Here is a 49,027-nt window from a genome sequence, read left to right on the forward strand (position 1 = left end):
TTTTGCCGCCAGCTTCCTTCAGATTCCATCTCACAATGGACACCCTTGCTATTGGCTAGTGGTTGGCGATTACAAACCCCCACAGTGGACTTTCACCACCTAGTTAGTTACCATGCACGGCACACATCGAAAAACCACCCGAATTGGGTGGTTTTTTTTTTTTGCAATTTAGATATTAGGCCATTAAGCTATCGAGGTAGATCATTTCCTATAAAGTTGTTCGGGTTAACTTTTGAAATGTTAGAACCCCATTTTACATTGATTGCCTCTATGAAGTGATTAGCTACAAAAGCATGTGCCCTTGCATTAGGGTGAACGCCATCAAGTGAAAATCCACCATTGGGAGGAATAATTGAAGCTGTCAATGCCACACCTCCAGCGCTTACTTGACCTTGAAGCACCCTATTCAACAGTTGATTTACATCTACTAGTACAAGTCTATCACTGTTGGCTTGAACAGCAGCATTGATAAAACCATTGAAAGCTTGAATTTTATCACTTATTTGAGTTTGCTCTTCTGGAGTCAACACAAACTGATCTTCCACAGGAAAACTAATGCCTCTCAATAAAGCTGGATTTCCTCCAACAGGCTGACCAAGTGCCGAAGAAAGCGGTAAAGTAGCCCTATCTGTTGATTTACTTTGCCTTATAGAAGGCAAACCCAGTGCAGATAAATTAGTTAAAAAATCATCTTCCATTACGAAACCATTCTGACCGGCTTGAAACTGTACCCTTCTATGAGCCTCTTCTTCAGCTGTAATTAGCCCAGCTACTCTAGCTTGCCCAAGTCCACCATTATAAGCTGCATATCCCTGATTAGCTTGATCTGCTTGTGCTTGTGTCATTGGAAGTGCATTCCAAGGAACTAAGGTAAAATAAGGTAAAACTGCAAGGCTTGGGATATTCGCTACTGCACCTTTTGCTTCTGTATTTGCTTGTAGCATGGCTCCTAATGCCAGTCCTAACCTTTCTTGAAAATCAGCATCAGAAGTCAAAATAGCGGGGTTAGAAGCGCCTCCTGTTGCGTAACCTAGCACATCGTTGTTCCCCAGCCAAAATGTAAAGAAAGTTCCACCGTTAGCCAATGCAGCCGCTGCATCACCTATTACTGTAGAAGTTCCAGGGTTCGAAGCAAAACGCTCATACATTCTATTGAATGCAGGATTCTGAGGCACATTCGGTCCGCCAGTTTGTGGAATTATAGCAGTCAATAGGGTAATACCTGGCACCCCGAAATTATTTAAATTGGCTTTATTTCCAGTAAAATCACTTGGGGCATCTCCTGCTCCAATGGGTGCTGGACCTGTAGCTCCTGTAGAGGGATTTATAGTTAGAATGAGTCTACCTAATGGTCCCTGTGGACCCATTTGGAAAAACCCATTAACTGAATTAATCTCTGGTACATTGAATTCACCTCCTCCGACAGCTTCAGCTTGCTGAGCAAGCATGACAGCAAAAGAGTTTTGCTGCCCCCTATCGTAAAGTGCTCCATCCATAAATCCAGCTGTAAGCGAATTACCTACAGCTACTATTTTCGTAAAATCTGCATTACCTGAAGTTGGGGCTTCAATTTGCTGCTCTGGAAACTCATAGGTACAAGAAGCGAGTACTCCTAATACCAAGACATATATAAATTTATTGATATATTTCATGTTGGTCGATTTTTAATTAGTTCAACAACTCATCAAATGTGATAGACACATAATAAATCGCTCCAATAGTTGGTCCTCCGAAGTTTTGGAAATACCTGTTATTGAAGATATTTGACCCTCCAAGTTTCACAATCGACTTCAAGTCCTTCATTCTGTAACTCACTTGTGCGTCAAACGTATGAATCTCAGGCACATCACCTTGCGCGAAAGTAGATTCCCATCTGAATGCTGTCTGATACCTATAAGTAAGTCCAAAACCAATTTTATCCGTCACTTTTCTATTTCCGAAAGTAATGTTGGTCTTATGCTCTGGGGTATTGAAATCATTCAAAAAGTCATCACCAATTGTTGAGATCAACCTGTTGAAGTTATAGTTACCGCCTAAGGTATAGTTCTTGGGGAAATTATAGGTCATTCCAATGGCAGCACCATGAGCCCTTACTTCTTGATCTACGATATTTGTATAAGTCTGGAATGTATTCTCTTGACCAGGGGTTGTAATTGGGGTAAGTAAAGTTGGTGCATTGATTGCATTGATAGCACCTTGCTCTGTATTAGGCATCGCACCTGGAAAAACTGGTCCTGGTGCTCTTCTTACAGAAGTTTGCGTAATGAAATCATTATAAATATTATAATAGTATGCCACATCTACCATGAGTCGATTGCTAGCTAGTAAACTTTTGTAACCTACTTCTATAGACTGAACTCGCTCTGGTCTCAACTCTGGAATCAATTGAGGTGTTGCGCTAACCAATAGTCCAGTTGCTCTTGGGTCTACAGGTGACATTCCTGATCCAACTGCTGCGATATACTCATTTACAGATCTTTGGGTAAATGAATTTTCATAGATATTGTACTTTTCTCTATAAAAAGGTAACCCACCAATAAGTCTTGCAGAAACCACATTCAAGTCAATATGTTGACCTTGAGTAGTTGGGTTCCTAAAACCTGTCTGATAAGAAAGCCTGAAATTATTGTTCCCTTCAGTAAAAACACCAGAAATTCTAGGGTTAAACTGACCTTGGAAATTTTCATTTTTATCATACCGCAATGAACCCGTTAGCTTTAATTTATCTTCTATAAATCTTTTTGACGCTTGGGCATAGGCACCAACTTCTTGAATGGTGATGTCATTACCTTCTACGTCTGCAAATATGGTCCCATTCGATCTCAAGTCATACACACGATATGAACCTCCTACTTGTAAGTCCATAAAATCGATTTCGTTTTTGAAATCATATTGACCTTCTAGCATGTTCATTCTCGATTGATCATTGAACAAAGACCCAAAAGGGATCACATCGCTTCTAACACCTGCTTTTGCAGCTTCAAACTCTGGGGTACCAGGCATTAACCTTCCTTGATCCGCAGCTCCTCTGGCAAACTGATGTGCTGCTGCCTGTTGGGCTGGTGTACCAAGTGCACCAGGTGTAACTCCTTGTCCAAATAAGTTCTGTAAGTAAGCTCCTGCATATTGACCAAACCAGTCATTGTTAGACTTCCACCTGTCATTGATAGCCACTCCTGTCAAATCTGCGATATAAGAATCACCTGAATTCTCGATCGTGGTGTAAGCTCGGACAAAATAATTTGCCCCTTTGAGCTCCAACTTATGTTGTATGATAGAAAATGCAGCTAAAGAATATCGCTGAGCACCAGTATAAACCGAAGTTCCAGCACCGTAATTCATGGTATAGGATAATTCAGATCGATCATTGATTCTATAGTGCAAAGCACCGTTCAATTTCAGGTTTCTAGCATTGTAATCTACCAAGTACCTCTCATCATAACCAGTACGCGATACAATTTGATCAGGAAGTGAGTTTGCACCAGCTCCAAAAGCATTTTGGATAGCTGCTTGATTTCTAAGTAAACCAATATTATTGGCAACCTCATCACCAAAAACATGCACCCTATTAGCTCCTGGATTGAATCCCAATTCACCTTGATTGAGCCTTGCAAGATCTGTTTGATCTGTACCATGCCAATCCATCGCTTGCATGTAAGAAGCATTGATTTTGAATGCAAACTTATTGTTGAAAGCTTTCGCATACCTTATAGATCCTTCGTACATCGGTTGAGGACTGGTAGGCTCTCCAGGCTGACCATTGATATGGTTTACACCTTGCTTATAAAATGCACTTAAGCCCTGATATTCGAATGGACTTTTGCTATTTACCAATAAAATACCATTGAAAGCATTCGGACCGTACAATGCAGATGCTGCACCAGGAATAAATTCTACAGACTCTACATCCAGCTCCGAAGGACCATTTAAGTTTCCAATTGGAAAATTCAGTGCTGGAGCCTGTGTATCCATTCCGTCAGTCAACTGTACAAATCTTGTATTCCCTGTGGAGTTGAATCCTCTTGCATTGATGATCTGAAAGTTAATCGAAGAGGATGTTACATCTACACCTTTCAGGTTAGCAATACCCTTGTAGTAGTTATCTGCAGGAGTATCTCTTATAGACAAGATGTCCATTTTTTCAATAGATACTGGCGATTGTAAGATACTCTCCTCTACCCTTGAGGCCGAGATCACCACTTCTTGTCCCAGCATAAACTGCTCTTCAAGTGCAATCTGAAGATTTGAAACATTGTCTTGTGTGATTTCAATCTCTTGGGTCGTAAATCCTACCATCGAAAAAACTAATGTCAACGGCGGAGCTTGGTTGACTTTCAGGTTAAAATTTCCTCTTAAATCGGTCACTGTACCGATTACTTTTCCTTTTACCACAATATTAACCCCAATTAGGGTTTCCTTGGTACCTGCCTCTGTGACCGTACCACTTATGGTAGTCGTCTGTGCATACACCGCGCTTGTGCTGAAGGAAACTATGACAAGTAAGCATAATACTACCTGCCAAATTCTTCTAGTAAAATTTTGCATAAGTTAATCTTGGGTTTTTGTTAAAACTTAATCGTTTTGAAATATATGGCGTATATCCTTGGGAAAAATAGATGTTTTTCCCAACATTCCATTTATTTCTTGTCTAAAAATTAGAAATAAAATTTAGCATCTCCTAATTTTTTAAAGAAACGATTTGATAATCAACAAAAACTGATATTACCAATTAAAAAGGTTTACTACCGCTCAACGCATTATTGTCAAAAAAACAACATTAATCAATCCCCGGCTATTAATCAAAAAAAAAGTCGAGGACTCTTCATGAGCCATCGACCTTCTTATATTTTATTTTATCCTATTTTATTTCAGGCAGTTACAATTACTTTTTGCTTAGAGAAAAATTCAAATACAAGTTATGTAAAGGCTATAAAAATAGCCTATTGCTTATTGGCCATTCTTTTTATTTTCTTCATTGACATGCTTCACAAGCCTGTCACAAAGTTCTTTCATCTCTTCTGACATGTACTCATCTCCTGTTGCATTCAAAATAGTCTGCGCCATTCCTCCTAGTGCATCTATGTAAAATCGCTTCATTTCCACTACCGACATGTCTTCTGTCCATAAATCAATTCTTAAAGTGGAGTGATTAAGGTTATCCCAAACATTCAAGCTGATACTTTTAGTAGACTCCTCTCCTTCTCCTTCTTTGTCTGATGCATCCCACTTAATAGATTTAGGGAGGTTTTTATCGTCTAGATTGACTATGAATTTTATTTCTGAACTTTTCATTTTTCACTGTTTAATTTGACGCTACAAAACTACAAAAGATGCCATAGAGTTCCGCTACCTTCTACCTCATTTCATGCAGTCTATTCTAAAGAACTGAATTTCAACTCGCAAAATTCATCTCAGGGATTTCTCCCTCTACAATCAATTTACCTTCTGTTTTTGCCTGAATCTCCTCTACACTAATACCTGGAGCCCTCTCTAGAAGCTTAAAACCTCCTTCAGGAAGTACTTCTAAAACTGCTAAATCGGAAACGATCATGTCTACACACCTGATCCCAGTGATTGGTAAAGTACAGGATTTGAGTAACTTGGATTGACCATCTTTACTACAATGCTGCATAGCTACAATGATCCGCTCTGCCGAGGCTACCAAATCCATGGCTCCACCCATACCCTTGACCATCTTTCCAGGAATTTTCCAGTTAGAAATATCTCCATTTTCTGATACTTCCATTGCACCCAATATGGTCAATTGAACATGTCCACCCCTGATCATAGCAAATGACTCTGCTGAACTAAATAACACAGATCCTTTGGTCATGGTAATGGTCTGCTTCCCAGCATTGATCAGGTCTGGATCTACTTTATCTTCTGTAGGAAATGGCCCTATCCCGAGCAGACCATTTTCTGACTGTAATACAACATCTAAATTTTCGGGAATATAATTAGCCACCAAGGTAGGAATCCCTATACCAAGGTTGATATATTGGCCATCTTTGACCTCTTTGGCTATTCTCTGTGCAATTTGATCTTTAGTAAGCATGGCTAAATGTCTTTTTTGGGTTTAAATCTTGATTTAGGATTGGAGTAATATAATTGAAATAATCGAACGAAATCTGGAAGGGCTTTTGACACTATAAATCAATCGAAGACAGCATCCTTTTACAGATTCTATTTAGCTCACAAAGTACTCCTACCTTCTCTTCTGTCCTTATTTCAAGATATTTGGCTTTCGATGTAACTTGTCCGCCAAAGGTGCTTATCATTTTCTAACGGTCCTTTGCTCGATTCTTTTTTCGTAATCTTTCCCCTGGAATATGCGCTGCACATATATGCCTGGTGTGTGAATTTGATTAGGGTCTAATTCTCCAGCTGGCACAAGTTCTTCTACTTCTGCAATGGTAATCTTGCCTGCAGCGGCCATCATTGGATTAAAGTTACGTGCAGTCCCTTTATAAATAAGGTTTCCCGCAGTATCGCCTTTCCAAGCTTTGACAAAAGCAAAATCAGCTTTAAGCCATCTTTCCAAAAGGTACAACTTATCATCAAACTCACGTAATTCTTTACCTTCTGCCACCTCCGTACCTACTCCTGCGGGGGTGAAAAACGCAGGTATTCCTGCCCCTCCAGCTCTAACCCTCTCTGCCAATGTTCCTTGAGGTATCAGTTCTACTTCTAATTCTCCACTCAAAAGCTGTCTTTCAAATTCAGCATTTTCACCTACGTAACTTGATATCATTTTTTTGACCATACGCTTTTGTAACATCAAACCTATGCCAAAATCATCTACTCCGGCATTGTTTGAAATGCATGTCAATCCATTGATATCCATTCCCAAAAGTGCTTGGATGCTGTTCTCTGGAATCCCTGACAATCCAAATCCTCCAAACATCAAGACGGCATTCGAGAAAACATCTTGAACGGCCTCTTGCGCATTTTTGACTGTTTTATTAATCATAATAGTACGGTTATATATGGGTAAGAATTTCTATTGCTTGCAATTTGTCGCGATTTAGTTGTGCTTTGAGTGCATCCAAACCATCGAATTTCACTTCTGGCCGTAAGTAGGACATGAGCTTGACACAAACCCGCATATCATAAAGGTTTCCTTCAAAATCAAAAAGGTTCACTTCTATGGATCTACTACTTCCATTTACGGTAGGTCTGTTGCCAATGTTGAGCATACCATCATATGTCACGCCCTCCACGACGACTTTCACAGCATAGGCCCCATCACATGGAATCAACTTGTAGTCGTTGGGAATATGTACGTTTGCCGTAGGGAATCCAATCGACCTGCCTACTTGCTGCCCTTTGATAATGATACCATTAAGCTCATAAGGTCTACCTAGGTATTCATTTGCTACATGCACCTTACCTTCTAATAGGGCCGTTCTGATCTTGGTACTTGACACCCCTACATCATCTACATCCTGGCGAGAAATCTCCTCTAATCCGAATGGATAATGATCGATATTAGATTTTAAGTATTCAAAACTCCCCTCCCTGTTTTTCCCAAACCTGTGATCATATCCTATGACCAATTTACGGGTTTGAATGGTATCAATGATTACTTTTTGAATAAATTCATCTGAACTCAATTGAGAAAATTCCTTGGTAAAAGGAATCGTCAAAAGGTGGTCTATACCTGCCTCTTTGAGAAATTTTGCCTTTTCCTCAAAGGTAGATAGCAAAAGCAAATTATGTTCTTTGGGATAAAGCACAAGACGTGGATGTGGCCAAAAAGTAATCAGCACCGTCTCCCCACCTATATCATCTGCAATTTTTCTGATTCTTTTTAATATTTTCTGATGTCCCAAATGCACACCATCAAATGTCCCACTTGTAACAACAGGGTTGTTCACACCAACAAAATCACTTATTCCTTCAAATATCCTCATCGAGGCGATCTTTAATTTTTGTAATCAATTCGGGAAGTTCCATCGCATTATCTAACAAAAAATCACCAATTCTTGTTCTGCATAAGGCAGACATATAGGCTCCGACTCCCAAGTCTTCTCCCAAATCCCTTGCGATGCTTCTGATATAAGTACCTTTGGAACAGACTATTTTAAAATCAATCTCTGGAAGCTCAAAACGTGTGATTTCAAATACCGAAACTTGCACAGGCCTAGCGTCAATTTTCACTTCAATACCTTTTCTAGCGGACTCATACACCCGCTTGCCATCAACTTTGATCGCCGAGTGCATGGGTGGAATTTGCATGATCTCACCAGTAAGCTTTGCTGCTGCATCTTTCACATCTTCCAAGCTCAAATCAGAAGGATCTGCGACCTCAATGACTTCTTTCTCCCTATCAAAACTCTCTGTGGTCTTCCCGAGTACAAAAGTGCCAGTATACTCCTTTTCTTGCCCCATATACTGCTCTATACTCTTGGTTTGCTTTCCAGCACAGACGATCAGAAGCCCAGTAGCTAGTGGGTCCAAAGTCCCAGCATGCCCCACTTTTTTGATTCTCAATGCATTTCTCACTTTCTTGACCACGTCAAAAGACGTCCATTCCAATGGCTTGTTGATCAAGAAAACTTCTCCATATGGTTCTTTCTCTTGCATCTTATCTCATCATTCCAGCTCCGATCGCAATCAGACCTACAATCAAACAATAAATTGAAAAATAGGTAAGCTTACTTCGTCTCACCAAAGCTATCATCCAAGTACAGGCAAAATACCCAGCTATAAATGCTGCAATAAAGCCAGCTGACAAATATCCAAAACTATCTGCATTGTAAGCCAAACCACCATCAAGAAGGTCTTTTGCGATTTTTCCTAAGATCAAAGGCACTACCATCAAAAATGAAAACCTTGCCGCTTTTGCTTTGTCAATTCCAAGTAATACGGAGGTAGAAATGGTAGCTCCAGACCTAGATATCCCAGGCAAAATCGCTATTGCTTGTGCAATTCCTACAATGACGGCCTCTAGAAAACCTACTGGCTTATCTGTGTTTTTGGCTTTATCGGCCAAAAACAACAACAGTGCCGTGAGCAATAACATGCATCCCACAAAAACAATTTTTCCTCCAAAAAACTGCTCCAATTGATCGTTGAAAAACACGCCAACAACAGCCGCAGGAATCATCGAAAGCACAATTTTTAAAGAGAACTTGGTCTCTTCATTCCATTTGAACTGAAACAATCCTCGAAATATCTCCGCTATATCTTTTCTAAATACCACAATCGTAGCCAATGCCGTCGCAAAATGTAAGATTACCGAGAACATCATACTCTCTTCAGGCAACTTAGAATCTCCCAGAATAGCAGCACCTAATTCTAAATGCCCGCTTGAACTCACAGGCAAAAACTCTGTCAACCCTTGAATGATACCAAGGATTATTGCATCTATAATTTCCATCTATTTGATTAATCTGCTTTGTAGAAAATGGCGTAAAATTCAAAAACAAATCCAGCCAAAACTACTATAGGCCCCAATGTCAATCCCATAAAACCGAATCCATGCTGAACAGGGTCTAGACCAATGATTGCAAAACCAGCGATAATAACTGCAATGCCGATAAGCATAAGGATGTAATTTTTTCTCTTGAAAGGAAAAGGATGATTGTTCATATTTCTTAATAAAGTTCGTCTAATGACATGTTCAAATATTTATTGACAGCCCTCAAGGTGCTAAACACTGAAAGTATGGCTCCAGCAATCACCAAACCTGCAAAAAGAATGTATAGTAGCTCATAGTTTTGAAGCATGGCGAAGCCATCTATATTGGCTTTGGTATATTCCAGGATTCCGTATAGCACTGCCGATGCCAATGCACCTGACAAAGCTCCAAAGAAGAATGCTCTTTTCAAAAAAGGACTTCGGATAAAACCTCTTGTAGCTCCTACGAGCTGCATACTCCTTATCAAGAAGCGTTGTGAAAATAGCGCCAATCTAATGGTGTTGTTGATCAGCATAATCACTGTGATGATAAGAATCACAATGAATCCCCCCATTACAAGACTGACTTTGAGAAGATTCTCATTGATCGATTCTACCAAATCTGACATGTAGGTCACTTCAAATACCCCATCCATGTCTTGAATAGCCGTGACGATCTCTTCTATTTCTTCAGGGGTCTGAAATTCTTCTGCTATCGCTAGTGTGTAGCTATCCCTCAAAGGGTTATCATTCAGAAATTTGGTGAAATCTTCGCCTGTATCTTCTAAAAAACTCTCTGCTGCGGCTTCCTGAGAAATAAAAGTAAGGGTGGTTCCCTCTTCCTTTTTCAATACGTAAGGTTTGGATTCCAATTGCTTACCTATTTCAGCTTTTCTAGCATCTGTCACATTTTTATTCAAAAAGACCTGAACTTCAATATTCTCTCTGATCATTTTGGTCAATGTCTTCGCTTGGATAAAAATCACTCCAAACAAGCCTACTATAAAAAGAGACAAAGTAGTACTGAACAGTACTGATACAAATTTAAACTTCCCGACTTTTGTCTTTTTCCTTGATCTGCCTTTCATATAGCTTATAAAGCTTAAATATTTTTACCTCAACTAGTATTTATTTGACAATGAGATTTGGTCAAAATTAATCAGCTTAAGGTTTATAACCAATCATATTCGATTTTAAACCTGAAATACCTCTCACAAAAGTAGCGGAAAGCTTACAAAACTTGTGGAATTTCAACTACCCTATCCTCGGCTATAACGTAAATTTGAGTATCAATGGTACGTTTCATCGAGACAAGCCCTGTAAATCTCCCAAAGGCTGGCAAAACAAATCTTTGATTTGAATAGAAAAAACATGGTAGGGTAATTCTTTGGCGACCTTTGCCTTTGAGTGTAAAACCAGGATGAATATGTCCACAGAGGTTGATGAGATCTCTGGGAATATTTTCCAAAGGTTCATGAGTCAAAATCAAATCACCCAATATCAAACCTTGCTCATGTACAATCCAATGATCATGCTGATAAAAAGATAAGGGTAAAATATCATGATTACCCATTATCAAATGAAACTTGACATTAATTTGCTGTTTTGAAAATTCCACCAAGGTCCACCAAGAATCGTTCAATGCTGAATGAAATAAATCTCCCAAAAAATAAACATCGTTGATTTGGTAGCTAGAAATCAACTTTTCTAATTTTTTCAAATCCTGATCATGCAATACCTCAGGAATAGGAATCCCTGCTTTTCTAAAATGGCCCGCTTTACCAAAGTGGGTGTCGGCAATCAAAAGGGCATTCAAACTTGGAATATAAACTACCCGCTCAGGCAATAGAACCAACACCATACTTTGCTTACCCAAATTTATCCTTAATCCTCTATTTTCGATCATTTCTAATTGGTCCACGACTATTATGGACATCTAATTTTTCATTCCATGATTTTTACAAACCCGAATTTCCACCTTTCCAAAATTGAATTCGCCTACAAGTTAAATCCAAAATGATGCTTTTAAGCTTTTGGAAAAGTTTTGCTAATCTATTCTACGCTAAATTCTGAGAGACAAATATCTGACATTTTTCAAAGATTAATCAAAACTAATCTATAGGATTTCGTATTGTAAAGAGTAGAACCAAAACTAAGAAGATGAAAAAACTGATTTTCACCCCATTCATTGTTTTATTTTGCATGATAGCAAGCACAGACGTTTTTGCACAGCGTGCTGATGATATCGTAGGAGAATGGTACACCACAGAAAAAGATGCCAAAATTGAGATTTACAAATCAAGCGGAAAATACAACGGTAAGATTGTATGGCTGAAGGAGCCTAAAGAAAACGGAAAGCTGAAAGTTGATGAAAACAACGCTGATAAATCTAAAAGAGCTCAACCTATCCAAGGCTTAGAACTATTGAGTGATTTTGAATGGAATGGTAAAGTTTGGGAAAATGGGACCATTTATGATCCTTCCAGTGGGAAAACATACTCTTGTACGATCAAGAAAAAAGACGATGAAACCATAGATGTCCGCGGATATATTGGGATTTCTCTCGCAGGGAAGTCTGTAGAATGGACAAAAGTCAAATAGAGTTGCTTAATAAAGAGGAAGCATAGCATTTTTGACAGTTATAACCTTTCCTAAGGAGAAACTTGAAGGTTTGGTTTCGCTACAAGGACATGCTTTAAAACGCTATTTGGAGTATAATTCTTTAAGTTTGCATCCTTCGTGCCTTTGTGAAATATTTGAATTACAAATACCACAAAGGCACGGGGATATATGTCAAAAACTTATTGTTTTGAACCAAATCAAACGACTTCTCCAGCATTTTGAATAGTCTTCAATCCAGCTTCTATATTTTCAACAGCATAATTATCAGGTAAGGCCAAAATAGATACCTCCCCAGACTCATTTAGCTTATTGAAGTTTTTAGGCTTGACCTTACCTACGGCAAAGGTTACCCCGTCGATCTGGTGCGTAAGTTCTGGAGAGAAAAGCACAGCATCTATCAGTTCCGCAGATTTACTTTTCACTAAAACCCTCACCCCAAGATTGAGGAGTTTTTCCTCTAATGGCTTATCAAAATTCACTTTGGAATAATTGTATCCAAAACCATTTTTGGCTTTGATCAAATCACCGTACACAGCAGCTCCTGTAGGAAGACTACCTGCACCTTTTCCTTGATAGAACTGTTCTTGGAGGTGTTCAGAAGTGATCTTCACTGCATTATACTCATTTTCAACTCCATAGAATGGATTATCCTCCTCTACCAATGTAGGTAAGATATGTGCTGCAATTCCTCTGTAGTCTCTATCTGCCTTTGCGATGAGTTTGATCTTCAGGCCAAGCGTCTTTGCTAAAGCAATCTCCTCTTCTCCCAAATGCTGTATCCCAAATGCAGGGATCTGCTCTTCTCCTATAAACTTCCCGAAAGCATGAAGTCCGAGGATGTTTAGCTTGCTAGCTACATCACTTCCATTGATGTCAAATTTAGGATCTGACTCTGCGAATCCCTTTTGCTGAGCCAGTCTCAAAGCTTCAGAGAAATTGAGCCCATTGTTGAATATCCGAGAAAGGATATAGTTCGATGAGCCATTCAAAACACCTTCTAAGGAGACGATTTCGTCCTCTTCGAAGTGCGTTTCTAGCGTCGTAATTACAGGAATACCAGCCGCTGCAGCTGCTTCATAGAGCAATTTCCCTCCAAATACACGCTGTAACTGAATCAATTCAGGCAAGTGAGCTGAAAGTAGCTTTTTATTGGCCGAAATCACCGTAATTCCTCTTTTGAGGGCTTCAGTGACATATTCATATGCTTCACTTGTATTTGAAATCAACTCTAATATATAATCAGGATTTTTATCAAATACATCTTGAGGGTTGTATGAAAACTTAAGGTCAAAAGCTCTTCTTTTGAACTTATTCTTCACAACTATGGTATCAGGGGTCCATTGTTCTTTGTGTTTTTTGGCGATTTGGTAATAGCCCTGTCCTACTACTCCAAATCCAAACAAACCAATTCTTTTATTCATTGTTTTCAAGGTAAAATGAGGTAAGGATATAATTTAACTGTCCGTATTCTATCAAAAATGCATCATGCCCATAAGTAGATTGAATCTCCCTGTAGGTTCCACGGTTGACATGGTTGGCAACGAACTGAGATTCTTCTTTAAGAAAAAGAAGGTCTTTATCTACTCCTATAGCCAAAACTTTGGAAGGAATTTGTGACAAGGCATTGGCTACACTTTCTCGTTTTCTTCCTAAATCATGGCTATCCATGGCTTTGGTAAGCACCCAATAGGAGAAAGCATTGAATCGATCAGCTAGCTTTTTACCTTGATAATTCAAGTAGCTACTAGCTCTAAAATGATCCAAAGCTTCGACACTATCAGCTTGCCTTTCAGCAAAATTGTCAGGATGTCTATAGGTTAGCATGGCAATAGCTCTTGCTGCTTCCAAGCCTTTCTTACCAGCTTGCTTTTCTTTTCTTCCCCAAGTTTGATCTGCAGCTAAAGCCATTCTTTGGGATTCATTGAAACCTATGATCCATGGAGAAGCTTTTGCATTGGATGCCAAGATGATCGTATTCTTGACTTTTTCCTGGAGCAAATAGGCCCATTCAAGACCCACTTGTCCCCCTAAAGATCCACCGAGCAAGGTATTGATACTACCAATACCAAGGTGATCTCTAAGCAAGTCCAATGCCCTAGCCATATCTCTTGTAGTCAAATGAGGAAAATCATAGTAGAATGGCTCTCCTGTATTTGGGTTGGTGCTTAGGGGGTTGGTAGATCCATAGCATGAGCCTAGCAAGTTGGCACAGACGATAAAGTGGCGTGTAGGATCGAAGAATTGGTCCTCTCCTATTAATCCTGGCCACCATTGGTTGACATGAGCATCTCCAGTGAGGGCATGAATTACCCAGACTACATTGTCTTTGGATGGGGTAAGGTGACCTTGTGTGGTATAAGCTAACTGAAAACCTTGGAGTGACTCTCCAGATTCCAGCTGAAATTCACCTTCATAGGTAAAGGTTTCCTGCGCCATATCTATTATCAAATGAGGGCTTGCTAGATTCATTGATGATTTTTGATGAACAATTCCGGAAGTTGTTCTGATTAATTTATTTTAGAAAATGCTTGATTGAGATCTTCTTTGATATCTTCTATGTGTTCTATTCCTAGAGATATTCTCAACAAAGTAGGTGTCACTCCTGCTGCAATTTGCTCTTCATCACTAAGCTGCTGATGCGTTGTTGCAGCTGGCTGAATAATAAGCGTTTTCGCATCTCCCACATTGGCAAGATGTGATATCAAATTCAACTCATTGATGAATTTCGAAGCATTTTCTTTATCACCTTTAAGCTCGAAGCTAAGTACTCCACCGAAGCCTCTCTTTAGGTATTTCTTAGCCAACTCATGGTAAGGCGAGGACTTTAGGCCTGGATAATTTACCTTCTGGACTTGCGGATGTGCTTCAAGCCACTCTGCAAGTGCTTGAGCATTATCAACTGTCCGCTGCACGCGGAGTGAAAGCGTCTCCAAGCCTTGTAGAAGGAGAAAAGAATTGAAAGGGCTGAGTGCAGGCCCAAAATCCCTCAAACCTTCTACTCGTGCTCGGATGGCAAAAGCAACGTTTGGAAGCCCTAGAGGGTTATTTTCCCCAAATACTTCCCAGAATTTTAATCCATGATAACCTTCAGATGGTTCGGAAAACTGAGGGAATTTACCATTACCCCAATTGAAATTACCTCCGTCGACAATCACACCACCTATCGATGTACCATGTCCACCTATCCACTTGGTAGCGGATGCGGTCACTACATTTGCTCCATGCTTGATCGGGTTGAACAAATACCCACCAGCCCCAAAAGTATTATCAACTACAAGTGGGATTTCATGCTTTTTGGCCAATGCTGCAATAGCTTCAAAATCAGGAATATTAAATTCTGGATTCCCAATAGTCTCTAAATAAATGGCTTTAGTCTTTTCGTCGATAAGTTTTTCGAAGTCTTCCACAGCATCACCTGCCGCAAATCTTGCTTCTATGCCGATCCGCTTGAAAGCTACTTTGAACTGGTTGTACGAGCCACCATAAAGGAAAGAGGTAGAAACAAAATTTTCTCCTGCTTGAAGGATATTATTCAAAGCCAGAAACTGCGCTGCTTGTCCAGAGGCAGTAGCCACTGCTGAAACACCTCCCTCCAGCGCAGCGATACGCTGTTCGAATACATCTGTAGTTGGATTCATGATCCGCGTATAGATGTTTCCAAATTCCTTTAAGGCAAACAAATTAGCTCCATGCTCTGCGGAATTGAACACGTAAGAGGTTGTTTGATAAATGGGTACAGCTCTAGCATTGGTGGCTGTATCAGGATTCTGACCTGCGTGCAACTGTAGGGTTTCAAATCTAAAATTAGTGGACATAATTGATAGGTTTTATAGGTTTGATATTATTGTCAAGTGGAAGAAACTCCTTTCTAAGCAAAAGCAAGCTGTAGGAGTTAGCTGTAGGTGAATCAAAAATCACCTACACATCAAACAATACAACATACAGACGAGAAGCCCGTTCTCCTGATTTGAATTGCCTGAAAGGTTTGTAGTAAATTGTAAATGTGGAATATAAATCATCTTGTTAAGAATTTATATTTCCGAGAGAGGATATTCTCTATCGGCAGGAATTGGCACCTTGGATTTTCCAGGTTGCCAGAGGGTCATAAAGCCTGTCTTTCGCCTCTTCTGTATAAACCCCAACACTGAAAAAGTGATAGGATGTCACAAAGTAAATTCAGGAAACATTATAATGCAAATTTTCTATGAAAAAAGTTATAAAATTCTGAAAAGCAATAAATTTTCAGCGATATTCTTGTTCAAACTGGATATTCAAAGTGAAATTTTAAAAAGAAGTCTCTTGATTGAGCCGAAACATCAACCAAGAGACTAATCAATCAAATATAAAAAACAGATGCTTATTCTAAACTTAAGTATTTGAAAACCAAACCTGCGAGGGTTGCTCCTGCAATTGGAATTAAGATAAAGAGCCAAAGATGAGACAATGCCCAATCACAAACAAAAAGTGTTTGGCTTATACTTCTTGCTAGATTCACCGATGTATTGGCCACAGGAATACTGATCAGGTGTATCAGGGTCAGCGCTAAACCATTGGCAAACCCTGCAGCTTTGCTATCTGTGGCTCCTAAAATGATAATCAAAAACATGAAGGTCAGGACAAGCTAGGTAACAATAGCTCCTGTCATGCTGTAGCCTCCTGGTGAATGCTCACCGTATCCATTTGCTGCAAAGCCTACGATCTCACTACCATTGCCTGTCACAATGATGTAAAGGACACCCGCAGCTGCTACAGCTCCCAATACTTGGAAAATGATGTAGGGGAGAATATCTTTGGCTTGCATCCGCTCACCAGCCCACAAGCCGATAGTCACCGCAGGATTGAGGTGTGCGCCTGAAATGTACCCAAGAGAATACGCAATGCTCAATACGCTTAAACCAAATGCGAATGAAACTCCTACTAAACCAATCCCAACTCCTTGGAAACCAGCAGCCAAAACTGCATTAACACAACCTCCAAGTACCAACCAAAATGTAGCGAAGAATTCAGCTAGATTTTTTTCATTTGAATAAAATTAGATTTCCCTACTCATATGGCTATTCGGATACGCCTCGTTTTTTTGATGTGGGTTCTGGACTCCAGCTTTGGGACTAATACACCAAGCCTTTTTCAAAAAACTAGCTAAACAATAAGCTCATCATTCGACCTTCCAAAAACTTGAATGTCTCGAAAATGAATTTTAAACAAACTAATGCTGCTGGTTTTCATCATGCAGGTTGGTGCATTAGAAAAACAAATAACAATCTCTGTAGACATACACAGAGACCCCCTAAAACCATGAACTGAAAGAATTAGCTACCTTGACATAGCCTGTGATCAACATCACTTCATTTTGCAATAAGTTCCCAAACAGTAACTTTAAAAAGTCTTATTCACCCTTTGAAACCAACTGTTTCCAAAATTTTGATCCAAGATGAAATCGTATAATATTATAAATTACTTGTTTGAAGTAAAATCAATCAAGATTCAAAGTACGCAAACGAGCTTAAAAACAACTAAAACGTTATCGATTTGATTACGTTTGATTAAAAAAACCTATCCACATGTAGATTATGAGAAAGCTCATTTTACTTATCATATCATCATTTTTGACACTAAGTACTCAAGCACAAGACTTTATCTGGGGAATGCAGTACAAGCATGGAATAGCCACGGGAGATTTTGCCTCCACCGCTGGAAATATTCAAACACCTGAATTTGCGATTTATACAAATTACCAAATCCCCAATCAACCTGTGGAAATTGGTATCAGCATAGGATATGGAATATATGGTACTTCTTTAGAAAAGCGTAACGACCTCTATGTAGGTTATAATGATGAGTTGAGGCTGAGGAGAAACAATAATCTTTTGAGTTTGGCTGGCGTATTTCGATTTTTCCCTCAAGTCTATGGCAAGGTATTCCCATTTGTAGAAGCTCAGCTAGGTGGTATTCATGCTTATACCAGGTATAAAATCCGAGAAAAGCCTACCACAGAACCCATTGAGAATGAAGGAGACTTGGGCTCATGGGCCAGAATGAGTCAGATCGGTGGTGGACTATTTATACCCCTAGGTGAAAAAATCAAAGGAAACCTAGAGCTAAGGTTGATGTATCAACATACCAGCCCGCTAGATTATCTCACTAAAGGTGATGTGCGCTATGAACCTGATCCTGACGGAGTTCAAAATGGTCAATTTATCTATAATGTAAGAAGGTCACCATTAAACATGATCCAACCTTCTGTAGGTATTAATTTCTACATAGATTAATATAAAATTGGCACAATGTTTGAAAAAAGTATAACAAAATACTAAACCAACTATCACTACAACCACAAATGCCGGGCTTCACTCACCCGGCATTTTTTTTAGTTATTTATTTTCACTTTGTAAAAAACATTGTAATCCCGCTCCTCTTCAGGGCTGATGTTATCATTAATATAAATGTGCCCTTCGCTGTCCAGACTTTCGATGGTACCATGAACAGGTAACTCATTGATCACTCCTACCTGAGTATTATTTTTGAACACTATATAGTATGGCTTAATGTATTGTTTGCTTGCTTCTTTGTATTCCGGAGTAGTGAAATATTGCTCCGATAATGCCCGTAGCTCTCCCATTTTGCTTTTGGGAATTGTAGAAAAAAACTGTACAAGTCCATAATCTCCAGCAAAAAGCACATTATTGATAGCAGGATAGTCATCGTAATCCTGCGGAGAACTCTCCATAGAAATGGTTGGTGGAAGATCTGGTCTTTCAGGGTGAGATAATTTCACTTCATGTTTGAGTTCGATTTCATCTCCTAAATCATAAATAAAAAGCTGAGAGCCTTGGATCGGCATCAAAGCAAAAGATTTTTTGGTACTATTAAGGCTGATCATTGATAGCTTGTTTCCAACAAATCGCTCACTGACTCTAGGTTCCCATGTTTCAGGAAACCCATCCAAAATCTCCAGTTCTTCAGACTCTAAATCATATCGATAGATATTGCTGATTTTTTTATAAAAATCTAGACCGACCTTACTTGGGTTCATTTCATCATCTGTAAAGAAATTATGATCCTCTCCTAAGATCTTCATCTTTCCATTGTGCACGTAAGGATGAAAGATAGTTCTGTTCCTGTAAATCACAAGCCTATGGACATCCATGGTATGATAAGGACTCTTGAAAACTTGATTCCCTTCAAAATCATAGACAAAATAATGATTGATAAACCCTTGAGCAACAAATCGATTTTCATCTAAGAATTTGTAGCCAAAAGCACCATTTGCTCCTACCCCATCTGGACCATCATGTGCCAATTTAAATTCCTTTAAAATTTCCCCTTTCAGGTCTGTAAGATACACTGACTTGTTGCGACCTACCATAAGCGCTCGATCAGCGCTTAGGTTCAAGTCAGAAAGATTGAGTGGTGATAGCTCATCAACTACTATTGAATCAACCAACGTAAGGCTCAATTCATTGGTTGGACTACCTACTTTAGCTTCTTTTTCGCAGCTAAACAAAAACAAGGTGAAAATTATAAGCTTAAAGAAAATTATATTGTTTTGGTTCATAAGTGAAGAAGTTTATATCACTTAGTGAATAAATTACTGCTTTATATGACATGGAAACCTGAATCCTAGTTTTTCCTCGATTTTCTATTACTGGATTTTAGATGGTGGACAATCAAGAATCAAGAGAAAAATAAGAGGCAAGAAACACGAGGGTGTGGGATGAAAGGTGAAGGTTGCATAAAGAAAAGGGTAATACAGGTAACTCTTAAGGAGCTTAGTATCATGGAATTAATATCATTCTACAAACAGAATGCAACTAAGGAGCAAGAAATCGATTACTTTAAACCCAAAATACATCATTCTTGGCATTCTTTGCCTTTTTCTCAAGTCGCCTCTATATCAATTACTTATCCACTTTTTCTTGTCTGTAAAATTCCTTACTTCGGAAAACTTTTTTTTAAAGAACTCCATCTCTAAAAACAAAAGCTGAATGGTAGACATTGCTACCATCCAGCTTTGGTTTAAACTTATATCCAATATCTAGGAATTACATTTAATTTACTATGAATGTAAAACTTACATTTACCCTGTCTGTTAACTTTTGTTCTTCCGGACTAAATGTAGGCTCTACACGATCAGCTGCAGCTGTTTTGAGCATGGTAGATTCCATTCTATACTCCATCGGCTGAAAACTATACCCAGAGCTATAGTTTACTTTATAGACCATGATTTGCTCAATTCCCATGGTTTTGGCAATGATGTCTGCTTTTGCCTTTGCATCTTTTAGAGCAAGCTCTAGCAATTGCTCTTGATAAGTTTTTCTCTTCGCCTCTGAAATACCAAAGGACAAATTGTAAGTCAGCTCATCCGCTGCGGTATTGATTGCCTCGACGATTTTCACTAGGTCTTTGTCCGTCTGCTTCACGACAATCTTTACATTTTGACTAGCAACATATCCACTGTCTTTGTAAGCGTTACGCTGATACACTCGATTGATATTGACATAATAGTTATCAACCACAAACTCATAATCTTTTACGCCTGTTTTTTTCAAGGCATCTTCAATATCTTTTGTCTTTTTGTTTAATGCATTGGTAGCCTCACTTACCTTCATGCTCAATTCACGCAGATTGAGTTGAATCGTCGCTTGGTCTGGCATTGCCTTGATCTCACTCACTCCATCTACATCTATAGATGGGTAGTTTTGCTGCTGCGCCATCGTAATAAGTGGCAACATCAGCACTGACAATAAAAAGAGTAATTTTTTCATAGTTTTTTAATTTTAGCTTTCGTTTCAATGAGTTCTGGGTATCAACAAACCTTTGATATTTGCTTGATTTAGGACTATTATTCAAATCCCACGCCACAAATACTTAAAGTTTGTTAATTCATTGCTCATTGTCTCAAACTTTTGATTTTAAGTTTTAAGTCTTTCATTAATTTCTCAATGCAATCACATGACGGTTCAGAAAGTCTCGATGTCTCAATTTTTCAAGCTATGAAAAGTAACTCAATGATTATCATCTCCCTAAATCTAGGATATCACCGATTTTATTTGTTTTGCTCATCTCACTTTTGAGTCCTTCATAATCTTCTTCAATGATTTTATCCCTAAACTTGGATAGATTAGCGATATACAAGCTCAAAGCCTCAAGAATATTACTTTTATTTTCTTCTAAAATAGGTCCCCACATGTCAGCTGATGACTTTGCTAACCTTACCGTAGAAGCAAATCCTGATCCAGCCATGTCAAAAATATTTTTCTCGTCTTCCATTTTGTCTAATACCGTCTTTCCGAGCATAAATGAAGATACATGAGAAAGATGAGACACAAATGCCAAATGTCTATCATGCTCAGCAGCATCCATAAACCTCAACTTCATGTTTAATGCTTCTAACACATCATAAGCCATACCTTTCAAGTGGACATCCGTAAGCTCCATTTCGCATATAATAAAAACCTTTTTATCCAGTAGATCCGATTTAGCAGCCTTTGGCCCTGAGTACTCTGTCCCTGCTATGGGGTGTCCAGCCAAGTATTGAGCTCTCTTTGGGTGCTTTGAGGCGGCTTTGCAAAGGTTCTCTTTTGTTGACCCAAAATCCATCACAAGTGTATTTGGCCCTACCTGATCAAGCATCTTCAAAAGTAGTTCTTCCAAAGTATTGACAGGGGTAGCCAAGACAATTAGGTCTGTATCAGGGTCAGGTTGCTCGGAAGCTTTCGAAATTATCCCTAATGCCAAAGCATCCTCCAAATTTTTTGGATTAGCGTCGAATCCTGTAAAAATCAATTCTGGCTTAACTTTTCTCAAGGCCAAGGCAAAAGAACCTCCTAATAGTCCTAGCCCAATAATGTGTGTCTTTTTCATTCCAAAATAATTTACTTTAACCTATCGATCGCTTCATGGATCAGTTCTTCGGAAACACAAAGTGAAAACCTAATATACCCTTTTCCATTGCTCCCAAATATACTCCCTGGGGTGACAAACAGGTGATAATTCATCAGGAGTTTATCTACCAATGCATAATCATCGTCAGATCCAATGATCTTTGCCCAGACAAACATGCCGACTGTATCTTTATCCACTACAAGATTAAGCTTCCCAGCTAAATGCCAAATCAAAATACGCCGTTTTTGATAAACTTCATTTAGCGAACTATACCAGCTTGAATCTAAGTTGAGTGCAGCGATAGCGCCTTTTTGAATACCCAAAAACATCCCAGAATCCATATTACTTTTGACTTTCAGCACGGCACCGACGAGTTCTTCTTTTCCTACTAGCACTCCTATCCGCCATCCGGCCATGTTTGAGGTCTTGCTCAATGAATTCAGCTCCAATGCCACATCAAAAGCACCTTCAAAAGACATGATACTTTTAGGCTCATCCTCAAGGATAAAGCTGTAGGGATTATCATGTACAATCAAAATTTGATGCTTTTTTCCAAAAGCCAAAAGCTTTTCAAAAACTTTTACATCTGCTCTGGCTCCTGTGGGCATGTGTGGGTAATTCACCCACATCAACTTCACATTTCTTAAGTCCAATTGCTCCAATGCATCAAAATCAGGCATCCATCCATTAGAAGCTTTCAAATCATAAGCAATAGGACTAGCACCTACGAGTTTGCAGGCTGATGCATAAGTAGGATATCCAGGGTTTGGAATCAGCACCTCATCACCAGCGTCCAAAAAAGCCATTGAAACATGGATTATTCCTTCTTTGGATCCCATAAGAGGTAATACTTCACGCTCTGGATCGAGTGTGACTTGGTAATATTTCTCATAAAAATTAGCAAAAGCAGCTCTCAATGCTGGAACACCTTGATAGCCTTGGTAACCATGAGCATCATTTTGCATCGCCGTATGGTTCAAGGCTTCTATCACGCTGGGGTGAGGTGGTAGGTCTGGGCTACCTATGCCCATATTGATCACAGGGTGTCCTGATTGGATCAGCTGTCTAACTTCCTTAAGTTTTTGGGAAAAATAGTACTCCTGAATATGGTCCAATCTATTGGAAAATCCTTTCATTACTTCCTGTTTGTGTATTCACCAAAAACCTTAACTTGACCGTAATTATCCTTGATTGCTAAAATGGCAGATTGGTACTTTTCATAATCCTCAAATTGCAAATCAATGAAAAACGCATATTCCCATGGCTTGTCTATCACAGGAATTGACTGAATTTTACTTAAATCCAAACCAAATTCGCTAATCTTCGAAAGTAAGTTAGCTAAAATTCCCTTTTCATTTTTCACTGTCACTTTGATTGATGCTTTGTTAGGTTTTATAAATCCCAATTCTAGCAAAGGCTTTTGCAAAATGATAAATCTGGTGAAATTATCTTTTACCGTCTGAATATCACCTGCTAAAATATCTAGCTCATATATTTTCGCGGCGGTAGTACTGGCTATAGCAGCTACTTTTTTCAACCTTTCATCCCTGATTCGCTTTGCCACAGAGGCAGTATCAATATCATCGATTAGTTTGATATGAGGATATGCCTCAAAGAATTTTTTACATTGTAACAAAGCCATGGGATGCGACCTAACTTCTTCTATCTGATCTATTCCTTGTCCTTTCAGGCACATAAAATTATGTGAGATAGGCAGGTAATACTCATCTTTTATAGTCAACTCATGCCTGTCGATCAATTCATAATTTGGAAGAATTGCACCTGCTATAGAGTTTTCGATTGCAAGAACTCCATAATCACACCCATTGGTACTTACACATTTGGCTACTTCTTCAAAAGTCCTGAACCCTATGATCTCCGTTTCGTCACCGAAGCAATTCAAAGCCACTTGGTGATGAAAAGAACCTGGAATTCCTTGTATCGCTACTTTCATGTATTTTGAATTTGTCTATGAAATGTCATCACTAAACAAAATGACATCAATTATTGATGGCTCAATCGATGCTGAATACCTTATGGAATCCACTTCACGTCTTTAAAGTTGGGCTTGCGCTTCTCCAAGAAAGCATTTCTACCCTCTTTTGCTTCATCAGTCATATAAGCCAATCTGGTCGCCTCACCAGCAAAAACTTGCTGACCCACCATACCATCATCAGTCAAGTTGAAAGCAAACTTCAGCATTTTGATAGATGTTGGTGATTTTGCTAAGATTTCCTGTGCCCATTCATAAGCAGTATCCTCTAGCTCTGCATGCGGCACAACTGCATTGACCATACCCATATCATAGGCCTCTTGAGCGGAGTAATTTCTTCCAAGGAAAAAAATCTCTCTTGCTCTCTTCTGACCTACCATTTTGGCTAAATATGCGGACCCATATCCTCCATCGAAACTGGTAACATCAGCGTCAGTTTGCTTAAAAATCGCATGCTCCTTACTGGCTAATGTCATATCACAGACCACATGAAGTGAGTGTCCTCCTCCTACAGCCCATCCAGGAACTACTGCAATCACCACCTTTGGCATGAATCTGATCAATCGCTGAACCTCAAGTATATTCAAGCGGTGATAACCATCTTCTCCTACATATCCCTGATGTCCCCTGGCACGTTGATCACCTCCAGAGCAGAAAGAATACACTCCGTCCTTTGGCGAAGGCCCTTCAGCTGAGAGCAACACCACGCCGATTTCTGTATCTTCCATGGCATCATAAAAGGCATCATATAGTTCACTGGTCGTTTTTGGTCTGAAGGCATTTCTCACTTCAGGTCTATTGAAAGCAATTCTGGCTACGCCATCACATTTCTTATAGGTGATATCTTCGTATTCTTTTGCTATTTTCCAGTCTATCGTCATTGGGTATTGATTTTAAATTAATTTCCTGCAAGATAATAGGCTTAGGTGAATTTTGTCGAATTTTGATAAAGGCATTACCTTGCATCGTTATAAAAAAATCTATGGGACATATCTTTCTAGCACATCGATCATATAGTTTTGAGGAGGTCATGAGCGGTCAGTGGCATGAATCTGACCCATATTATGCCGCATGCTTGAGCTTTTGCCAAGAATGGCTTAATGGAAAGGATTTCTTTTTTCAGCTTACATCGGGTTCTACAGGGAAGCCAAAATCTATTCAGCTTGGCCGATCTCAAATGATCGCATCAGCACAAGCTACCTCCGATTTTTTCAATATAAAAAAATCACCAAGACTACTTGTCTGTATAAACACGGCCATGATTGGTGGTAAAATGATGCTCGTTAGAGGTATGTTATGGGACGCTGATATCTACATCACACTTCCAAATGCTAGGCCATTTGAAGCCAACTGGCTTCAGCTAGATTTTGACTTTGTCGCCATGGTACCCATGCAAGTAGCGGCAAGCCTTAACAATGCAAGAGATTTAAAATGGCTTTGTCAAATTGATAAACTGATCATAGGCGGAGCATCTAGTTCTCCGGAACTCATATCTCAGATCCAAGACCATAATATCCATGCCTATCAGACTTATGGTATGACAGAGACCGTTTCTCACATAGCAGTCGCAGACCTAAGCAAGGATGACCTTATTTACCATGCGCTACCTTCAGTAAAAATAGGTGTAAATGCATCTCAATGCCTTTGGATTGAGGCTCCTATGGCTTTGGAACGACATTTACAAACAAATGACATCGTTACCCTGGAGACAGCAAGTAGCTTTCGCTGGTTGGGAAGGGCTGACTTTGTAATCAATACAGGTGGAGTCAAAGTACATCCCGAAATACTAGAAGCCCAAATCGATAAGCTAGTGAAGGAAATATATGGGCCCATCAAGTACTTTGTGGCAGGAGAAACCGATGAAAAATTAGGGCAAAGGATCGTCCTGATAATAGAACACGCTTCAGACGAAAAAAAGGAATACATTTTGCGAATGCAATTAAAAGAAAATCTAGAGAAGTATCATGTTCCTAAGCAAATCTATGCTATCGAAGCTTTTGCTTATACAGATTCTACAAAAATTAATAGACAAAAAACCCTGAGCTTATGTGGTTTCAATCAGTTCTGATAATCTTTTTTTCTTTTTTCATAGAAACTCAACCTATGAATACCTTAACTATTTCTGTCCAAAAGATAAAAAACGAGCAAGGAGTTGTCCGTGTATTGCTATTTGATCAAGCCAGTGGCTGGCCTGATGATCCTAGCAAAGCTATTCACCAAGCAACGTTAAAAATCGAGAAAAATCAGGCTGTATATACCTTTGACAACCTCCCAATGGGCTCCTATGCCATAGCAGTCATCCATGACAGCAAAAATATCGGCAAGCTAAGGACAAATATGCTAGGAATCCCGCTGGACGGCTATGGGTTTTCAAATAATGCCATAGGCACCTTTGCTCCACCTTCATTCGAAAAAGCCGCTATCAACATTCAACAAGGTGTTAATTCGCATACTATTGTTTTGAGATGAGAGGGTATTAGATTGTAGATTTTTGAGAAATGGGCATATACCGAATTTGCTTAAAGTTTATTGATTGTAGGTTCATGGTCATTTAGTTTCGACCTACCAGATTTTCCGTCAAATAGCACATGAGCTAAATAACTACCTTTTAACTATTCATAAAACAAACCTAGCAGATCTTCTCATTAGGAATAATCCTCATATTTCCACGCTCCTAATATATCGCCCCAAGCAAATATCAACTTTATATCGCTTTAGCGTACTTCATTTATAAGAAGCAAGAGATTTGATGAAAGAAACAAGAATCAAGACACTCCGCGCGATTATTCGTAGGAAGCATATATCGCCGCAGGCAAATATCAACCTTATATCGCTTTAGCTTATTTCACTTGTTTCTTGAGTCTTGTCTCTTATTTGTTGTATCTTAAGTCTTTTCACAAACCTCATTGGTAAAAAAACACCATCCTCTAGAATCTTTTGATTTATAAATCTCTTAATATTCCCGCAGCCTTTTCAGCCGTAAGGTCTCTCTGTGGATTGGCTAGCATCTCATATCCTACCATAAACTTTTTGACACTAGCAGATCTCAACAATGGAGGATAAAACACCATGTGTAAACCCCATTCAGGATGATCTTGCCCATCTGTGGGCGCTTGATGTATCCCTGCCGAATAAGGGAAAGATACTTCAAATAAGTTATCGTATTTTATGGTCAAAACTCTATAAGCATCAGCCAAAGAGGCCATCTCTTCATCAGACATCTTGGCAATATTTGATATCGCTGACTTAGGTGCTATCATGGCCTCAAAAGGCCAAACCGCCCAAAATGGGACTAAGACGACAAAATGTTCATTTTGATAAATGATTCTTTCTGACTTTTTGAGTTCTGCGTTCACGTAAGCCGACACCATGTCTTCACCATTTTTGAGAAAGTACGAAGTGAAGCTTTGTTGCTTTTTCAAGGGCTCATCGGGAATACTTTCTTGCGCCCAAATCTGACCATGAGGGTGTGGATTTGAACACCCCATCACTTCTCCTTTGTTTTCGAAAATTTGGACATAATCGATAAAATCAAGCTGGGAAAGTTCCAAATATTCCCTCTTCCATGTTTTAACCACTTCAAACACTTCTTGTTGCGATAGTTGCGGAATGGTTTTGGAGTGATCTGGAGAAAAACAAATCACTTTGCAAATTCCTCTTTCACTCTTTGCTTTAAAAAAATCACCATCTTCGTATTCACCACTTGGAATATCTTGTGTCAATGCCCCAAAGTCATTGGTAAAAACAAAGGTGTTTTTATAGTCTGGATTTACCTCACCTCCTACCCTAGTGTTCCCTGGGCATAAGAAACATTCAGGGTCATAAGCTACTGGCTCTGATTTGGTGATACGCTCTTGCTGTCCTTGCCATGGTCTTTTGGAGCGATGTGGGGAAACCTGAACATAGGAACCTGTAAATGGATTGAATCTTCGGTGACTGTGCTCTTCAAATGAAAACTTCATAGGGTCTAATAGGTTTGTAATTATCTAATATTTTGTGCGGGTTTCAGGTACAATTTGCATTTCCTTATTGAATTTTGTTAGGGATCGAAAGTCCTTAGCGTTGTTGCTGACTACTTTCCCAAATCAGACTTTCATATCAATATGTTTCAGCTTTTCTAAAACATACGTAGCTAATCAAGAAATACAAGGCTGAAATATCTTCATAAATCAACCAAATAAACACTCCAAATCCGTCAAAAAATAGGACTTGGAGTGCAAATTTTGATCATTTTGAAAGTTTGAGGCAAAATGAATGCATTTTGATAGAGAAAATCAGCTTCAAAGGTTTCGGGTTAGACTGATTGTCTTTGAACTTACTCACGAAGTGCTTTCTACAAGCATGATTCCATATCGGTTAGGTTCGGATGTACTCATAAACGCCAACTGGAGAATAAATTCTTAATATTTTGATGAATACCCCATTGAATTAGTATCAATCATTCACCAATGAAATCACATAGCTATAGCTATATTTCTTGTCAAGCAGCAAATACTCTCTATGCGGATACCTTCCCCAGCTATCGTCACCTCCTAGGCCACGCTGCTTCCAATCTATGTGAAGAAATACCTGATGCTTAGGTTTCAAATCAGTTGGATGCTGTTGCTTCTTGGTAAACCCTGGGTCTAAGTCTTCGACTGAAAGATTCAATGCTGAAAATGCGATTTCTTGAACCCCAGTTACTTTCAAACCTTTACCCTCACGATTGGTGAGTGTCAGCCACCTGACATCAGTCTTGTTCCCAGACTCCTGAGGTCTGATGTAATTCATATTGTATTGATTGGCAACTTTATCCTTATAGATACCTATATGTGAGCCAGACTTTCTGTCTTCATAGTTTTCCCAAGGTCCTCTTCCATAGTATTCTAGGTTATCCATGTGCCCTGGTAGTTCCATTCTCATACCGAATCGAACCAACTCTGGAAGTTCTCTTTCTGAAAAATCCATACTCGCCGTCACCCGCACTTGGCCATCATGCTGAATCAAGTAGTCCACTTGATAATCTACCATGATATTGGTCAATTGATAAGTGGAAGAAATCAAGACACCTTCGGGGTGATTGCTATCAACTTTTGAACCCAGGTGATTTTTTCCTAAATGGGCCGTTTTCCACACGCCCAGTCTGCTAGGCATATGATTTCCGAAGTCATTGTCAGTAGGAGCTCTCCAAAAATACGGTTCTGGAAAACTTCTGATGAGGCCTGGCTCTCCTTCTTTGAGTGTGTACTTTCTAAAAGCACCTCTTTTGAGATCAAATTCCCCAATAATCTCTCCTGCTTGAAAATGAAGAATGCCTTCTTTTTCTTCATGGCTAAGACTATTTGAAAGAGACCTTTCGATTTCAAAGTATGTCTTTTGGCCTACATGAAACTGTTCGGAAGCGACTTCATGGCCAGCAGGCAGTACCGCTGTTGCCTTTTTCACTTTGGCATATACATTCAAAAAGTACTCCGCATCATCTCCCATATTGGGAAGCTTGATACTGACTTTCTTCTGGCCATGTGGCTCCAGTTGTACCTCAAAATCATCTGATTGGATTGACTCACCATTCTTGAACAATTCCCATGAGAATGCAAACTGATTCAAATTTGTGAAATCAAAATAGTTTTTCACCTGTATGGTTCCATCGGTGTTAAGCTTGAAATGTATATTTTGATAGACTTTTTTTACTTCATAAAGTGAGGGGTGTGGGGTCCTATCTGCTGAGACCAGGCCATTGGCATTGAAATTCTCATCATTCTGAAAATGAAAACCACCCAAATCACCTCCATAAGCCCAGTATGGTCTGCCATTTTCATCATACGTCAAAAGTCCCTGATCTACCCAATCCCAGATAAAGCCACCTTGCATATGCTTGCTCCCCAAGATGATGTCCCAATATTTCTGGAAATTTCCCACACTATTTCCCATGGCATGCGCATACTCACACATGATAAACGGTCGCTCTTTGGTCTTGTCATCGGCATAGCGCTGCATGTGCTCTATGGAAGGATACATAGGTGCAACTATATCCGTATTGCGATGCTCTCCAGCCTGCTCGAACTGTACCGGTCTGGTCTTGTCGTTGGCTTTCAGCCAATCATAAGCATCATAGAATACAGGGCCATTACCAGACTCATTACCCATAGACCATATGATCACAGAGGTACTATTTTTGTCTCTAGCAAACATACGTTGTACCCTATCCATGTGCGCTGCTTTCCACTCTTCTAAATAAGCAGGATGTCTCTCCTTATTGAACCAGCCTTGCAGCTCTGCTCCCATTCCATGCGTCTCAATATTAGCTTCATCCACCACATATAGCCCATACTCATCACAGAGCTCATACCAAGCTGGATCATGAGGGTAGTGACTCATTCTCACCGCATTCATATTGAACTGCTTCATCAATTGAATGTCCTTGATCATGATATCACGATCTGGAACATGACCTTTTGTCTCATGGTGTTCATGTCTATTGACCCCTTTGACCAATACGGGTACGCCATTGACCATCAATTGGGCATTCTTGATTTCTATAGCTCTAAATCCTGTTCTTTTACTCACTGCTGTGAGCAATTTACCTTGATTATCCTCCAGCTTGATGAGGTATGTGTATAGATAAGGTGATTCAGCAGACCATTTTTGAACATTGTTAACTTTGCCTTCAAATTTTACACTGTTGTCAAAATTTGAAACATTTTTCTTTTGAGTGAAGACCTCTTTCCCATTTGCGTCTAACAAGACAAATGATACGCTTGCAGCCTTCACTTCATTTCCAGCTACACTTTTAAGCGCTATATTGGCGCTAAGTTCACCTGTTTTGTAATTTGAGTCCAATCCAGCTTGTATCGTAAAATCAGCAATGGAAAGTTTTGGAGTAGCTTGGAGAGAAACATCTCTTTCCAATCCACTTAACCTCCAAAAATCTTGATCTTCTAAATAGCTGCCATCATGCCATCTGAATACTTGCACTGCCAATACATTGCCTGACCTTTTCAAGTGTTCTGTGACATCAAACTCAGCGGGTGTTTTTGATGCCTTAGTCATCCCCACCTCTTTGCCATTCAAAAATATCCTTGCATAACCTGAAATTGAACCGAAGTGCAAGACAATGTGCTTATCATCCCAGCCAACAGGTAAATCAAAAGTTCTCCGATAACTTCCCACAGGATTGTAGCTATTATCTACCAAAGGAGGTCGAGCAGGAAAAGGATATGAGACATTGGTGTAGACAGGAATATCATGTCCCTCCATTTCCCAATTGGACGGTACTGAAATCAAATCCCAATCCTTATCATTGAAATTGATTTCATGAAACTGCTGAGGCCTTTGATCTGGGGTTCTTACCAAGTTAAATTTCCACTGACCGTTCAAGCTCTTATAGTAAGAGTTGAAAGCCAAATCATTTTTTAATGCTTTCTGTTCAGAATCATACTGAATGAAAAACGCCCTACCAGCTTCTTTTCCTCTATCTAAGATAGTAGGATCTTCCCATTCATTATTTTGATTTTGGGCAAATACCAAATTGCAGATCAGCAAAAGTGACATTGCGAATAAGTGCTTCATGTTTATTTTAGGTTTATTTCAACATACTGACACCACCTTCTCGAGTATACTTTAAAAGGAGTGATTTTCTAACCACTAAATTACAAAGCACCACTTCAAGCAGAGGTGACAAATTGGTCAATAAAGGTGGTCAAATAGTTCTATTACATTAAATAGGGTTAGGTTTCAATCGAATATTGGCAAATACCATGTATCTCGCCACTGAATAAGGAGTATATTTCTCAAACCTTCAGGCTATCATCTATCAATCATTAACAACACATCTTTCAATGACTGCTTCTGGTAAAAATAAGTTGGATATAGAATATGATCTTAATTTTGAAATATGGTTATGCATAACTTAAACATGTTGGCATTTTTTAATTTTCTATAGTCCATTCAGAAGGGTAAAAGCTCCCTGTGATTTGATTCTAAACACCACAGGGAAACTTGCTTCTCATGCTCAGGTTATTCTAAAACCACCCCCTCAAGAGTAGGTTCAATCACTTTGATGTATCCAGCTTCATCAAACTCCATTTTGTCTATGCAAACCTCTCTATGGAATCCTGCTGCACCACCCATATTGATCCCCTTTGGTCTATTGAACCTGTGGTAAACTATCATCCAATCGTCAGTTCCATGCACATTGATCACAGAATTGTGTCCAGTACCATAAATCCCCAATTTTGGGTTCTTTTTTAAAATCAAGTTGTTTTCTGGGATTTCCAATGGACCTAGTGGACTATCAGATATCGCATACCTCACACGATAATTTTCTGACCTTGTATCATCCTCAGACCATAGGAAGTAGTACTTACCCTTTCTGAAAAAAACCTCCACTCCCTCTCTGAATGATTCATCAGGAGTCATTACTTTAACTTGCTTTTTGTCATAACTCATTAAGTCATCATTCAAAGGAACGGCGGCTAAGTATCCATTCCCCCAATAAAGGAAAGTTTTTCCAGATTGAGGATCTTCGAAAATGTCTGGATCTATCTCTTGCCCCCCTCTTACGCCTTCTGGCTTTGAATCAACAAGTGGCTTACCCATATCCACAAAAGGCCCAGAAGGACTATCTGAAGTAGCCACACCAATTTTCTGACTAGCGGTGAAGTAGTAGAAATACTCATAATCATCCCCACGCTTGACTTCTAGCATGGTGGGTGCCCATGCATGCATATCACTCCACGAAACGTCCTTCTTCAAATCAAGAATCACAGCTTCTTCTTTCCAATCTCGAAGGTTTTCTGAAGAGAAAGTCTTGAAATAAGTCCCAGACCAGCCATCATATCCGTCACTGGTTGGGTATAGGAAGTATTTTTGCTCTTTTTCAGAATAAATAATCTCTGGATCAGCATAGTACCCTTTCAAAACAGGATTTCCATTTGCAGCTTTATCTGCATATCCATACTTAGCCAATAACCTTTCCTTTTCCTCAAGTGTGATCGGTAATACTGAGCCATGTCGTGGATGAAAATCCATGCTAATCTGCTCATCAATCACTGTGAAAGTTTCTAAATCCGTACTTTCAGTAAACTGATATGAGCCCTTCATATACACATCATACATGAGAATATACTTTTCTGAATCATTCAACTTGAAAATACCAGATCCTTCAACTGCCTCTTTGGTCTGCTGAAGGTATTCATCCTTCATTTCATATCCCTCTGTCAGCTTGTCGGATACAGCCTTCTTGAGTCCATTGCCGTGTCCTTCTGTCTTGAAGAACAAGTGATACTTACCTTCGTGAAAGATGATATCGCCATCTATACAAGATTTTCCTTCTGGATGATAAAAAAGCTGCTTCGGCTCTGATTCCAAAGCCGTAAAATCCTTGTTGGCATAGGCATAATAGATGATATCTGCTTCTCCATCAAACTGCATAGACCAGTAAACCAAATACTTACCAGCTTTGGCATCATAAATAGTTTGTGGTGCCCATACCCTTCTTACATCCTTGAAGTTCTCAGGGAAAACAGTTGGTATATGAATATTGCTATGCGTCCAATTTACCAAGTCATCGGACTTGAGAAGGATCATACTTTCATTAGTCCAGCCGTCATTTGGAACATAGAGGTCTGTCAATACCATGTAGAATGATTTGCCATCATCTGATCTTAAAATGTGCGGATCTCTTACTCCACCTTGTTTACTGATCACATCATTGTCTATTACTGGCAAGTAATTGTTCAAGGCTCGATAGGTAAATCCATCATCACTGATCGCATAGTGTACTGCTTCCTGACCTGGACCATTTCCAATAAAATAGGCAAAAAGATACGCTTCGGGCTGTATTTTTTCAGCACACGAATTGAATAATACTGCAAATGCAAGAAAATAGAGAGATAGAATAGGTTTGAGAATTTTCATTAGTATTAGTTAAGTTGGTTTTTGTAACGCTTGATAGCTTCTAAGAAATAGTAGTCTCCATAAGTAAGTGGCGTATCTACTTCTGTATTTTCTGGGATGTGGCCAACTCCATGTTTTAGTATGAATCCACCATTGGAATTTGGTTCTGCTAGGTAAGGAGCGGATGCCAAAGAGAATATCATCTTTTCTGCATCATCAAAATACCTCTTAGAATCAGGTTGGTCTACATATGTAGTCAGCTCGAGTAATGCTGCCGCTGCAATAGCTCCAGCAGAAGAATCCCTTAAGGCATCGGGGATATTAGGTGCATCAAAATCCCAATAGGGAATTTTATCAGCAGGCAAATTCGGATGATCTAACATGAAATTGGCAATTTTGACAGCTTGATCAAGGTATTTTTGATCTTTGGTAAACCTGTACATTACCGTATATCCATATAGACCCCATGCTTGACCTCTAGCCCATGCTGAATCGTCAGAATATCCCTGTGCTGTGTGTTTTTTGGTAACTTCTCCTGTTTCTGGATTATAATTCACGACATGGTAGCTGCTATTATCTTCTCTAAAATGATGCTTGATCGTGTTGTCCGCATGTGTGATAGCAATCTCTTTGTACTTGGGGTCACCAGTCTCCTCAGAAGCCCAAAACAAAAGCTCTAGATTCATCATATTATCGATGATCACGAGGTAATCTCCTTCTTTGGAATCCCAAGACTTGATCAATCCAACATTTTCATCAAATCTTGAGCTCAAAGACGCTGCACTTTGAATCAAAATATCTTTATACGCTTCCTTTGGAGCAATTTCAAGGGCATTTCCAAAGCTACAAAACATCATGAATCCAAGATCATGCGTTGTTGTATTGTGCTTTTCCTTTTCTAAAATAGACAAGATCCTCTCTGCTTCTTCCAACAGCTCTTTGTCTTGATTCTGCTCATACATGTACAGAAGAGAACCAGGGTAGAACCCACTACACCACCAGCCAGACCCAGATGTTTCTAACTTATCGCTATTTGCATGGTAAGTTTTTGGAAACCGCTGGTCTGGAAGTATCTCTTTCAAATATTTGTATTGATCTGTAGACTGCTGAATTACTGTCTCTAATGTTGCTAACCTGTCATCTTGAACCTCAGTTTTACTTTGTGCTGTACAAGCTGCAAAACAGATACCCGTTCCGATCACTAGATATGTCAAAAGTCTTTTCATTTTGGTAAGTTAGTTTGATTTGATTTGATTTAAATGTTTTATCTGTAGTACGGTTACTGGAGAAGATTTATGGTCAGCAAGTCCTTCTCCATCAATCTGAGTTACTTTTTGTACAAAAAGATGAAGTTCTTTTTCATCCTTCCATCTGGAAATGTCTAGCGTTGGCTCCCATTGACCAACATCCTCTGAACTGAGCGCTGTCATTTTCCATCTTTTTGATTTTCCATAGACTAGTAAGACCTTTCCTCCAAACTCTTCATCTCGATAGATCAAGTACATTACTCCTTTATGATCCACTAGAAGCTGTGGGCGGGAGATAGGAATTCTTTTGGTGCCACCACCTGCCAGGTCAAAAAATTGACTCCTATGGTTAGGGCTCACTTTCTTCCATGCCTTTCCCCTTTGATAGATCACCTGAAGCTGTGTCACTTGATTTCCAACGCTATCCATCCAATATGTTGCTATATAGGGTTTACCCTTTTTATCGGTTGTGATCGCTGTTTGATTGATCAAATTGCTATTTTGTGGAATCCTCCAAGCATAAGTTGCTGTGTTTTGCTTGATAGGTAAGGCATATTTTTCACCCAAATGATTCTCCCAAGTATGTCCTTTATCTTTCGAAATGGCATAGGCCATGTCGTGATTGGTCTCTACATCCCAAGATTCTCTCCACACCCAACTCAGATGGATATACCCTTTACCATCTATACAAGCTTGCCAATAAGCACTTCTTTCAGCTTCTCCATCTATCAAGTTTCTATGTATTTGTCTCCACGATTGAGTAGTCAAATCATAATGATTGATAACTAGATTGCCTCTTCCAGATCCACCTGATCGATACATCATGATCAAGTCTCCATCAGGAAGTCGGTGAAACTCCGGGTAAGTAACATGGCTTTCCTCACTACCAGTCAATGATTCCATATCGCCCATTTCTAACCCATATGGCTCAATACTTCTGGCATAATTGAGCTGATTGTCGTGGTGATCCCAAGACATGTGTAGGAACCCGTCTCCATCCAATACAATGCTAATAGCATTATGAGCATCTTTGACATTCCCAGTAAATGCGGTGGTTTCGGTTTGCCAAACTTTTTCATCAAGATTTCTTTTAGCAAGTACAACCTTCCCATCAGGATCATAATAAGCAGCGAATTGCAATCCATCTTTACTATCTAGGGCGTTTCTTCTAAAGATTACCGTGTTGACAGAGTTCCCCGCCCAACCCTCTCCTATTGTAGAGATTTTGATCAGATCATTTTGGTGATCTTGAGCCATGCAATTGACACATTGAAAGGAAATCCAGAAGATGAGGTAAACAAATGCGTTGATACATTTCATCTTAAATAGCTTTATCAATTATCACCTTTTGACCTCCCCATATTTTTCGTTGTGTCCAAGACTCCGCAGGATCAGCCCAGAAGCTTGACTGCTCTGGCAACCCAAGTACCAAAAATACTTGAGCGCATAAATACAAGCTGCCAGTAGAAATGTATGGTTCGGCAATCTCTGGCTGAGCCCCATTGAAGCCTAACTTCAACCAGCCGTTTTGATCAAACATGGTTTCGGATTCAAAATGCTTATTTACTATGGCCAATATTGCTCCTCGAACCTGTGCTGGTGATACTCCTTCAGGCAATTTTTCCCAAAGTGCCACTTGAGAGAGTGCTTGAAATGCCCCAAACCTGTACGCCATAGATCTTCCTATCACAGGGTAAGTCCCCTCAGGAGAAATTAGCCTCTCTTGGATAGCTGCATATCTTTGGGCTCTTTTTAGAAAAAGTTCATAGTCTAACTTGTTCCCTTTCCCAGTCTCTAACAGCGTCTTGCTGATATCTAGGAGCATAGGTTGAATTACAAAGCTATTGTAATAGTCAAAATGAAAATCAGGGCCATCTCCATATACACCATCACCTAAGTACCATTCTTTGTGCTTATTCAAGGCATAGGCTATCCTAACCATATCTCCATCTCCATCAAACTTCAGCAGGGCTGCTTCTATCATACCTGTAAACAATAGCCAGTTGCTGTAATATGGACTGATCTTACGGGTAGCGCGAAGCGCATCAATTGTCTGACGCTTGGTGACCTCATCTAGTCTTTCCCAGAGCTGAGTAGGTGCTCTCAATAATCCTTGAGCCAGAAAAGCCGCATCAACCAGAGGCTGACCATGATCTGTAAAGTTCATAAAGTCATTTGCCTTAGGGTCAGTAGCATGCTTTAACGATTGGTGAATCATCAATATATACTTCTCTCTTAGCTTCCCTTCAGTAGTCTCATCTGGCCCCAATTCCAGCCAAGGAGCCATACCAGCTACCAGTCTTCCAAATGCCTCCAAATAAGTTACCTTATCCCTATCGCCATAAGCATTTGGAGCAACCTCTATGGGCATAGTAGCTTTCAATCTATCTTGGCTCAAATTCACCAAGACAGGATCAGCTATTTTAGTCAATTGATCTATAAATAAGGATCTTTCGGTGGTAGTTTGGGCTAGTGAAGTTTGGACTACAAAAAGAATAAGTGTACTAAAGACATATATTTTTGATTTGATCATAATTAATTAGGTAAAATATAGAATGAAGCCCTGAGGAATCTCTGAACTTCATTCTATTCAACTTGAGCTTTAAATGTTAAAATTAATGATTAAGGAGGTATAAAAGAATTAATATCCATCATTTTGCCTTAAAACAGCATCCTTATTCAAATCAATTTCTGATTGAGGGATTGGAAGCTTCATGTGAAAATCTTGTAAACCATCAGTGGTTTCAATTTCTCCATTGGCTAAAGGTGTAGTACCTGTAAGCCTTCGGGCCCTCTCTACCAAAGTACCAGTCCTTACCAAAGTCATTCTTCTATTTTCCTCCGCAAGCAGTTCCCTAGCTCTTTCATCCAGTATAAAATCAAGTGTAATCTGACTGGATGTAACTAAAGGAGCATTTGCCCTTTCTCTCAATACATTGATATCTGCTGCTGCACCTGCCAAATCTCCAGTTTTCATTCTAGCCTCTGCACGAAGGAGGTAGGTTTCCCCTAATCTCATTACCATGAAATCCTTCCACATGGCATAGCCAAAAACATCCCTTACATCAAATTCTCCCCACTTCATTGAATATGGAGCCATTCTCCAAATCGTATCAGCCTGAAAGATTCTAATTACATTTCCATTGGCCAGTGTAATATCTCTATTTTGACCATAGGGAACTTCTTGCCCCCTTATGTTATCATATGCGGACCCTTGATTATTAAAATAAAGCTTCCTTTTGATATTAAATTGGGAGTTTCTGACATCTTGATCGTCATACAAACCATACAAGACCCAGTTGTTCAAGCGTACTCTGGCAATTCCTCTTCCTCCCAAAGAGTCAGCTGGCTCCATCCCAGGCACATCATAGTATCCACCAACCCATATCCTTCTTTGCTGCGGTGCTCCAAATCCTCCTCCTGAGACATCAGCTGGGTTTTCCATTTCGAGAACCCAAATAGCCTCTGTATTCCCTTGACTTCTACGCTGATTTCCTTTGATAAACATGTCTGAGAAGTGATCTCCTGGAAGACTAGACCTCACCCCGTACCGTTGTCTTACAAGCGAGTATCTTCCATTGTTAATTATTGTAGATGCTTGTACCTCCGCTTCAGCGGGTTTATCTAATCTCAAGTAAACCTCAGCTAACAATTGATGAGCTATCATTTTATTGATTCTACTTTCATTCCTTGCCGATCCCGCATTTGGTAAAAACTCAGTGGCAAAAAGCAAGTCTTGTTCTATAACTGCATTTACTTCATTTGCCGGTGTTCGTACAAAATCCGTTTTTGGAGCAGTAAGTGGTGCTGTCAATAGGGGAACATCACCATAAAGCGTTACCAACATATTGTATGCATAAGCTCTAAAAAACCTTGCCTCAGCATTGAAAGCACTAATCTCAGCGGCTGTCATACCCGTTGGGTTATTGTTTTCTGCGGCATCGATTAACAAATTAGCATTATTAATCAGCACATATAAGGAACTCCAAATCTTTCTTGCGGCAGGATCCAAAGAGTTCATTTGAGAATAACTAAAATAAGATCTAGAATCCCCATTTGATCTTCCTGAAGGTGCCCAAAGTATATCGGTGCCTACATGCCACATGGCTTGGATCGTTTGATCTTGATCATTGGTATACATAGAAATAAAATGTCTATGAAGCCCAATAGCAGATGCTTCAAACCCTAACCTATCATTCAACGACTCTGGAGCATACCTATCTAGGACTTTCTCGTCTAGAAATGAGTCGTCACATGCTGTCATCCCCAATAGGATCAAGCAGAAAATTCCTATATGAATAATATTATTTTTCATTGCTTCAATTTTTAAAGTGTGAGGTTAAGACCAATAGATACTGTGCGAACCAAAGGATAATTATTGGTCCAATTCCCTGATCCCCTTGGTAAAAAATTCATTTCAGGATCCCACCCAATCCAGTTTGTAAAAGTGTGCAGGTTTCTACCTGCCATATATAAAGTCAAACCTTCAATTTTGTACCTTGACAAAAAGTCCTGAGGTACGACATAGCTTAACCTTACATCTTTTACTCGTAAGAAACTATAATCTTCTGCAAACTGATATCCTCTGTAGTTTCTAAAAGCTCCTAATCCTGGCCAGTAATTGTCTTGGTTTTCAGGAGTCCAGTAGCCAATATCTTCAGGAATATTTCTTCTTCCTGCCTCATCTGCATACGATAAGTCAGTATTTGATTTCAGGCCTCCTCTTACCGCTTGAAGGAAAATCGATAAGCTGAAATTCTTGTATCTAAAAGTATTGGTGAGTCCTCCAATCCATCTTGGGTCACGCTGACCTAAGATAACTCTATCCTCTGCATTGATAATTCCATCGCCATTCTGATCCCTGTACTTCAGGTCTCCAGGTCTAGCTACAGGATCATGATTTGCAACATCCTCACCTACTTGCCAAATGCCAATCTTCTCGTAATCAAACACAACACGTAGAGGTTGTCCAATAAACCAGCCATTCCCAATATCATCTCTTCCGTCTCCATACAGTTCAAGGATCTCATTTCTGTACCTTGAATAATTCAAAGAAGTCTCCCATGAAAAATTTTGGTTTTCAATATTTACCGTATTCAAAGTAAATTCAAAGCCCACATTCTGCATTTTACCTAGATTCGTCCAAACATTTCCATAACCTGTAATGTTCGGAAGGTTTCTTCTTAATAGAATATCATTGGTAACAGTTTTGTAGGCTTCAATAGATCCTCTTACCCTGTTTTGAACAATTCCAAAATCCAAGGCCAGGTTGGTAGCTGTGGTTGTTTCCCAATTTAGGTTTGCATTCCCAAGGTTATTGTAGAGTACTCCAACCAGCGGGGTGCCATTGAATGGAAGCAAGAAAGTGTTTGCTGTTGTTGCTGTTTGATTGACACCGATCGCTTGGTTTCCGGTCTGTCCATGAGATAGCCTCAACTTTAATTCACCAACTGAGCTTGCATTTGCCATGAAATTTTCATTGTGGATATTCCAACCTACTGCGACTGAAGGGAAAAACCCATACTTGCTTGTGTTTGCTCCAAAAGCAGAATATCCATCTCTCCTTCCTGTGAAGGTCAATAAATACCTACTCTGGTAAGCATAATTCACTCTTGCCATTTGAGAAAGTAAGGTATATCCATTACCCTCTGAACCAGCCTGCTGCGTAGATCCTGCACCTAGGTTATAAAAAGAAAGTGCATCATTGGTAAAAATCCTTGAAGAAGCAGTTGTTCGAAAATGATCTACTTTCTGAGCACTGTACAATCCAGTGAAATCTATTCTGTGACCGTTAAATTCTTTTGAATAAGTCAAAATATTTTCCAAAACCCAGTTAGTTCTTTCTGTGTTTGAAACATTGGCTGTACCATTCAAATCATTGAATTGTCGGCCAGTATATTGGGCAAACCTATCTATGTTATACGTATAATTCCCATTTAATCTATAAGTCAATCCAGGAATAAAATCTGGGGTAATATCAACATAAGCACCACCTGACAATGTTTTTTGTCTATCTTCCCTATCTACAGTCAAACCAAGCATTGGGTTCAAAAACAATTGCTCTGGAGCCATCGGGAAAATGATATAGTTATCATTATCATCAGTAGGTCTTGAATAAGGACTCATGGCTGTTGCAAGCAAAAGATTTACCCTACCCCCATCTGAATTTCTATCAGTAAAAAAAGCACTTGTACCAACCTTAATTAAGTTATTAATTTTGGCATCAAGATTTGTTCTAAATGAAGCTCTTCCAAATTGATAACCTTGAACAACTCCTTCTTGGTCAACTTTGGAACCAGAAACAAAATATTGAACATTCTCTGTACCACCTGATATACTCAAGTTGTGCTCAGTAATCCTGCCAGTTTGAGAAGCAACATCAAGCCAATCTGTAGTAATTCCATTTTCATAGTTCTCTACTTCGGCTGCATTGGGAAGAATATTGGTCATGGAGAGGTTATTTGCAATCAAAAAATCCTCATATTTCTGAATATATTGATCAGGACCCATAGGTCTCAATACATTCGCAATTCCTTCAAAACCTGTATAGGCGTTATAATTTACCCTTGGCTTTCCTGTAGCCACTCCACCTCTTTTCGTAGTAATCAAGATTACCCCATTTGCTCCTCTTGTACCATAGATAGCCACAGCAGAAGCATCTTTGAGAATCTCAATAGACTCGACATCCGTAGGGCTGATGTCGTTGATACTACCAAAAAATGGCGAGCCATCAACTACCAAAAATGGACTAGTATTGGCATTAATGGAATTCACTCCCCTTATTTGCAATCCACCTGTACTCCCTGGAACAGACGATTCCTGGGTAACTTGTAGTCCTGCTGTAGTTCCTTGAATCGCTTGTGTTATATCAGTAACTGGAAGGTTTGATAATCTATCTTTAGGAACTGAAGCAACCGATCCTGTAATATCAGAACGCTTTTGTGTTCCATAACCTACTACCACCACTTCGTCTAATTGACTGATATCTTCATTCAAAAAGACCTCTATATAACTTTTATTGTTTAGACTCACTTCTTGCTGAGAAAAACCAATAAAAGAAACTGTCAAAATAGCTGTAGATGAATTTACGTTTATCTTAAAATTCCCATCTACATCTGTAACGGTCCCATTATTTGTACCTTTTTCTATTACTGTGGCCCCTGGAACAGGCTCTCCAGTTTTAGCCTCCTTAATCACTCCTTCTATAGCAATAGACTGATTTTGAGCATAAGCATCTACAAAAACACCGTAGATGAAAATTGAAAGGAGCAAAATCCTTCGTATAATTATTTTCATAATTTAAATTGGGTTTAGGTTAATTTATCATTTCATTTCATGGTCAATTTTAGATTGACAAGCATCAATTTTCAATTAATTTTCACATAGGCATTGAAGTTTTTTCTTATAATTTGGATAAGACAGAAGATCTAAACTGTATAATTTCATTTCTCAGACTTTCCTTGCAGTAATTATTGTAATTAAAAACAAAAAATCTAAATTTAACGGAGATTTAACGGTATCTTTAACCGTTAAAAACACCCCTCAAACGTTGTAAAGAAGGATTTTCTTCTCGATTAACTAAACCCTAAATTTTCCAAAATGGATAAATCTGATCAACTGAATGCTCTTCAGAAAGTACTTTCAAATAAGATTTTCTCTAAATCTCCCTCTACTTCTATGCTTCTGAAGTATCTGGTAGAAGCATCATTGGCCAATAAGGACCTGAAAGAGAATATTATCTCTGTAGAACTTTATGGAAAAGACTATGCAGATGAAAAAAGTGCTGCCCATATGCGGGTGAATATTTATCATTTGAGAAAAAAACTAGAGAAATACTATGCTTCTGATGGTAAAAATGACAACATAAAGCTCGTCATCGAAAAAGGACAATACCATGTAGAATTCATAGAGCGAGCCAACGACCCCAAGGTTATCATTGAAAAAAGGAGAAAAAAAAGATACTTTTTCCTAGCCGCTTCTCTTATTCTTCTCTTAATCATTGGATTCTCTGTGTACAACAATGGAAAAACGCCACTATGGCATAGCTATTTTTCAAACAACATGTCTACCACCCTATTTGTGGGTGATTTTTTTGGAGTCATGGGCATCACTGTTACTGGCAGGAATGGTTGGAATCGAGACTATGATATTAATAATTTACAGGACTATTATACCTTCTTAGAAGAAAATCCTGATAAGAAAGACTTTGTTTACCCTGCCAACTACCCCTATGTCACTGGCCTAGCTGCCATAGGAACACTAAACATTTCTAGGGTTTTTCATGCAAATAAAAGTGATTTTGATATCAGGTTCACTTCGCAGACTTCCATCAAAGATATCTCTCAAGTAAACTCAATCTATATAGGTCCAGTGAAAAACAAAAATATCTTTCTGGATCTTTTCAATGATAAAAACTCAAAGTTCAAAATAGATCAATATACGATATCATATAAAAATAGTGTTGTAGAAAAAGACACACTAATCAACCTCAGTATAGGAGATGGTACCCAATACGAACACGCAGTGGTGTCTCGGATGAAAGGCCCAAATGGTACAGAGCAATTCGTCTTTTTCTCAGATCATGATATTGGTGTCAAGGCTACTACTGAAAAGTTTGCCAATGAAGATTGGATCAAATCTACCTTTTTTGAAATGATCGGTGAGCAAGTAGATTACTTCACAGCACTTTTTCTTGTTAAAGGAAAAGAGCGAACCAACCTCGAGCTTGAACTCCTGCTCTGGGATAAGTTGTAAAATAAAAATTCCCTAATCGAGATTTTAGCCTAACTATATTTCTCAATCAGGGAATTTTTTCATTTCATTTTGATCACGATTTGATCTATCGACTATTCCAAATGTTATGTCTTTTAATAAGCTCGCATTGTTGAACATAGCTTTCGTTAAAGTTATGTTCAAAGAAAAACAAATTAGACTGCTTAGCTTTAAGCTTGGTGTTTAACCGAAGCCTTAGATCATTAACCCTATATTTATCAAAGCTTGACCCTGAAGACATTTACAGAATATGGTTTAAGCTCAGTTTTGACTACCCTTTTTTGAATTTCTACTGATTTCTCTTCTGGAGCAATTTTCTTAGGCTCTTTCAATGAATGAGCCACATCCAATTGGTCTGACTGTAATTCAATCCATGTGGCATTTTTCCCTTTTACATTCCCACTAAACTTGATATCAAAAGCTCGAATCTCTGCATTGGTATTTACTATTTTAAAGATAATTTCTTTAGCTTTCTCATCTATTGTAGCGGAAGCGTACATTCCATCTTCACCAGCTACAGTATTCCCATTGGCTGTAATCGTCGCGGTATGTGTACCAGGGTTAGTGGAAAATAACTTTTGCACATAGTAATTCGGAGTAGCATAAACACCTAAATTATCAAACCATATCATATCTGGCGCCCATTGCCATCCATCTACATGTGCCAGTAGCGGCGCGTAGGAAGCCAATCGAACGATATCTGCATTTCTTTCCAAACCAGTCATAAAAGCTGCCTCTGAAAGCGCCGCTTCCCAATTATTCTTTTTCAATGCATCTTTTTCAGTGGTGGAATGAGCCGCATATTCTCCAGCAAACACCTTTGGACCATTCCTATCATAGTTATCGTACCTTCTCGCACTCTCCAAAAACCACTCTGGAGACTTGTAGTAATGCTCATCTATCAACTCCGCATTTCTAGCGGTCAATTCTTTCCATAAGTAATCAAACTCATGTCCATCTGGAGATGGACCAGAAGTAGAGACGATAATCATTTCTGGATAGGCAGACTTGATGGCCTTTTCAAACACATCCGCTCTTTCAATATACTGTGGCCCCCAGTTTTCATTACCAACGCCGATATATTTTAAATCAAAGGGTTCTGGATGCCCCATGGCTGCACGCTTTGCACCCCAAGCCGTCTCTACTGATCCATTGGCAAACTCTATCAAGTCCAAGGCGTCTTGAACATATTCATCAAGCATATCCAAGGGTACGATTTCTCCAGAATTATACTGGCAAGCTAGTCCACAGCTCAAAATTGGTAATGGCTCAGCACCCAAATCCTCTGCCAATTGGAAGTACTCAAAAAAGCCTAAGCCGAATGATTGAAAATAATCTGGTGCATTGCGATGGGCAAACTCTATGTTCCAGCGATTGATCATCGTGCCTCGATCTTTCATCTCACCTATAGTATTTTTCCACTGGTAACGGTTTTCCAAATCAAAACCTTCGACAATACAGCCTCCTGGGAATCTTAAAAAGCCAGGATTCATATCAGCAAGGAGCTGCACGATGTCCTTTCGAAGTCCACGCTTTCGACCTTTCCATGTATCTTCAGGGAAAAGTGAAATCATATCAATATCAAGCTCACCCTCACCTTCCAATAATATCTTAAAATTCACTTGATCGGCTGTTTCGGACGCAGTCAACATCACTTCATATTCTTGCCAGTCCCTGGTAAGCCCTTCGATATTTACATCTGCCAAAATGTTTCTCCCTTTTGCCAACTGGGCTTTGAGTGATAAGTTTTCACCTTTGGCAATTCTGGCCATAAATGTAAGCCTGTAATTTGCATTAGCCTTCACGGCCATACCACGAAATCCAGCATTGGACATACCGAAAACGCCCTCCTCATTCAATCGCTGCATTTGAAGAAATTTCTTATTCTTACTTTCATCCAAGTGTGGCTTAGTATAATGGTATCCCATAGCACCTTGCTCTTGGATCCTCTGCCATCCCATAAAGGGAGAAGGAAATTCAAAAGAATAATTCTTGATCATTTCGGCATATAAACCACCGTCGGCTGCAAAATTGATATCTTCAAAAAATAATCCCCACATGTCTGGAGCTATGCTTGCCCCTTTACTTTTCAAGTCTACTTCAAAGGCACTAATCTTCTGCTGGGCATACACTCCCCAGCAAATCCCTATCGCAAACAATAGGGAAAAGGTAATTCTCTTCATGATGTTGATGTTTTAAGGTTTATTATTTGATTCTATAACACCAAAGATATAAATTAAATGTAATTATTACACTTATAAGAAATGAATTATGAAGAGGCAGTATGGTAGCTTATAGCATAATCAAATTCAAAGATTAGCTCCCTAATTTTTCAATAGCTGTAATGAACTGTCATTGATTTCAAAATCAAATTGATTGAGCATCCTGATGATCTCGGCACCTGCTGCGATCACAGGTCCGTAGCCATGAGCGGCATATTTGTTTACAGGTCTGTGGTAATAGAATGCTGGATCGAAAGCCATTCCAGTACCTACACATGTTCCTTCCACTTGACCTTCTTCATTGACCATGGTGGATACAGCGTTCCATGCCAAAAGTGCCATTGGTGCATAAGCCAATTCATCAATCCATCCTTCATTGACTGCTGCTGCGATACAGTATGCATAGATCGCTGTGGCAGAGGTTTCCAAGTATGAATCGTTTTTGTCCAAAAGTTGATGCCAAAAGCCTGAACCAGACTGTATTGCCGCTAAACCTTTGATATGCTGATGTAAAAGATCCATTACCATTTTCCTACCAGGATGCTGCTCTGGAAGAACTTTCAGTACTTCTACCTTAGTCAAAAGTGCCCAGCCATTTGCCCTTGCCCAATGAAATTCTGGGTGCACTTCCATACCTTCAACCCAGCCATGCATGTAAAGCCCCTTCTTTTCATTGAACATTCGTTTAGAAAATAAGCTGATTTGCTTTATAGCTTCATCAAAATACTTTTGATTACCAGTCTTTTTACCCATCTGGGCTATAGCAGGAACACTCATGTACAGGTCATCTAGCCAAAGCGTATTTTTAAGAGGTCTATTTCTTGCTAGAGTCCCGTCTGACAACCTGAACTCTTTGGTAAGAATATAATCCATAAAATTGTTGACCATGGGATTTAAATCAGCATCTATCCCCGAAGCTTCTGTTTTGATAAATGCAGCGCATAAGGCACCACAATCATCTAAAGCTCCTGGCTTTACTATGGAATGTAAGGCATGCTTACCATCACCCATTTTCTCAAATCTTGGATACCAGTCAGCTAAAAATTTCACACGATCCTTGGTGTAGTCGGTGTAGGCAGCGTCACCTGTTACTTCTCCTGCCAATAGCATCGCAGCGTAAGTGACTCCCCATTCATAGCTTAAAAGCCTAAAATCCCCTTTTTTCAATATAGATTTTTCATCAACTTGATCATAATCGCTTATTTCATCTCCACCTTCTTCAGTCAGCATTTCTGCAAACGTCACTTTTTCCAAATAATCCCTCACCCTATCTATCACCATTTTCACTTCAGAAGCTTCTGGTGCACCATATGGGGTAGGATAATCAGGCTGCAGCAGATGAAGGGGTGTGTTGCTATCATTCATCTCCTTCTCCCTAGTCTCGCCTGGAGCTTGCTCTTCTGATTTCTGAGATTGTGGCTGACAATTGAGCATCAAGACAGCCAAGCAAAAGATAAAAAAGATTGATTTGACATTAAAGGTTATGCTTTCCATTTTCTTTGACAGGGTTTATTTGTTTTATCAAAGCTCAAAAATAGCTTATTACTCCAAAAAACTTTCCTGTACTGTCGGAGCACATTTGAAAACAGATGCTAAGCATTTGTTTCTTAGCATATCTTTTGATTTGTTTTAAGTACTGGACATACAGTCCAACTGACATTCAACCATTCCGCTCATGTAGCCACACATATAAGCGATAAGGCATAAACCTATGACACCCATTAAAATCCAAAAAGCAACCTCCAAATACTTCATAAAGTAGGTCATTTATTCTTCTGTTTATTGATTGATCCTATTTTCACTTTTTACAGTTCTAGCACTTGAAAAAGTTTACCTTCTTAAATGAAAGTAAACTGACACAGCCATCAGTACTAAGGGTTCTCCTGTTACCGCATCACTTCCAAGTACCAACTTCTATCTTTCTCCAACCGCGTAGGCAATTAGTAAAGACAAAAGAAGTGGTCTCAAATGCTTTTTCATTCCTTTGATAGTTTAATCAAATTTTCATTAAAAATTAACGATAACAAGCAGTTGCTAACTAATTGACCATTCTTAATAAACTCATAATAAAGTTAGTCAAATTATGAGAAACTACAGCTTGTAATATACTCCTGCTCATTAAGGTAACCCATCCCCAAATATATCCAAAGGTGAAAGATCCTGAAAATGAAACAAACTCAAATCCTACTTTCAAATTGTTCGACACATGAATCCCATGAACCAAGCCAAATAAAAGCGCAACAAACAAGACACTGGGATTTCCAAGATTGATTTTAAAGATTGTAAACTTATCCTTGAATGATTTAAGCAAAAGACCCAATAAAATTGCTCTAAACATGAGTTCTTCATCAATCCCTGGCATTGTTACTTGAAATACAAGGGTTTCAAAATCAAAAGCTTTTGAAGTGTCGAAATAAGAAAACATTGCAATAGCTAAAGGAACGGTAGACCATAAAATGGTCTTTTTCAACAATTTATTATTTTGCTTAAAACGAATAAAATCAAAGGGCTTAATTTTTATTCGTAAAAGTAAATACACCAATCCCCCAAATACAACCGAGTAAAACTTACCTGACCAATTCCATTTACTTTTAACAAGGCTCAAATCACTGATCTCTAATGGTAGTTTAAGGACTATTTGATAAACTACAAAAATAATTGAAACCAAAATCAAAGTTTTAATGCAAGAACGGTTTTTCGTGAAAAAAATCATAAGTGGAGAAAGAACTAAAATCGGTAAAACACTTTCTAAAAAAAACCTCATTTCAAACACCCCGTCCTGCTAAGTACGTTCCAAATTTTTCTCCATAATGGAAAAACAAATAAGTCAAGGTGCTTACAAAGACTATGCTCCATACAATCAATACGCAAATTAGAAATCTTGTAACTACTCAGGTTTTAATTTAGCTATATGATTTAGATTTTCTAAGATATTTCCCGAACGTTTGATCAGGGTATCCACGACGGATCTTATAACACAGAAGTTTTCAGCTCCATTGTTGGATTTG

At 39.1% G+C, this 49,027-nt stretch carries 36 protein-coding genes, 1 pseudogene and 1 riboswitch; of the genes and pseudogenes, 5 read left to right on the forward strand and 32 right to left on the reverse strand.

Annotated features, from left to right (window positions below; genetic code table 11):
- Positions 1–188: 188 nt before the first annotated feature.
- From MM239_RS13915 to pdeM, 11 genes are all read right to left on the reverse strand, one after another.
- Entirely contained in the window at positions 189–1,652 is a 1,464-nt protein-coding gene (locus MM239_RS13915) for a hypothetical protein (RefSeq protein ID WP_241348856.1), read from the reverse strand.
- A 16-nt stretch (positions 1,653–1,668) separates the two neighbouring features.
- Positions 1,669–4,545: a TonB-dependent receptor gene (locus tag MM239_RS13920; protein WP_241348857.1), complete on the reverse strand. Its 2,877-nt coding sequence runs from the start codon at positions 4,543–4,545 to the stop codon at positions 1,669–1,671.
- Positions 4,546–4,947: 402 nt separating this feature from the next.
- Complete coding sequence (gene gldC / locus MM239_RS13925) at positions 4,948–5,292, reverse strand: gliding motility protein GldC (protein ID WP_241348858.1); 345 nt, start codon at positions 5,290–5,292, stop codon at positions 4,948–4,950.
- 100 nt (positions 5,293–5,392) lie between these two features.
- Positions 5,393–6,055 (reverse strand): CoA transferase subunit B, encoded by a 663-nt coding sequence (locus MM239_RS13930; RefSeq protein ID WP_241348859.1) that lies wholly within the window; start codon positions 6,053–6,055, stop codon positions 5,393–5,395.
- Between the two features lie 219 nt (positions 6,056–6,274).
- Complete coding sequence (locus tag MM239_RS13935) at positions 6,275–6,970, reverse strand: CoA transferase subunit A (RefSeq protein ID WP_241348860.1); 696 nt, start codon at positions 6,968–6,970, stop codon at positions 6,275–6,277.
- 10 nt (positions 6,971–6,980) lie between these two features.
- Entirely contained in the window at positions 6,981–7,913 is a 933-nt protein-coding gene (locus tag MM239_RS13940) for a bifunctional riboflavin kinase/FAD synthetase (RefSeq protein ID WP_241348861.1), read from the reverse strand.
- Complete coding sequence (gene truB / locus MM239_RS13945; protein WP_241348862.1) at positions 7,900–8,586, reverse strand: tRNA pseudouridine(55) synthase TruB; 687 nt, start codon at positions 8,584–8,586, stop codon at positions 7,900–7,902. The genes MM239_RS13940 and truB overlap by 14 nt, the downstream gene beginning before the upstream one ends.
- 1 nt (position 8,587) lies before the next feature.
- Positions 8,588–9,382 carry an undecaprenyl-diphosphate phosphatase gene (locus MM239_RS13950; protein WP_241348863.1) on the reverse strand — a complete coding sequence of 265 codons (795 nt, stop codon included), beginning with the start codon at positions 9,380–9,382 and terminating at the stop codon, positions 8,588–8,590.
- An 8-nt stretch (positions 9,383–9,390) separates the two neighbouring features.
- On the reverse strand, positions 9,391–9,594 hold the full coding sequence (locus MM239_RS13955; protein WP_262918669.1) for a DUF3098 domain-containing protein: 204 nt from the start codon (positions 9,592–9,594) through the stop codon (positions 9,391–9,393).
- Between the two features lie 5 nt (positions 9,595–9,599).
- Positions 9,600–10,490 (reverse strand): cell division protein FtsX, encoded by an 891-nt coding sequence (locus tag MM239_RS13960; RefSeq protein WP_241348865.1) that lies wholly within the window; start codon positions 10,488–10,490, stop codon positions 9,600–9,602.
- 143 nt (positions 10,491–10,633) lie between these two features.
- Positions 10,634–11,338, reverse strand: a complete 705-nt coding sequence (gene pdeM, locus MM239_RS13965; RefSeq protein WP_241348866.1) for a ligase-associated DNA damage response endonuclease PdeM — start codon at positions 11,336–11,338, stop codon at positions 10,634–10,636.
- Between the two features lie 224 nt (positions 11,339–11,562).
- Between pdeM and MM239_RS13970 the strand changes: the two genes are divergently transcribed.
- Positions 11,563–12,003: a DUF2147 domain-containing protein gene (locus tag MM239_RS13970; RefSeq protein ID WP_241348867.1), complete on the forward strand. Its 441-nt coding sequence runs from the start codon at positions 11,563–11,565 to the stop codon at positions 12,001–12,003.
- A 218-nt stretch (positions 12,004–12,221) separates the two neighbouring features.
- Here the strand turns inward: MM239_RS13970 and MM239_RS13975 are convergent, their stop codons facing one another.
- The 4 genes and pseudogenes from MM239_RS13975 to aqpZ form a co-directional block, all read right to left on the reverse strand.
- On the reverse strand, positions 12,222–13,445 hold the full coding sequence (locus MM239_RS13975; RefSeq protein ID WP_241348868.1) for a homoserine dehydrogenase: 1,224 nt from the start codon (positions 13,443–13,445) through the stop codon (positions 12,222–12,224).
- Positions 13,438–14,493: a homoserine O-acetyltransferase family protein gene (locus MM239_RS13980; RefSeq protein WP_241348869.1), complete on the reverse strand. Its 1,056-nt coding sequence runs from the start codon at positions 14,491–14,493 to the stop codon at positions 13,438–13,440. Before MM239_RS13980 ends, MM239_RS13975 begins: the two co-directional genes overlap by 8 nt.
- Before the next feature lie 38 nt (positions 14,494–14,531).
- Positions 14,532–15,839 carry an O-acetylhomoserine aminocarboxypropyltransferase/cysteine synthase family protein gene (locus tag MM239_RS13985; protein WP_241348870.1) on the reverse strand — a complete coding sequence of 436 codons (1,308 nt, stop codon included), beginning with the start codon at positions 15,837–15,839 and terminating at the stop codon, positions 14,532–14,534.
- Positions 15,840–16,052: 213 nt separating this feature from the next.
- A riboswitch (SAM riboswitch) is annotated at positions 16,053–16,162 on the reverse strand.
- A 219-nt stretch (positions 16,163–16,381) separates the two neighbouring features.
- Positions 16,382–17,029, reverse strand: a pseudogene (aqpZ, locus tag MM239_RS13990) (aquaporin Z); the annotation flags it as partial.
- Positions 17,030–17,594: 565 nt separating this feature from the next.
- On the opposite strand from aqpZ, the gene MM239_RS13995 reads away from it, so the two are divergent.
- Positions 17,595–18,293 carry a hypothetical protein gene (locus MM239_RS13995; RefSeq protein ID WP_241348871.1) on the forward strand — a complete coding sequence of 233 codons (699 nt, stop codon included), beginning with the start codon at positions 17,595–17,597 and terminating at the stop codon, positions 18,291–18,293.
- Positions 18,294–18,391: 98 nt separating this feature from the next.
- Here the strand turns inward: MM239_RS13995 and MM239_RS14000 are convergent, their stop codons facing one another.
- From MM239_RS14000 to MM239_RS14025, 6 genes are all read right to left on the reverse strand, one after another.
- A complete protein-coding gene (locus tag MM239_RS14000) occupies positions 18,392–19,579 on the reverse strand; it encodes a hypothetical protein (protein ID WP_241348872.1) in 1,188 nt (395 codons plus the stop codon).
- Between the two features lie 493 nt (positions 19,580–20,072).
- Positions 20,073–20,789, reverse strand: coding sequence for an SIMPL domain-containing protein (locus tag MM239_RS14005; protein WP_241348873.1), 717 nt, complete (start codon positions 20,787–20,789; stop codon positions 20,073–20,075).
- 250 nt (positions 20,790–21,039) lie between these two features.
- Positions 21,040–21,888 (reverse strand): prephenate dehydrogenase, encoded by an 849-nt coding sequence (locus tag MM239_RS14010; protein ID WP_241348874.1) that lies wholly within the window; start codon positions 21,886–21,888, stop codon positions 21,040–21,042.
- An 11-nt stretch (positions 21,889–21,899) separates the two neighbouring features.
- Positions 21,900–23,045 (reverse strand): pyridoxal phosphate-dependent aminotransferase, encoded by a 1,146-nt coding sequence (locus MM239_RS14015; RefSeq protein WP_241348875.1) that lies wholly within the window; start codon positions 23,043–23,045, stop codon positions 21,900–21,902.
- Positions 23,045–23,863 (reverse strand): prephenate dehydratase, encoded by an 819-nt coding sequence (locus MM239_RS14020; RefSeq protein ID WP_241348876.1) that lies wholly within the window; start codon positions 23,861–23,863, stop codon positions 23,045–23,047. Before MM239_RS14020 ends, MM239_RS14015 begins: the two co-directional genes overlap by 1 nt.
- An 80-nt stretch (positions 23,864–23,943) precedes the next feature.
- On the reverse strand, positions 23,944–24,783 hold the full coding sequence (locus tag MM239_RS14025; protein WP_241348877.1) for a 1,4-dihydroxy-2-naphthoyl-CoA synthase: 840 nt from the start codon (positions 24,781–24,783) through the stop codon (positions 23,944–23,946).
- A gap of 101 nt (positions 24,784–24,884) precedes the next feature.
- Between MM239_RS14025 and MM239_RS14030 the strand changes: the two genes are divergently transcribed.
- Together MM239_RS14030 and MM239_RS14035 are read left to right on the forward strand one after the other, a co-directional pair.
- Positions 24,885–25,970 (forward strand): AMP-binding protein, encoded by a 1,086-nt coding sequence (locus MM239_RS14030; RefSeq protein ID WP_241348878.1) that lies wholly within the window; start codon positions 24,885–24,887, stop codon positions 25,968–25,970.
- Between the two features lie 35 nt (positions 25,971–26,005).
- Positions 26,006–26,371 (forward strand): DUF2141 domain-containing protein, encoded by a 366-nt coding sequence (locus MM239_RS14035; protein WP_241348879.1) that lies wholly within the window; start codon positions 26,006–26,008, stop codon positions 26,369–26,371.
- A 473-nt stretch (positions 26,372–26,844) separates the two neighbouring features.
- On the opposite strand, the gene MM239_RS14040 is transcribed toward MM239_RS14035, so the two are convergent.
- The 8 genes from MM239_RS14040 to MM239_RS14075 all read right to left on the reverse strand — a co-directional run bounded on the left by MM239_RS14040 (position 26,845) and on the right by MM239_RS14075 (position 42,321).
- Entirely contained in the window at positions 26,845–27,864 is a 1,020-nt protein-coding gene (locus MM239_RS14040) for a UDP-glucose--hexose-1-phosphate uridylyltransferase (protein WP_241348880.1), read from the reverse strand.
- Positions 27,865–28,336: 472 nt separating this feature from the next.
- Positions 28,337–31,450, reverse strand: coding sequence for a glycoside hydrolase family 2 TIM barrel-domain containing protein (locus MM239_RS14045; RefSeq protein WP_241348881.1), 3,114 nt, complete (start codon positions 31,448–31,450; stop codon positions 28,337–28,339).
- A gap of 447 nt (positions 31,451–31,897) precedes the next feature.
- Entirely contained in the window at positions 31,898–33,799 is a 1,902-nt protein-coding gene (locus tag MM239_RS14050; RefSeq protein WP_241348882.1) for a family 43 glycosylhydrolase, read from the reverse strand.
- A gap of 5 nt (positions 33,800–33,804) precedes the next feature.
- The gene (locus MM239_RS14055) at positions 33,805–35,004 is read right to left on the reverse strand and encodes a glycoside hydrolase family 88 protein (RefSeq protein ID WP_241348883.1); all 1,200 of its coding nucleotides are present in this window, start codon (positions 35,002–35,004) and stop codon (positions 33,805–33,807) included.
- Positions 35,005–35,013: 9 nt separating this feature from the next.
- The gene (locus MM239_RS14060; RefSeq protein ID WP_241348884.1) at positions 35,014–36,282 is read right to left on the reverse strand and encodes a BNR repeat-containing protein; all 1,269 of its coding nucleotides are present in this window, start codon (positions 36,280–36,282) and stop codon (positions 35,014–35,016) included.
- A 64-nt stretch (positions 36,283–36,346) separates the two neighbouring features.
- Positions 36,347–37,558: a DUF2264 domain-containing protein gene (locus MM239_RS14065; protein ID WP_241348885.1), complete on the reverse strand. Its 1,212-nt coding sequence runs from the start codon at positions 37,556–37,558 to the stop codon at positions 36,347–36,349.
- Positions 37,559–37,666: 108 nt separating this feature from the next.
- The gene (locus MM239_RS14070; RefSeq protein ID WP_241348886.1) at positions 37,667–39,340 is read right to left on the reverse strand and encodes a RagB/SusD family nutrient uptake outer membrane protein; all 1,674 of its coding nucleotides are present in this window, start codon (positions 39,338–39,340) and stop codon (positions 37,667–37,669) included.
- A gap of 11 nt (positions 39,341–39,351) precedes the next feature.
- Positions 39,352–42,321 carry a SusC/RagA family TonB-linked outer membrane protein gene (locus MM239_RS14075; RefSeq protein WP_241348887.1) on the reverse strand — a complete coding sequence of 990 codons (2,970 nt, stop codon included), beginning with the start codon at positions 42,319–42,321 and terminating at the stop codon, positions 39,352–39,354.
- A gap of 303 nt (positions 42,322–42,624) precedes the next feature.
- On the opposite strand from MM239_RS14075, the gene MM239_RS14080 reads away from it, so the two are divergent.
- Positions 42,625–43,779: a helix-turn-helix domain-containing protein gene (locus tag MM239_RS14080; protein WP_241348888.1), complete on the forward strand. Its 1,155-nt coding sequence runs from the start codon at positions 42,625–42,627 to the stop codon at positions 43,777–43,779.
- A gap of 236 nt (positions 43,780–44,015) precedes the next feature.
- Here the strand turns inward: MM239_RS14080 and MM239_RS14085 are convergent, their stop codons facing one another.
- The 3 genes from MM239_RS14085 to MM239_RS14095 form a co-directional block, all read right to left on the reverse strand.
- Positions 44,016–45,980: an alpha-L-arabinofuranosidase C-terminal domain-containing protein gene (locus MM239_RS14085; RefSeq protein WP_241348889.1), complete on the reverse strand. Its 1,965-nt coding sequence runs from the start codon at positions 45,978–45,980 to the stop codon at positions 44,016–44,018.
- A gap of 141 nt (positions 45,981–46,121) precedes the next feature.
- Positions 46,122–47,513: a glycoside hydrolase family 88/105 protein gene (locus MM239_RS14090; RefSeq protein ID WP_394801509.1), complete on the reverse strand. Its 1,392-nt coding sequence runs from the start codon at positions 47,511–47,513 to the stop codon at positions 46,122–46,124.
- Between the two features lie 544 nt (positions 47,514–48,057).
- A complete protein-coding gene (locus MM239_RS14095; protein ID WP_241348890.1) occupies positions 48,058–48,489 on the reverse strand; it encodes a CPBP family intramembrane glutamic endopeptidase in 432 nt (143 codons plus the stop codon).
- Positions 48,490–49,027: the final 538 nt, after the last annotated feature.

It is taken from the genome of Belliella filtrata, assembly GCF_022549775.1.
GTDB classification, from domain to species: Bacteria; Bacteroidota; Bacteroidia; order Cytophagales; family Cyclobacteriaceae; genus Belliella; species Belliella filtrata.

What these genes read in the sequence shown, in the direction of transcription:
- MM239_RS14065 (WP_241348885.1), bottom strand. Translation starts at nt 37,558, where the DNA reads ATGATCAAATCAAAAATATATGTCTTTAGTACACTTATTCTTTTTGTA.
- MM239_RS14040 (WP_241348880.1), bottom strand. Translation starts at nt 27,864, where the DNA reads ATGAAGTTTTCATTTGAAGAGCACAGTCACCGAAGATTCAATCCATTT.
- MM239_RS13955 (WP_262918669.1), bottom strand. Translation starts at nt 9,594, where the DNA reads ATGAACAATCATCCTTTTCCTTTCAAGAGAAAAAATTACATCCTTATG.
- MM239_RS13970 (WP_241348867.1), top strand. Translation starts at nt 11,563, where the DNA reads ATGAAAAAACTGATTTTCACCCCATTCATTGTTTTATTTTGCATGATA.
- MM239_RS14000 (WP_241348872.1), bottom strand. Translation starts at nt 19,579, where the DNA reads ATGAACCAAAACAATATAATTTTCTTTAAGCTTATAATTTTCACCTTG.
- MM239_RS14050 (WP_241348882.1), bottom strand. Translation starts at nt 33,799, where the DNA reads ATGAAAATTCTCAAACCTATTCTATCTCTCTATTTTCTTGCATTTGCA.
- MM239_RS14030 (WP_241348878.1), top strand. Translation starts at nt 24,885, where the DNA reads ATGGGACATATCTTTCTAGCACATCGATCATATAGTTTTGAGGAGGTC.
- MM239_RS14055 (WP_241348883.1), bottom strand. Translation starts at nt 35,004, where the DNA reads ATGAAAAGACTTTTGACATATCTAGTGATCGGAACGGGTATCTGTTTT.
- MM239_RS13930 (WP_241348859.1), bottom strand. Translation starts at nt 6,055, where the DNA reads ATGCTTACTAAAGATCAAATTGCACAGAGAATAGCCAAAGAGGTCAAA.
- MM239_RS13960 (WP_241348865.1), bottom strand. Translation starts at nt 10,490, where the DNA reads ATGAAAGGCAGATCAAGGAAAAAGACAAAAGTCGGGAAGTTTAAATTT.
- MM239_RS13935 (WP_241348860.1), bottom strand. Translation starts at nt 6,970, where the DNA reads ATGATTAATAAAACAGTCAAAAATGCGCAAGAGGCCGTTCAAGATGTT.
- MM239_RS13940 (WP_241348861.1), bottom strand. Translation starts at nt 7,913, where the DNA reads ATGAGGATATTTGAAGGAATAAGTGATTTTGTTGGTGTGAACAACCCT.
- MM239_RS14060 (WP_241348884.1), bottom strand. Translation starts at nt 36,282, where the DNA reads ATGGCTCAAGATCACCAAAATGATCTGATCAAAATCTCTACAATAGGA.
- MM239_RS14080 (WP_241348888.1), top strand. Translation starts at nt 42,625, where the DNA reads ATGGATAAATCTGATCAACTGAATGCTCTTCAGAAAGTACTTTCAAAT.
- MM239_RS13980 (WP_241348869.1), bottom strand. Translation starts at nt 14,493, where the DNA reads ATGAATCTAGCAAGCCCTCATTTGATAATAGATATGGCGCAGGAAACC.
- MM239_RS14085 (WP_241348889.1), bottom strand. Translation starts at nt 45,980, where the DNA reads ATGAAGAGAATTACCTTTTCCCTATTGTTTGCGATAGGGATTTGCTGG.
- MM239_RS13985 (WP_241348870.1), bottom strand. Translation starts at nt 15,839, where the DNA reads ATGTCCACTAATTTTAGATTTGAAACCCTACAGTTGCACGCAGGTCAG.
- MM239_RS14090 (WP_394801509.1), bottom strand. Translation starts at nt 47,513, where the DNA reads ATGGAAAGCATAACCTTTAATGTCAAATCAATCTTTTTTATCTTTTGC.
- truB (WP_241348862.1), bottom strand. Translation starts at nt 8,586, where the DNA reads ATGCAAGAGAAAGAACCATATGGAGAAGTTTTCTTGATCAACAAGCCA.
- MM239_RS13950 (WP_241348863.1), bottom strand. Translation starts at nt 9,382, where the DNA reads ATGGAAATTATAGATGCAATAATCCTTGGTATCATTCAAGGGTTGACA.
- pdeM (WP_241348866.1), bottom strand. Translation starts at nt 11,338, where the DNA reads ATGTCCATAATAGTCGTGGACCAATTAGAAATGATCGAAAATAGAGGA.
- MM239_RS14010 (WP_241348874.1), bottom strand. Translation starts at nt 21,888, where the DNA reads ATGAAAAAGACACACATTATTGGGCTAGGACTATTAGGAGGTTCTTTT.
- MM239_RS14025 (WP_241348877.1), bottom strand. Translation starts at nt 24,783, where the DNA reads ATGACGATAGACTGGAAAATAGCAAAAGAATACGAAGATATCACCTAT.
- MM239_RS13995 (WP_241348871.1), top strand. Translation starts at nt 17,595, where the DNA reads ATGAGAAAGCTCATTTTACTTATCATATCATCATTTTTGACACTAAGT.
- MM239_RS13915 (WP_241348856.1), bottom strand. Translation starts at nt 1,652, where the DNA reads ATGAAATATATCAATAAATTTATATATGTCTTGGTATTAGGAGTACTC.
- MM239_RS14005 (WP_241348873.1), bottom strand. Translation starts at nt 20,789, where the DNA reads ATGAAAAAATTACTCTTTTTATTGTCAGTGCTGATGTTGCCACTTATT.
- MM239_RS14020 (WP_241348876.1), bottom strand. Translation starts at nt 23,863, where the DNA reads ATGAAAGTAGCGATACAAGGAATTCCAGGTTCTTTTCATCACCAAGTG.
- MM239_RS14035 (WP_241348879.1), top strand. Translation starts at nt 26,006, where the DNA reads ATGAATACCTTAACTATTTCTGTCCAAAAGATAAAAAACGAGCAAGGA.
- MM239_RS13920 (WP_241348857.1), bottom strand. Translation starts at nt 4,545, where the DNA reads ATGCAAAATTTTACTAGAAGAATTTGGCAGGTAGTATTATGCTTACTT.
- MM239_RS14070 (WP_241348886.1), bottom strand. Translation starts at nt 39,340, where the DNA reads ATGAAAAATAATATTATTCATATAGGAATTTTCTGCTTGATCCTATTG.
- MM239_RS14045 (WP_241348881.1), bottom strand. Translation starts at nt 31,450, where the DNA reads ATGAAGCACTTATTCGCAATGTCACTTTTGCTGATCTGCAATTTGGTA.
- gldC (WP_241348858.1), bottom strand. Translation starts at nt 5,292, where the DNA reads ATGAAAAGTTCAGAAATAAAATTCATAGTCAATCTAGACGATAAAAAC.
- MM239_RS13975 (WP_241348868.1), bottom strand. Translation starts at nt 13,445, where the DNA reads ATGAATAAAAGAATTGGTTTGTTTGGATTTGGAGTAGTAGGACAGGGC.
- MM239_RS14015 (WP_241348875.1), bottom strand. Translation starts at nt 23,045, where the DNA reads ATGAAAGGATTTTCCAATAGATTGGACCATATTCAGGAGTACTATTTT.
- MM239_RS14075 (WP_241348887.1), bottom strand. Translation starts at nt 42,321, where the DNA reads ATGAAAATAATTATACGAAGGATTTTGCTCCTTTCAATTTTCATCTAC.